Source organism: Streptomyces sp. CNQ329, assembly GCF_000482585.1.
This window is the reverse complement of sequence record NZ_AXVU01000028.1, coordinates 1-57,003: the sequence shown is the minus strand read 5'-3', so window position 1 is coordinate 57,003 and position 57,003 is coordinate 1. Positions and strand designations below refer to the sequence as shown.

51 protein-coding genes are annotated in these 57,003 nt (G+C 72.7%); 20 read left to right on the top strand and 31 right to left on the bottom strand.

What is annotated here, in order from left to right; all coding sequences use genetic code 11:
- The first annotated feature begins 60 nt into the window (after window positions 1-60).
- Window positions 61-288 carry a DUF3107 domain-containing protein gene (locus tag I003_RS0119645; protein WP_027773068.1) on the top strand — a complete coding sequence of 76 codons (228 nt, stop codon included), beginning with the start codon at window positions 61-63 and terminating at the stop codon, window positions 286-288.
- Between the two features lie 160 nt (window positions 289-448).
- Entirely contained in the window at window positions 449-721 is a 273-nt protein-coding gene (locus I003_RS0119640) for a hypothetical protein (RefSeq protein ID WP_486584295.1), read from the top strand.
- 69 nt (window positions 722-790) lie between these two features.
- On the opposite strand, the gene I003_RS0119635 is transcribed toward I003_RS0119640, so the two are convergent.
- On the bottom strand, window positions 791-1,579 hold the full coding sequence (locus I003_RS0119635; protein WP_027773066.1) for a ferritin-like fold-containing protein: 789 nt from the start codon (window positions 1,577-1,579) through the stop codon (window positions 791-793).
- A 473-nt stretch (window positions 1,580-2,052) separates the two neighbouring features.
- Between I003_RS0119635 and I003_RS0119630 the strand changes: the two genes are divergently transcribed.
- From I003_RS0119630 to soxR, 3 genes are all read left to right on the top strand, one after another.
- Complete coding sequence (locus I003_RS0119630; protein WP_078564187.1) at window positions 2,053-3,501, top strand: DEAD/DEAH box helicase; 1,449 nt, start codon at window positions 2,053-2,055, stop codon at window positions 3,499-3,501.
- A gap of 319 nt (window positions 3,502-3,820) precedes the next feature.
- Window positions 3,821-4,690: an alpha/beta fold hydrolase gene (locus I003_RS0119625; RefSeq protein ID WP_027773064.1), complete on the top strand. Its 870-nt coding sequence runs from the start codon at window positions 3,821-3,823 to the stop codon at window positions 4,688-4,690.
- Between the two features lie 52 nt (window positions 4,691-4,742).
- A complete protein-coding gene (gene soxR, locus I003_RS0119620) occupies window positions 4,743-5,198 on the top strand; it encodes a redox-sensitive transcriptional activator SoxR (protein WP_027773063.1) in 456 nt (151 codons plus the stop codon).
- 120 nt (window positions 5,199-5,318) lie between these two features.
- On the opposite strand, the gene I003_RS0119615 is transcribed toward soxR, so the two are convergent.
- The 3 genes from I003_RS0119615 to I003_RS0119605 form a co-directional block, all read right to left on the bottom strand.
- Entirely contained in the window at window positions 5,319-6,164 is an 846-nt protein-coding gene (locus I003_RS0119615) for a PHP domain-containing protein (RefSeq protein WP_027773062.1), read from the bottom strand.
- 101 nt (window positions 6,165-6,265) lie between these two features.
- Window positions 6,266-6,901, bottom strand: a complete 636-nt coding sequence (locus I003_RS0119610; RefSeq protein ID WP_027773061.1) for a DUF6758 family protein — start codon at window positions 6,899-6,901, stop codon at window positions 6,266-6,268.
- Window positions 6,902-7,038: 137 nt separating this feature from the next.
- On the bottom strand, window positions 7,039-7,647 hold the full coding sequence (locus tag I003_RS0119605; RefSeq protein WP_027773060.1) for a suppressor of fused domain protein: 609 nt from the start codon (window positions 7,645-7,647) through the stop codon (window positions 7,039-7,041).
- A gap of 478 nt (window positions 7,648-8,125) precedes the next feature.
- Between I003_RS0119605 and I003_RS0119600 the strand changes: the two genes are divergently transcribed.
- Complete coding sequence (locus I003_RS0119600; protein WP_027773059.1) at window positions 8,126-9,235, top strand: magnesium and cobalt transport protein CorA; 1,110 nt, start codon at window positions 8,126-8,128, stop codon at window positions 9,233-9,235.
- A 37-nt stretch (window positions 9,236-9,272) separates the two neighbouring features.
- A complete protein-coding gene (locus tag I003_RS0119595) occupies window positions 9,273-9,794 on the top strand; it encodes a hypothetical protein (protein WP_027773058.1) in 522 nt (173 codons plus the stop codon).
- 153 nt (window positions 9,795-9,947) lie between these two features.
- Here the strand turns inward: I003_RS0119595 and I003_RS0119590 are convergent, their stop codons facing one another.
- Window positions 9,948-10,667: a hypothetical protein gene (locus tag I003_RS0119590; protein WP_027773057.1), complete on the bottom strand. Its 720-nt coding sequence runs from the start codon at window positions 10,665-10,667 to the stop codon at window positions 9,948-9,950.
- A 95-nt stretch (window positions 10,668-10,762) separates the two neighbouring features.
- Between I003_RS0119590 and I003_RS0119585 the strand changes: the two genes are divergently transcribed.
- Window positions 10,763-11,899 (top strand): Mrp/NBP35 family ATP-binding protein, encoded by a 1,137-nt coding sequence (locus tag I003_RS0119585; protein WP_078564185.1) that lies wholly within the window; start codon window positions 10,763-10,765, stop codon window positions 11,897-11,899.
- Between the two features lie 123 nt (window positions 11,900-12,022).
- On the opposite strand, the gene I003_RS0119580 is transcribed toward I003_RS0119585, so the two are convergent.
- From I003_RS0119580 to sigE, 5 genes are all read right to left on the bottom strand, one after another.
- Window positions 12,023-12,667 (bottom strand): hypothetical protein, encoded by a 645-nt coding sequence (locus I003_RS0119580; protein ID WP_027773055.1) that lies wholly within the window; start codon window positions 12,665-12,667, stop codon window positions 12,023-12,025.
- Between the two features lie 164 nt (window positions 12,668-12,831).
- Window positions 12,832-13,308, bottom strand: coding sequence for a sec-independent translocase (locus I003_RS0119575; protein WP_027773054.1), 477 nt, complete (start codon window positions 13,306-13,308; stop codon window positions 12,832-12,834).
- Window positions 13,309-13,454: 146 nt separating this feature from the next.
- Window positions 13,455-16,472, bottom strand: a complete 3,018-nt coding sequence (locus tag I003_RS0119570; RefSeq protein ID WP_027773053.1) for a trypsin-like peptidase domain-containing protein — start codon at window positions 16,470-16,472, stop codon at window positions 13,455-13,457.
- A 152-nt stretch (window positions 16,473-16,624) separates the two neighbouring features.
- On the bottom strand, window positions 16,625-17,425 hold the full coding sequence (locus tag I003_RS0119565; protein ID WP_027773052.1) for an anti-sigma factor: 801 nt from the start codon (window positions 17,423-17,425) through the stop codon (window positions 16,625-16,627).
- Window positions 17,422-18,222, bottom strand: coding sequence for an RNA polymerase sigma factor SigE (sigE, locus tag I003_RS0119560; RefSeq protein ID WP_199784327.1), 801 nt, complete (start codon window positions 18,220-18,222; stop codon window positions 17,422-17,424). The genes I003_RS0119565 and sigE overlap by 4 nt, the downstream gene beginning before the upstream one ends.
- Before the next feature lie 354 nt (window positions 18,223-18,576).
- Here sigE and I003_RS0119555 point away from each other — a divergent pair, with 354 nt between their 5' ends.
- Entirely contained in the window at window positions 18,577-19,152 is a 576-nt protein-coding gene (locus tag I003_RS0119555) for an O-methyltransferase (RefSeq protein WP_486584299.1), read from the top strand.
- A 136-nt stretch (window positions 19,153-19,288) separates the two neighbouring features.
- On the opposite strand, the gene I003_RS34960 is transcribed toward I003_RS0119555, so the two are convergent.
- On the bottom strand, window positions 19,289-19,456 hold the full coding sequence (locus tag I003_RS34960) for a DUF3117 domain-containing protein (protein WP_018834979.1): 168 nt from the start codon (window positions 19,454-19,456) through the stop codon (window positions 19,289-19,291).
- Window positions 19,457-19,796: 340 nt separating this feature from the next.
- Between I003_RS34960 and chcB the strand changes: the two genes are divergently transcribed.
- Complete coding sequence (chcB, locus tag I003_RS0119545) at window positions 19,797-20,600, top strand: 2-cyclohexenylcarbonyl CoA isomerase (protein ID WP_027773050.1); 804 nt, start codon at window positions 19,797-19,799, stop codon at window positions 20,598-20,600.
- Between the two features lie 197 nt (window positions 20,601-20,797).
- On the opposite strand, the gene I003_RS0119540 is transcribed toward chcB, so the two are convergent.
- Both I003_RS0119540 and I003_RS0119535 read right to left on the bottom strand, forming a co-directional pair.
- Window positions 20,798-21,379, bottom strand: a complete 582-nt coding sequence (locus I003_RS0119540; RefSeq protein ID WP_027773049.1) for a DNA-3-methyladenine glycosylase I — start codon at window positions 21,377-21,379, stop codon at window positions 20,798-20,800.
- Window positions 21,376-21,870 carry a DivIVA domain-containing protein gene (locus tag I003_RS0119535; protein WP_027773048.1) on the bottom strand — a complete coding sequence of 165 codons (495 nt, stop codon included), beginning with the start codon at window positions 21,868-21,870 and terminating at the stop codon, window positions 21,376-21,378. Before I003_RS0119535 ends, I003_RS0119540 begins: the two co-directional genes overlap by 4 nt.
- Window positions 21,871-22,086: 216 nt before the next feature.
- Between I003_RS0119535 and folP the strand changes: the two genes are divergently transcribed.
- Window positions 22,087-22,947 carry a dihydropteroate synthase gene (folP, locus tag I003_RS0119530; protein WP_027773047.1) on the top strand — a complete coding sequence of 287 codons (861 nt, stop codon included), beginning with the start codon at window positions 22,087-22,089 and terminating at the stop codon, window positions 22,945-22,947.
- Window positions 22,948-22,981: 34 nt separating this feature from the next.
- Here folP and I003_RS0119525 read toward each other — a convergent pair whose 3' ends face one another.
- Together I003_RS0119525 and dapE are read right to left on the bottom strand one after the other, a co-directional pair.
- Window positions 22,982-23,752, bottom strand: a complete 771-nt coding sequence (locus tag I003_RS0119525; RefSeq protein ID WP_051368340.1) for an LOG family protein — start codon at window positions 23,750-23,752, stop codon at window positions 22,982-22,984.
- A 146-nt stretch (window positions 23,753-23,898) separates the two neighbouring features.
- Window positions 23,899-24,972 carry a succinyl-diaminopimelate desuccinylase gene (dapE, locus tag I003_RS0119520; protein WP_027773045.1) on the bottom strand — a complete coding sequence of 358 codons (1,074 nt, stop codon included), beginning with the start codon at window positions 24,970-24,972 and terminating at the stop codon, window positions 23,899-23,901.
- 160 nt (window positions 24,973-25,132) lie between these two features.
- Here dapE and I003_RS0119515 point away from each other — a divergent pair, with 160 nt between their 5' ends.
- Window positions 25,133-26,074, top strand: a complete 942-nt coding sequence (locus I003_RS0119515) for a hypothetical protein (RefSeq protein ID WP_027773044.1) — start codon at window positions 25,133-25,135, stop codon at window positions 26,072-26,074.
- A gap of 285 nt (window positions 26,075-26,359) precedes the next feature.
- A complete protein-coding gene (locus I003_RS0119510; protein ID WP_027773043.1) occupies window positions 26,360-26,728 on the top strand; it encodes a hypothetical protein in 369 nt (122 codons plus the stop codon).
- 127 nt (window positions 26,729-26,855) lie between these two features.
- On the opposite strand, the gene dapC is transcribed toward I003_RS0119510, so the two are convergent.
- Both dapC and fdxA read right to left on the bottom strand, forming a co-directional pair.
- Window positions 26,856-27,962 (bottom strand): succinyldiaminopimelate transaminase, encoded by a 1,107-nt coding sequence (gene dapC / locus I003_RS0119505; RefSeq protein WP_027773042.1) that lies wholly within the window; start codon window positions 27,960-27,962, stop codon window positions 26,856-26,858.
- A gap of 92 nt (window positions 27,963-28,054) precedes the next feature.
- Window positions 28,055-28,381: a ferredoxin gene (fdxA, locus tag I003_RS0119500; protein WP_027754067.1), complete on the bottom strand. Its 327-nt coding sequence runs from the start codon at window positions 28,379-28,381 to the stop codon at window positions 28,055-28,057.
- 111 nt (window positions 28,382-28,492) lie between these two features.
- Here fdxA and I003_RS0119495 point away from each other — a divergent pair, with 111 nt between their 5' ends.
- The gene (locus I003_RS0119495) at window positions 28,493-29,491 is read left to right on the top strand and encodes a GNAT family N-acetyltransferase (RefSeq protein WP_027773041.1); all 999 of its coding nucleotides are present in this window, start codon (window positions 28,493-28,495) and stop codon (window positions 29,489-29,491) included.
- Window positions 29,492-30,077: 586 nt separating this feature from the next.
- On the top strand, window positions 30,078-31,007 hold the full coding sequence (locus tag I003_RS0119490) for a transglutaminase-like domain-containing protein (protein WP_051368339.1): 930 nt from the start codon (window positions 30,078-30,080) through the stop codon (window positions 31,005-31,007).
- 74 nt (window positions 31,008-31,081) lie between these two features.
- Here the strand turns inward: I003_RS0119490 and I003_RS0119485 are convergent, their stop codons facing one another.
- The 5 genes from I003_RS0119485 to I003_RS0119465 all read right to left on the bottom strand — a co-directional run bounded on the left by I003_RS0119485 (window position 31,082) and on the right by I003_RS0119465 (window position 37,312).
- On the bottom strand, window positions 31,082-32,218 hold the full coding sequence (locus I003_RS0119485; RefSeq protein WP_027773039.1) for a dipeptide ABC transporter ATP-binding protein: 1,137 nt from the start codon (window positions 32,216-32,218) through the stop codon (window positions 31,082-31,084).
- Window positions 32,219-32,234: 16 nt separating this feature from the next.
- Entirely contained in the window at window positions 32,235-33,296 is a 1,062-nt protein-coding gene (locus I003_RS0119480; protein ID WP_027773038.1) for an ABC transporter ATP-binding protein, read from the bottom strand.
- Between the two features lie 10 nt (window positions 33,297-33,306).
- The gene (locus I003_RS0119475) at window positions 33,307-34,284 is read right to left on the bottom strand and encodes an ABC transporter permease (RefSeq protein ID WP_027773037.1); all 978 of its coding nucleotides are present in this window, start codon (window positions 34,282-34,284) and stop codon (window positions 33,307-33,309) included.
- 99 nt (window positions 34,285-34,383) lie between these two features.
- Window positions 34,384-36,183 (bottom strand): ABC transporter substrate-binding protein, encoded by a 1,800-nt coding sequence (locus tag I003_RS0119470; protein WP_486584294.1) that lies wholly within the window; start codon window positions 36,181-36,183, stop codon window positions 34,384-34,386.
- 88 nt (window positions 36,184-36,271) lie between these two features.
- Complete coding sequence (locus I003_RS0119465) at window positions 36,272-37,312, bottom strand: ABC transporter permease subunit (protein ID WP_027773035.1); 1,041 nt, start codon at window positions 37,310-37,312, stop codon at window positions 36,272-36,274.
- A gap of 497 nt (window positions 37,313-37,809) precedes the next feature.
- On the opposite strand from I003_RS0119465, the gene I003_RS0119460 reads away from it, so the two are divergent.
- The 5 genes from I003_RS0119460 to I003_RS0119440 all read left to right on the top strand — a co-directional run bounded on the left by I003_RS0119460 (window position 37,810) and on the right by I003_RS0119440 (window position 43,055).
- Window positions 37,810-38,781 carry a hypothetical protein gene (locus I003_RS0119460; protein WP_027773034.1) on the top strand — a complete coding sequence of 324 codons (972 nt, stop codon included), beginning with the start codon at window positions 37,810-37,812 and terminating at the stop codon, window positions 38,779-38,781.
- Between the two features lie 197 nt (window positions 38,782-38,978).
- Window positions 38,979-39,173 carry a hypothetical protein gene (locus I003_RS0119455; protein WP_027773033.1) on the top strand — a complete coding sequence of 65 codons (195 nt, stop codon included), beginning with the start codon at window positions 38,979-38,981 and terminating at the stop codon, window positions 39,171-39,173.
- Window positions 39,174-39,211: 38 nt separating this feature from the next.
- Window positions 39,212-40,099: an N-acetyl-1-D-myo-inositol-2-amino-2-deoxy-alpha-D-glucopyranoside deacetylase gene (gene mshB, locus I003_RS0119450; protein WP_037721202.1), complete on the top strand. Its 888-nt coding sequence runs from the start codon at window positions 39,212-39,214 to the stop codon at window positions 40,097-40,099.
- Window positions 40,096-40,704 (top strand): DUF6113 family protein, encoded by a 609-nt coding sequence (locus tag I003_RS0119445; protein ID WP_027773031.1) that lies wholly within the window; start codon window positions 40,096-40,098, stop codon window positions 40,702-40,704. Before mshB ends, I003_RS0119445 begins: the two co-directional genes overlap by 4 nt.
- A gap of 161 nt (window positions 40,705-40,865) precedes the next feature.
- Complete coding sequence (locus I003_RS0119440; protein WP_027773030.1) at window positions 40,866-43,055, top strand: hypothetical protein; 2,190 nt, start codon at window positions 40,866-40,868, stop codon at window positions 43,053-43,055.
- Between the two features lie 111 nt (window positions 43,056-43,166).
- Here I003_RS0119440 and I003_RS0119435 read toward each other — a convergent pair whose 3' ends face one another.
- The 9 genes from I003_RS0119435 to I003_RS32675 all read right to left on the bottom strand — a co-directional run.
- Entirely contained in the window at window positions 43,167-44,222 is a 1,056-nt protein-coding gene (locus tag I003_RS0119435) for a hypothetical protein (protein ID WP_158689007.1), read from the bottom strand.
- A gap of 122 nt (window positions 44,223-44,344) precedes the next feature.
- On the bottom strand, window positions 44,345-45,427 hold the full coding sequence (locus I003_RS32680; RefSeq protein WP_051368338.1) for a dipeptide ABC transporter ATP-binding protein: 1,083 nt from the start codon (window positions 45,425-45,427) through the stop codon (window positions 44,345-44,347).
- A gap of 93 nt (window positions 45,428-45,520) precedes the next feature.
- Entirely contained in the window at window positions 45,521-46,528 is a 1,008-nt protein-coding gene (locus tag I003_RS0119425; RefSeq protein WP_027773028.1) for an ABC transporter ATP-binding protein, read from the bottom strand.
- Between the two features lie 8 nt (window positions 46,529-46,536).
- Complete coding sequence (locus tag I003_RS0119420) at window positions 46,537-47,499, bottom strand: ABC transporter permease (RefSeq protein ID WP_027773027.1); 963 nt, start codon at window positions 47,497-47,499, stop codon at window positions 46,537-46,539.
- Complete coding sequence (locus I003_RS0119415) at window positions 47,492-48,415, bottom strand: ABC transporter permease (protein WP_027773026.1); 924 nt, start codon at window positions 48,413-48,415, stop codon at window positions 47,492-47,494. Before I003_RS0119415 ends, I003_RS0119420 begins: the two co-directional genes overlap by 8 nt.
- Window positions 48,416-48,482: 67 nt before the next feature.
- The gene (locus I003_RS0119410) at window positions 48,483-50,120 is read right to left on the bottom strand and encodes an ABC transporter substrate-binding protein (protein ID WP_027773025.1); all 1,638 of its coding nucleotides are present in this window, start codon (window positions 50,118-50,120) and stop codon (window positions 48,483-48,485) included.
- A gap of 223 nt (window positions 50,121-50,343) precedes the next feature.
- Window positions 50,344-52,230, bottom strand: coding sequence for a translational GTPase TypA (typA, locus tag I003_RS0119405; protein WP_027773024.1), 1,887 nt, complete (start codon window positions 52,228-52,230; stop codon window positions 50,344-50,346).
- 454 nt (window positions 52,231-52,684) lie between these two features.
- A complete protein-coding gene (locus I003_RS0119400; protein ID WP_027773023.1) occupies window positions 52,685-53,119 on the bottom strand; it encodes a hypothetical protein in 435 nt (144 codons plus the stop codon).
- The coding region (locus tag I003_RS32675) for an RHS repeat domain-containing protein (protein WP_051368337.1) at window positions 53,116-57,003 on the bottom strand (3,888 nt) is incomplete at its 5' end. The genes I003_RS32675 and I003_RS0119400, both read right to left, overlap by 4 nt.

Below are 57,003 nucleotides of genomic sequence, written 5' to 3'. Positions count from 1 at the left end.
GGGTGTGCACGCCGGGTTAGTGTGCACACGTACATCCAACTGACCGAAAGGGATCAGGCCGTGGAGGTCAAGATCGGCGTGCAGCACGCCCCCCGTGAGATCAGCCTGGAGAGCGGGCAGTCCGCCGAAGAGATCGAGAGCGCGGTGGCGGACGCGCTCGACGGCAACTCGGAGGTGCTGACCCTGGTCGACGACCGCGGCCGGAAGATCCTCGTGCCGTCAAGCCGCATCGCCTACGTGGAGATCGGTGCCCCGACCGCGCGCAAGGTGGGTTTCGGCGCCCTCTGAGGGCGGATTTTCCCGCTCTCCCCGCTCGTCCGGCCCCCCGGTGTCCGACACCGGGGGGCCGTCGTTTGCCCGCGGATCCATGCGGGTAGACCCGGAGCGTCCGATTCGCCCCAGCCGTGGGGGCCCAACGAAGGGCGGGCGCGAGATGATCCTGACAGCCGTGTGTTCCGCAGTCATCGGCCTGGCGATTGCGCTGGCCGCACTCTCCCGCTATCCGGACCGGTTCCGGCACCGGAACCTCACGCTGGCCACCGGACCGGGGGCCGCCGTGCTCGGCGCGGCCCTGGCCCACACCGTGCTGGGCTCGGGGAACCTCCCCATCGTCCTGCCGGTCGCCGGAGCGTTCGCGGCGGCGATGCTGTCGCTGCTGGTCAAGAACCAGGAGCGGAGCCGCCCCGCGGCGGCGTATCTGGCGGGCCGCCCGGTGCGCTGAGCCGCCCGCGGAGGCACTCCCGAACCACGAGCAGGTACGCGCGCCCGGCCGGCCGGCCCGGGCGCCGCGCTATGCCGAGAGCCCCAGCGCCGCCATCCGCTTGGTGTGCGCTTCGGTGATACGGGAGAACATCCGCCCCACCTCCGCCAGGTCGAACCCGTCGGCGACCCCGCCGACGAGCATCATCGACAGCGCGTCCCGCTCCGCCACCACCCGCTGGGCCTGGCTCAGCGCCTCCCCCATCAGCCGCCGTGCCCACAGTGCCAGCCGGCCGCCCACCCGCGGGTCGGCCTCGATCGCGCTGCGGACCTTGCCGACGGCGAAGGTGGCGTGCCCGGTGTCGTCCAGCACCCCCAGCACCAGACCCCGGGTGTCGGAGTCCAGCCGGACCGCCACCTCGCGGTAGAAGTCGCTGGCGATCGAGTCGCCGACGTACGCCTTGACCAGCCCCTCCAGCCAGTCGGACGGCGCGGTCTGGCGGTGGAACTCGTTCAGCGCGGTGGCGAACGGCTCCATCGCCCGCGCCGGGTCCTCGTCGATCTCGGCCAGCCGGTCCCGCAGCCGCTCGAAGTGGTGGAACTCGGCGGCGGCCATCGCCGCCAGCTCCGCCTTGTCCTCGACGCCGGGGGCCAGCTTCGCGTCCTCCGCCAGCCGCTCGAAGGCGGCCAGCTCGCCGTAGGCGAGGGCGCCGAGCAGGTCCACGACCGCGGCCCGGTACCGCGGGTCGGCGGCGGCCTGTGCCCAGCCCTCGGCGGCTACGCCGGATGCGGCGGCGTCTCCGGTGTCCCCGGTGTCCTTGGTGTCGTCGGTGTCGTCGGTGTCCCGGGGGGCGGCCTCGTCGGCAGAGGGAGTGTCCATGGAGCGGAATATAGCGGCCGGCAGGGACCTGGGAAGAGCCTGGTCAGCCCCTGCACTATGAGACATCGCACAACACGGCTGCACGATTTTAGGTAGAGTGGTATAGCACCCGCCGGTCACGGCGGGTCCCCCATACCCCGGGCGTGAGCCCCGAGGCGCATGGGAAGCATGTCCTGAAGGATGCCCGGTCGGTGGCCCGATCGGCTCCGACCCCGACCGCTCTCAGCGGAGCCCGTGCGGCCTGTCCCGCCGTACGCACACCGCCGGAGGGAACCCTCGCGGCTGGAGCGCGCGAGTGACGGAAGAAGTGGTCCCGCACCACCCTGTGCGGTACGACCCCCGTCCCCCGCCGATCGCCGCGACCGACAGAAGAGGCAAGCATCCTGTCCACGTTTCGAGACCTGGGGATCCTCCCCGAGACTGCTGAGGCCCTGGAGGCCGTGGGAATCACCACTCCTTTCCCCATTCAGGAGATGACCCTTCCCGTGGCCCTCGCCGGCACCGACGTGATCGGCCAGGCCAAGACCGGTACCGGAAAGACGCTCGGCTTCGGCCTTCCCCTGCTGGAGAAGGTCGTCGTCCCCGCCGACGTCGAGTCCGGTCGCGCCGACACCGGCGCCCTGACGAACGCCCCGCAGGCGCTCGTCGTCGTCCCCACCCGCGAGCTGTGCGTCCAGGTCACCAACGACCTGCTGACCGCCGGCAAGGTCCGTAACGTCCGCGCGCTGTCGATCTACGGCGGCCGGGCGTACGAGCCCCAGTTGGAGGCGCTGAAGAAGGGTGTCGACGTCGTCGTCGGCACCCCCGGCCGCCTCCTCGATCTCGCCGGCCAGCGCAAGCTGGACCTGTCGAAGATCAAGGTGCTGGTGCTCGACGAGGCCGACGAGATGCTCGACCTCGGCTTCCTGCCGGACGTCGAGAAGATCATCCAGCAGTTGCCCGCCAAGCGGCAGACGATGCTGTTCTCGGCCACCATGCCGGGGCAGGTCATCGGCCTCGCCCGGCGCTACATGTCGCAGCCCACCCACATCCGCGCCACCGCGCCGGACGACGGCGGCGCGACCGTCGCCGCCGTCGAGCAGCACGCCTTCCGCGCGCACTCGATGGACAAGCCGGAGATGCTGGCGCGGATCCTCCAGGCCGAGGGCCGCGGGCTGACCATGATCTTCTGCCGTACGAAGCGCACGTGCGCGGACGTCGCGGAGCAGTTGACGCGGCGCGGGTTCGCCGCCGGCTCGGTCCACGGCGACCTCGGCCAGGGCGCCCGCGAGCAGGCGCTGCGGGCGTTCCGCAACGGCAAGGTCGACGTGCTGGTCTGCACGGACGTGGCGGCGCGCGGCATCGACGTCGCCGGCATCACGCACGTGATCAACTACCAGACGCCGGAAGATGAGAAAACGTACCTGCACCGCATCGGCCGCACCGCCCGCGCGGGCGCGTCCGGCACGGCGGTGACGCTGGTCGACTGGGACGAGATCACGCGCTGGCACCTGATCAACAAGGCGCTGGAGCTCGACCTGGAGAACCCCGAGGAGACGTACTCCACCTCCCCGCACCTGTACGAGGCGCTGCGCATCCCGGAGGGCACGAAGGGCGTGCTGCCGCGCGCGGAGCGTACCCGCGCGGGGCTCGGCGCCGAGGAGCTGGAGGACCTGGGCGAGACCGGCGGCGGACGCCGCGGTGCGGGCTCGCGCCGGGCGGCGGCCGAGGAGCGGCCGAAGCGCAGCCGCACGCAGCGGCAGCGCCGCCGTACGCGCAGCGGGCAGCCGGTGGCGGCGGAGGCCGCCGAGGGCGCCGCCGAGCCGCGGGAGACCGCGCCGGAGCCGGCCACGGCCACGGCGGACGCCGCCGCAACCCGCAAGCCCCGCCGCCGCCGTCGCCGTACGCGCAGCGGCAACGCGGGCCAGCCGGCTGCGGAGTAGGAGCACGGCAGGACAACCCCGACGGGCCCGGGGCGTACGTCGTGACGTACGCCCCGGGCCCGCGGTGTGTCCGCGGACGGAGCGAGGTTCGCGGTCCGGGCGCGCGGCGACGCCGCCGCGGAGACGCGGGCCGGGCGGAGCCGAGCACCGGCGCGAGAGCCCCCGCGCCCCTCGTGGCGCTACCCTCGCCGCAGGCGCCGGCGCGCCCGCCCGCGGGACGCCGTGGCGGCCCGGGGTCCCGCCCGGTCCCACCGGCCCGCCCGTGCCGCGGAGCGGGGTCCGTGCCCGGGGGCCGGCCGGCCGGGGCTAGGGTCGGGGGATGAGCAAGCCGCCGTTCGTCGCGTTGCCGGCCGGGGCCGAGGCCCTGCGGATCGAGACCCCGCGGGGTGTGTTCGCCGCACTGCGGGCCGGGCGGCCCGTACACGGGACCGCGCTCCTGCTGCCCGGATTCACCGGCAGCAAGGAGGACTTCATCGCCCTGCTCGGCCCCCTCGCCGCCGCCGGCTACCGCGTGCTCGCCGTCGACGGCCGCGGGCAGTACGAGTCGGCGGGTCCCGCCGACGAGGAGGCGTACGCGCAGGACGAACTCGCGCAGGACGTGCTCGCGCTGGCCGCCGCGACCGGCACACCCGACGGCCCTCCGCCCCACGTCCTCGGGCACTCCCTCGGCGGCCACATCGCCCGGGCCGCCGTCCTCCGCGACCCCGGCGCGTTCTCCTCGCTCACCCTCATGAGCAGCGGCCCCGGCGTCGTCTGCGACGAGCAGCAGTCCCGCGCGAAGCTCCTCGGCGACGCCCTGACCGCGTACGACATGGAGACCGTCTGGCAGGCCATGCGCGCCTTCGACCCCCCGGAGGCCGCCGACGCCCGCACCCCCGCCGACGTGGAGGACTTCCTGCACCGCCGCTGGCTCGGCACCAGCCCCGCCCAGCTCATCGCCACCGCCCGGCAACTGCGCGAGGAGCCCGACAGGACCGCGGAGCTGGCCCGTCTGCCGCTGCCCGTGCACGTACTCACCGGCGTGTCCGACTACGTGTGGCCCGTGGCGCAGATGGACGACATGGCGCGGCGGCTGCGGGCCCACCGCACGGTCGTCGACGGCGCCGACCACTCCCCCAACGTCGACAACCCCGCCCAGACCGCCGCCGCGCTCGCCGCGTTCTGGTCGGCCGCCCCGGCGGCGGGTTGACCGGGCAGCTTCGCAGCTCAACCGTGGTTGACGTCGGGTTACGCTGGCGGACATGACGCAGCACCTGTCCCCGCGTGCCAAGGAAGCCACCATCGGCGAGCTGTCCGACCGCAGCGGAGTCCCCCAGTCCGCGCTGCGCTTCTACGAGCGCCAGGGCCTGATCAGCAGCCGCCGCACCTCGGGCAATCAGCGCCGCTTCTCCCGGGACACCCTGCGCCGGGTCGCGTTCATCCGCGCCTCGCAGCGCGTGGGGATCCCGCTGGCGACGATCCGCGAGGCACTCGCGGTGCTGCCGGAGGGACGCACGCCCACCCGCGGCGACTGGGCGCGGCTGTCGGAGGGCTGGCGCAGGGACCTCAACACCCACATCCGCCGGCTGGAGCGGCTGCGCGACAACCTCACCGAGTGCATCGGCTGCGGCTGCCTGTCGCTCGACAAGTGCGCGCTGGCCAACACCGACGACCGGCTGGGCGAGCGCGGCCCGGGCGCACGCGGCCTCGGCATCTGACGACGCGGTACGCGCCTCACGCCTGCCGGACGAACTCAGTGGCCGGGCCGGCGATCTGCCGCCCCGCCGGGATCCCGGCGGACGGCCGCGCCTGCCGGCCGCCCGCCGGCGGGCAGGCGGTCAGCGCTTGACCGGGGTTGCGCCCGTGGCGCGGTCCACGATCTGCTCGTAGACCTCCGGGGCCGTCGTGAACTCGCCGAGGCCGCAGGTTTTGCGGGCGCCGTGGTAGTCGCTGGAGCCCGTGGCCAGCAGGCCCAGGTCCGCGGCCGTGCCGCGGAGCCTGGCGCGGGTCTCCTCGTCGTGGTCCATGTGGTCCACCTCGATGCCGTCGAGGCCGGCCGCGGCCAGTTCCGCCACGGCGCTCTCCGGCAGACAGACGCCGCGCTTGACCGCCTGCGGGTGGGCGAAGACCGTGACGCCGCCGGCTCCCTTGATCAGGCGGATGGCGTCGAACGGGTCGAGCTCGTGCTTCTCCACGTACGCCCGGCCGCCGGAGCCGATCCACTCGTCGGTGAACGCGTCCTTCACCGACGGGACGACGCCGGCCTCGACCATCGCGCTGGCCACGTGCGGCCGGGCGATGGCGCCCTCGCCGGCGATCTCCTGCACCCGCTGCCAGGTGAGGGGGACGCCCAGCTCGATCAGCCGCTCGGTCATCAGCCGCGCCCGGCGCACCCGGTCGTTGCGCACGGCGTCGCGCTCGCGGGTCAGCTCCGGCTCCTCGGGGTCGAAGAGGTACGCGAGCATGTGCAGGCTGATGCCGCCGAGGTCGCAGGAGAGCTCCATGCCGGGGACGAGGGTCAGCCCTTCGGGCAGCGCCTCGATCGCCTCGGCGTGGCCGCCGACGCCGTCGTGGTCGGTGAGCGCGACGACGTCCAGGCCCTCGGCCGCCGCTTTGCGTACCAGCTCGGCGGGGGTGTCCGTACCGTCTGAATCGGCGGAGTGGGTATGCAGGTCGATGCGCACAGACGGTACCTCGCACGGGCTCGGGGTCGCTGGGAAGCACCCAGCTTACGGTCCCGGCGCGGTGTCCAACTGACGAAGGGTGCCTCCCTGCACCGCCCCCGCTACAGCAGCCGTGGCGAGAGCGCGCCGCAGGGCAGCAGCTCGATCTCCGCGCCGGCATCGCGCAGGTCGGTGAGCACCAGTTCGTCGTAGAGCAGCAGCCCGGACTGCTCCGGCCAGACCACGGCCCACAGCCACAGCCCGCGTGCCTCCCCGGCGAAGACGGCCCGGTCCGCAGGCACGCCGCCGACGTGCCACAGCGGAGTGGGCCGGCCGGCCGCGATGACCTTGGCGTCCGGCGGCTTGTCGGTGCACATGCCCGGGCCGGGGTCGGGCCCCTGGACGCCGGCGAAGCGCGCGCCGAGGCCGACGCCCAGCTCCTCCGCGACGAGGATCAGCTCGCCCGGTCCGCCCAGCGGCCCGGGGCCGGAGCAGGCGACGGCGGTGGCCCGGCCCCCGCTGCGGTCGTCGCCCGCGTTGGCGACGCCGGTGAACAGCCAGCCCAGGGGGAGCGGCCACGGCATCCACACCGGCACCTGGGCCCGGTGCACCACCACCCCGAGCGCCTCGACGCTGGGCGGTATGACGGGCTGCATCGGCTGTACGGGCCCGTGCCGCTCGCACTGCCAGGAGTCGGTGAAGAGACCGGGCGCCCGGACCCGCCCGCCGCACTTCGGGCAACTGGGTTCGCCCCTCATAGGAACTTACGGTCCTCCCCGGCCGCCGCGCCGTCAAGGACGATCACCCGTCCGGGGCCGCCCGGCAAGGCGCCCCGGCGTGTGCGCGCGGCCCGTCCCCGTCTCCCCGCCGCGTACGGCGTGCGCGCCGGGCTCCGCTACGCGCCCAGGTCCACCCCGCGGCGCAGCGGGTCGCGCAGGTCGGTGCCCGCGTCGAGCCAGCGCTCCTGCAGCGCCGCCGCGCCGTGCACCCGCTTCCACGCGGCCTCGTTCGGGGTCATCGGCAGCAGCGGCAGGAACCGCACAGGCTCCCGCGGCCCGGGCAGCACCACGTCGTCCACCAGCCCGCCCGGCTCCGCGACCAGCACCGCGCGGAACGGCGCCCCCGGCCACAGCGGCCCGCCCACCTCCAGCGACGCCCCCGGCGCCACGACGACGCCCTCCACCTGGGGCGACGCGGCGAGGACGGCGAGCGGACGCAGCACCTTGTCCGTGTCGGCGCGCCCGGCCCGCACCGTCAGCAGCAGTTCGGCCCGCGGTCCGCGCAGCGGGTCGGCCAGCACCTGCGTGGGGTCGGTCATGGGCCGGGCGGACATCCCGAGGGTGACGTAGCGCAGCAGCGGCTCGCCCTCGGCCGTGGCCGACGTGAAACGCACCACCTCGATGCGGTCGGTGCCGACGAAGGTCACGGAGGCCCGCGCGCCGGGCTCGCCGAACGCCCCGGTCAGCCGCTGTTCCACCTGCGTGAGCACGTCGTCGTACGCCATGGGCCCCAGCCTAGGCCGCGGGGGAACCGTCAACGCCGGCCGGCCGGTTCACCGGCGGCTGGTAACCTTGCGTGTCGGCTTGGTGCGCGTCGTACGTACGGCGCGGGCACAGCCCGGCACTCAGGCACATGAGCAGCATGCGAACGGCTTTGACAGACACGCCCTTCGACAGGGCCCGGCCGGAGGAGGTGGGGACTGCGGTGGATCCGAGCCGACCTTGCAGTACCGACAGCTCTCCCGCCCGGCCCGGCGCTCACTGACCTTCACCGGCCTTCCCCTGCAGCGACGCGGGGACCTCCTGGCCGGCCCCCGGCCGCGCCGTTCGGCGCCTGGCGGCTGAGCACGCGTTGTCCGTCGTTGTCCACTGACGTGCCGTCGGCGCGTTCAGCGGTGCCCGCTTTGTGGGTGTACCTCTGCGTAGATCCCCATTCCCGGCAGCGTTGGCCCGCGCCCGGCAGGAGCGTGAAGGAGTTCGCCCATGTCGATGATCCGCGACCTGCGAGCCGTCGTCCGTCCCGCCCGCAAGCGCCTCAGCCAGTCCCCGCACGGCTACGACCCCACCCGCGACCCGGCCACCGTCAGCGCCGTCGTCGACTGCGCCGTCTACAAGGGCGGCCGGCGCGTCAGCGAGCGGCTCTCCCCCGCCCAGGCGATGCGCAGGGTGCGCGGCGGGGGCGGCTTCGCCTGGATCGGGCTGCACGAGCCGACGGAGCGCGAGTTCGCCGGCATCGCCGAGGAGTTCGGGCTGCACCCGCTGGCCGTGGAGGACGCGATCGACGCGCACCAGCGGCCGAAGCTGGAGCCGTACGAGGACTCCCTCTTCACCGTCTTCAAGACCCTCCACTACGTGGAGCACGCCGAACTCACCGCCTCCAGCGAGGTGGTGGAGACCGGCGAGGTGATGTGCTTCACCGGCCGGGACTTCATCATCACCGTCCGGCACGGCGGCCAGGGCTCGCTGCGCGCGCTGCGCGCGCGGCTGGAGCAGGACCAGGAGCTGCTGGCGACCGGCCCGTCCGCGGTGCTGCACGCCATCGCCGACCAGATCGTCGACAGTTACCTCGTCGTCGCCGACGCCGTCCAGGAGGACATCGACGAGGTCGAGATCGACGTGTTCTCGCCGAGCGACGGCCGCAGCGGGCGCGGCAGCGACGCCGGCCGGGTGTACCAGCTCAAGCGCGAGGTGCTGGAGTTCAAGCGGGCGGTGGCGCCCCTGCTGCGGCCGATGCAACTGCTGTCGGAGCGGCCGATGCGGTTCGTCGACCCGGAGATCCAGAAGTACTTCCGGGACGTCGCGGACCACGTGGCGCGCGTGCACGAGCAGGTGGTCGGCTTCGACGAACTGCTCAACTCCATCCTCCAGGCCAATCTGGCACAGGCCACGGTGGCGCAGAACGAGGACATGCGGAAGATCACGTCGTGGGCGGCGATCTTCGCCGTGCCGACGATGATCGCCGGGGTCTACGGCATGAACTTCGACCACATGCCGGAGACCGAGTGGGAGTTCGGCTATCCCCTGGTGCTCACCCTGATCCTCGGCATCTGCCTGGCCATGCACCGCGGCTTCCGCCGCAACGGCTGGCTGTAGGGGTACGGGCCCGGGGCCCGGCGGCTACGCTCGCCCCATGGAGCCGATCGCCGCCGCCCTCGCCGAAGAAGCCGCCAAGAAGTCCGGGCTCGTGTGGATCGAGGGCCCCGACGGCACGCAGCGCGCGCTGTGGCACGTCTGGCTCGACGGCGCCGTCGTCCTCGTCGGCGACGGGCCTGACGAGCAGCCGCTCGACGGGCTCGGGCTGACCGACGGGGCCGTGGTGACCGTGCACGCGCGCAGCAAGGACAAGGGCGGCCGGCTGGTCGCGTGGCCGGCGCGGGTGGCGGAGCCGGCGCCGGAGAGCGAGGCATGGCGGTCGGCGGTGGAGGAGCTGAAGGCCAAGCGGCTCAACGCCGTGGACGCCGACCACCTCGCCGAGCGCTGGGCCCGGGAGAGCCGGGTGCTGCGGCTGACACGGGACGGCGCGGCGGTGGCCGCGGACGGGTTGCCGTCCGGTTCGCTGGCCGCCCCGCCGCCGGCGACCCCGGCGGTGACGCGGCGGCCGGCGCCGGCGGCGCTGCCGCGGCTGCTGTTCAGGCGCAGGCGGCGCGGCTGAGACGCTGCGCGTCGTACGGCGCAGCGCCGGACGGCAGGAAAGGCCCACGGCGGGAAGTACGGCCGGAAGCAGCCGGTGAGCGGGCCGTACGGGACGGGCCGTCACGCGGCGGGGCCCTGCGGCGGGCTCAAGCCGGGCGCGGGCGGGGCCGGTTCAGTCCGCCGAGATCTGCTTCCCGTAGTCCACGACCTCTTCCTTGCGCGGGGCGTTGACCTCGAACTCCTCGTCCCAGTCCACGAGCCGCAGCTCGCCCGCGTCCCCCGCGCGCTCCAGCAGCAGCGGGAACGGCCGCCCCTCCAGCGCCACTTCCAGCGCGCCGCCCGCGCCGTCGTCGGCGGTCACCCGGATCGTGGTGACGCCGTCGACCTCACCGTTGTCCTCGGTGGCCAGCTCGCCGTCGAGCTTCAGCAGCCCGTCGAGCAGAACCTTCATCTCCGTGAAGCCGCTGAGCTGTTTGTACGCCGTGTCTTCCGGAGGCACCTTGACGTACTTGCCGTCGAGCTTCTGCGCGGCGGCTATATCGGCCTTCGAGGGCTTGGCGTCACCGTCCTTGCCCTCGTCCTGGTGCAGCCAGAACTCGTCGCCGGCCTTCAGGAAGAGGTCCTCCCCCGCACGCAGCAGCGAGAACGTCATGCCGCCGGTGGACACTTCACCGACCCCGCCGGCCGACGACAGCCTCATGTCGAGCTTGACCGGCTCGCCGTTGCTCACGAGCGTGCCCGCCAGCCGCACCGAGCTCGCGCCCGCCGCCGCCTTCTCCGCCTTCGATCTGATGCTCTCGGGAGAGAGCTTCCCGACGCCGTTCTCACCCGCCTGCGGACCGTCCTCGGAACAGCCGGCGAGAACGGTGGCGGAGACAGCGAACAGCACCATCCGGAAGGCCGATCTCCTCATCACGAGCGGCAGCGTACCGGGCGCCCGGGCACCTGGCTTTCCCCGCCCGTGGCACTCGGCCGTACGCTGGTGGCATGGCTGTCACAGAAGAGGCGGTGCGCGCCGCGCTCGCGACGGTGAACGACCCGGAGATCCACCGGCCGATCACCGACCTCGGCATGGTCAAGTCGGTCGAGATCGGGACAGACGGCTCGGTCGCCGTCGGGGTCTTCCTCACCATCGCCGGCTGTCCGATGCGGGAGACGATCACTTCACGGGTCACCGACGCGGTCGGGAAGGTCGCGGGTGTGACGTCCGTCACCGTCGAGCTGGACGTGATGAGCGACGAGCAGCGCAAGGCCCTCGCCGCGTCGCTGCGCGACGGCAAGGCGGAGCGCGAGATCCCCTTCGCCCAGCCCGGCTCGCTGACGCGGGTGTACGCGGTGGCGTCCGGCAAGGGCGGCGTCGGCAAGTCGTCCGTGACGGTCAACCTGGCGGCGGCGATGGCGGCGGACGGGCTGAAGGTCGGGGTCGTCGACGCCGACATCTACGGCCATTCCGTACCCCGCATGCTCGGCACGGACGACGTGCCCACCCAGGTCGAGGACATGATCATGCCCCCGACCGCGCACGACGTGAAGGTCATCTCCATCGGGATGTTCACGCCGGGCAACGCGCCGGTCGTCTGGCGCGGCCCGATGCTGCACCGCGCGCTCCAGCAGTTCCTCGCGGACGTCTTCTGGGGCGACCTCGACGTACTGCTCCTCGATCTCCCCCCGGGCACCGGCGACATCGCGATCTCCGTCGCGCAGTTGATGCCGAACGCCGAGATCCTCGTCGTCACCACGCCGCAGCAGGCCGCGGCCGAGGTCGCCGAGCGGGCGGGGGCCATCGCCGTGCAGACGCACCAGAAGATCGTCGGCGTGGTGGAGAACATGTCGGGCCTGCCGTGCCCGCACTGCGGCGAGATGGTCGACGTCTTCGGCACCGGCGGCGGCAAGCAGGTCGCCGAGGGACTGACGCGCACGACGGGCGCGGAGGTACCGGTGCTCGGCGCGATCCCGATCGACGTGACGCTGCGGGCCGGCGGCGACGAGGGCAAGCCGGTCGTCCTCACCGATCCGGACTCCCCCGCGGGCGCGGCGCTGCGCGACGTCGCGGCGCGGCTCGGCGGGCGGCCCCGCGGGCTCGCGGGGATGTCGCTGGGCGTCACGCCGCGCAACAAGTTCTGAGCGGTACGCCCCGGGCCGCCGGCCGCGGGGCGGGACGCGCAGGGCAGGGGCGTACGCCCCCGGCGCTATGGAGCAGGGGGGCGCGGCCCGTACGCGATCCGCGCCCCGGAGCGCCGCGGGCGGCTAGCCGCGGCGGTCTTCGTACGTCGTGATGTCCTTGATCGCCGAGAACCCGAGTCCGTATGCGCTCATGCCGCGGCCGTACGCGCCCAGGTGCACCTGCTTCTGCGTCGTCCCCGCCAGCACCCAGCCGAACTCCGACTCGCGGTAGTGGAACTGCGTCGCCTCGCCGTCGACCGGCAGGGACAGCGCCGACCAGCCGGACCCCTCCAGGTCGTCGGCCAGCTCCCAGGCCACCGACGTCTGCTGGTCCAGCCACTCCTCGCGCATCTGGCGCTCCATCTGCCCCGGCCAGGTGCACGACAGCAGCCCCGAGCCCGCCAGCCAGGCCGCGGACGACACGGACGTCGCCTCCAGCACCCCGGTGCCGTCCGCGCTGCGCCGCACGGGGCGGCTCGCGACGGTCACGACCACCGCGAAGCGGTGCTCGCGCATGCCCGCCTCGGTGAGGTACGAGGGCATGTCCCCGTGGCCCACCGTGCCGTGCTCCACACCGCCGTCCCCGCCGGTCGTCTGCAGCCAGCGCGGGCCGGCGAACGCGTCGTCCAGCCCGTACCACGGGAAGGGCGCCCGCAAAAAGCTGTCCACCAGGCGTGGCTCGGACTCCTGAACCGTCCCCCCGGGCTCCGCCTCGCTCGTCATCTCCATCAGCGTGGTGCCTCCTCGTGGCCTGGACCTGTCATTCGGCGGTCGCCCCCCGCCGGGGCGCACGCCCCGCCTGGCACACCGCATGCCGGGCGCTCACCCAGACACACGGGAGGATATCCACCTGCATACGCTAGGACAGGCAGGTGGTCTGATATGTGAGCCGATCAGGTGGCGTCCGCGTCATACGGCGGGCGCTGGGCGGTGGCCGTGCTCTTGGCCTCACCTGCGGCGTCGCTCGTGCCGCCGGTGTCGCTGCCGCCGTCCTTCGTCAGGCTCAACCGCTTTCCGCCTGTCGCACCGTCGTCCTCGATGTCCCCCACGGTGCGCGCCGCCTCGCCGATCTCGGCGACCTCCTTCTTGAGGTCGAAGCCGTTACGGATCTCCTTCAGCCCCAGGTCGTCGTTGTCGAGGAGGTGCTTCTTGGCGAAGTTCTTCGGGTTCAGGTCCTCGAACTCGAAGTCCTTGAACTCCGGCCCCAGCTCCTTGCGGATGTCCTCCTTGGCGGAGTCGGAGAACTCCCGGACCTTGCGGACGAACCGCATGGTGTCCTGGATGACCTTGGGCAGTTTGTCGGGGCCGAAGACGATCGTGGCCAGGATGATGAGAGCGATCAGCTCGAGGGGTCCTATATCGAAGAACACCTGGCACTCCTTGCTGTCCTGTCCGTCGGCCCGCTGCGGGCGACTCTCACGGTACCTGGCGACCCCGCCCCACCGGGAGTACCGCATCGGCCGCGGTGGACTGGTCAGCCGCCGCCGATGCGGGGGTTTGGGGGTGTTTGACGGGGTCAGTCGGTGGATTCCCCCTCGCCGAGCGTGACATCGACCGTCAACTCCTCCCCGTCCCTCTCGACGGTCAGGCTCAGGTCGTCACCCGGGCTGCGGCTGCGGATCTTGACGATCAACTCCTCACCGTTGTGCACGGCTTGGCCGTCGACCCCGGTGATGACGTCCCCCGGCTCGATGCCCGCGGTGTCGGCGGGGCCGCCCGGGGTGACCGGCTCGGTGCCGCCTTCCTCCGCGGAGAGGCCGACCTGGGCGCCGTCGCCGGTGTACTGCATGTTCAGCGTCACGCCGATGACGGGGTGCGTGGCCTTGCCGGTGTTGATCAGCTCCTCGGCGACCTCCGCGCCCTTGTTGACCGGTATGGCGAAGCCGAGGCCGATGCTGCCGCCCTGCTCGGTCCGCGGTTCGCCGCTGCCGTTGTCGGCGCCGCGGATGGCGCTGTTGATGCCGATCACGCGGCCCCGGGAGTCGAGCAGCGGCCCGCCGGAGTTCCCCGGGTTGATGGGGGCGTCGGTCTGCAGGGCGTTGACGTACGAGATGTCGCTGCCGTCGCCCTCCTCGCCGCCGGCGGTGATGGGGCGCTCCTTGGCGCTGATGATCCCGGCGGTGACGGTGTTGGGCAGGTCGTACGGCGCCCCGATGGCCACGACGGGGTCGCCGACGGCGACGGAGCGTGAGTTGCCGAGCGGCAGCGGCTTCAGCCCGGAAACACCCCTGACGCGGACGACGGCGAGGTCGTACCCGGCGTCGCCGCCGACGACCTCGGCGGACTTGGACTCGCCGCCGCTGAACGTCACCGTTATGTCGCCGCCCTCCTCGGCCGGCTGCACGACGTGGTTGTTGGTCAGGATGTGCCCGCGCCTGTCGAGGACGAAGCCGGTGCCGGTGCTCTGCTCGGCGACGCCGCTGACGCGCAGCGTCACCACCCCGGGCAGCGCGGACCGGGCGATCCCGGCGACGCTGCCGGGCGGCCGCTTGCCGCCGCCGTCGGCGGAGGAGGACTGGTCGAGTTCGAGCCGGCCGGGGGTGCCGTTGCGCTCGATGTAGCTGCCGATGGCGCCGCCGATGCCGCCGGCGACGAGCGCGATGACGAGAGCCCCGACGAGGGTGGCCACGCGCCCTTTGCGACGCTCCGGCGCGTGTGCCGCGTGCGCGGGTGCCCAGGGGTCGTACCGCTGCCACTGGCCCTGCGGCGAAGCCCCCTGCGGGAGGGCGCCCTGGGGCGTGGTCGCAGCGGGCCCGCCGGAGGGCCGCCCGGAGCCGTCGAACCCGGGGGCGCCGGAACCGGATCCGCCCGGCCCGGGCATGCCGTGCGCGGTGGGCTGCTGCGCGCCGGGAGGCCGTCCGGAGCCCTGGGGCCCGTGCCCGCCCGGCCCGTGCCCGCCCGGCGCGGGCGCGCCGCCGGGCGGTGGCGCGCCCTGTGCGGGGATCTGGGCGCCGGGCCCGTACGGCGCACGGGGCCCGCCCTGCGGCCCGGGGCCGCCGGGCGGGCCGGCGGGGCCGGCCTGCGGGGCGGGGTAGCGGGTGTCGGCGGGCGGGGGCCGGGGCGGCACGTCGTCCCCGCCGCTCCCGCCCGCGGTGGCGGGCGGCGCCGGGGCGTCGGCCGCGGGCCGCCGCGGGCCCGGGAGGTCCGCGGCGGGGCGGGCGCCGGAGTCGGAGATGACGGCGAGCTGCGTGGTGTCGTCGTCCTCCACGCCGCCCGGCCCCGGGGCGGCGGCCCCGTCCGGCCGGCCTGCCGCCTCGTCGCCGCCCCGGCGTGCCTGCGCGGTCCCGGCGGCGTCCCGCGGGTCCTGCCGGGGTGTCTCGCCGTATCCGCCGGACCGCCCGGAGGGGTCCGGCGGCGGGGCGTCCTCCGGGGTCTTCGCGGGGTCCTCCCGGCCGGAGGCGGCCGTACGGTCCCCGGGCGCGGGTTCGGGCGTCCTCGCGGGCTCTGCGGCGTCCTGCGGACCGTCTGCGGGCGCGGCCGGCGTCTCGGGGCCGTCCGGTCCGCCGTGCTGTGGCAGGGCCGCCCGGCCGGCTCTGGCACCCGCCACGGCCGACACCGCGGCGGGTATGTCTCTGCCGCCCGGCGAGTCCTCGGCCCCGGCCCCCGCGGCACCCGGGTACGGCCGCACGCCGACCTCCCAGGGCCGTGCGCCCGGGCCCTCGTCCTCGGCCGGGGCGGCGGGGGACGTACCGGCAGCCGGGTCGGTCGCGGCAGCGTCCTGGTCCCGGCCCACGGCGGACGAGGGGGCCTTCGAAGCCGGTGAGGGCGCGCTGTCCGGCTGCGCCGCGGTGCCTTCGGCGCCGGCGGTCACGGGCCGGGCCGGGAGCGCACCCGGCTCCGTGTCCGGCCCGCCGGTCTCCGGTGCCCGGTCCGCGGCTGTCGCCGGGCCGGGCGTCTCCGCCGCCCGGGGGCGCGTCGGGAGCGTGCCCCCGTCCGCCCTCGTGGCCGGCCCGCCGGTCTCCGCGGTGCGCGCAACCGGGTGGTCCGCGGCCCCGACCGGGCCGGCGGAGGCGTCCGTGCTCTGCACGGCCTCCTCGTCCGCACGCGGGGTCCCGGCCGGCCCACCCGCCGTGGCCGCGGCATCGCCCGGTACGGGTACGGCGTCCGCCACCGGTTCGGGGGTGCCGGCCGCCGGGGCCGGATCCTGTGCACCGTACGGACCCGCGCCCTGTGCCGGGGGCGGGCCGCCGTCAGCCGGCAGGCTCTCCGCGGGAGTCGCCGCGCCGTCAGCGACAGGCGTCTGCGTACCGCCCGCCGGGGCCGCCCCGGCGTCCGCCGCGCTCCCCGCAGCGGGGCGGCTCCGTTCCCTGTGGTAGTCGTCCTCCCCGTCACGCCACTCGCGCAGCGCCTGGCGCACGCGGCGCAACTGGTCCACCTCCGGGTCGTACCCCGGTGGCGGGCCCGCGTCCTCCGGCCGGGCCGCCGGTGGCACGGAGGTGTCGGAGTCGGCGGGCGGTCCGGTGGTGTCCGACTCGGCCTCGCGCGGAGGCTCGCCGGGCTCCTGCCTCCACCAACTCGGCTTCCCCTGGTCCATGTTCTCCCCACACGTTCCGCATGCGACTGGGCGCGGACCGTCGCGGCCCGCAGTTGTTGCTCACCCGCCGGGCAGGCCCTAGCGATTCAATCAGGTGCATGCGGTCCGGCGCATCGCCCGGGGACCGACGCCTCGCCGGTCCCCGTGGGCCGTCACTGCGGCGAGGGGGTGTTCCTCCCGCTCAGTGCGGTCTGCGGCGCGGACGTCGCCGGCTCGGCGGCCGCGAAGACCGACAGCAGCGGCGGCTGCGGCGTCGCGGTCGTCGCCGCCTTCGCGGAGGCGGCCATCTGCACCGGGCCGCTCTGCGTCGTGTACGGCTGGACCGGGCCGGCGTCCTGCGCGCCGCCGGTGGTGGAGAGCTGCGGGTCGTACGAATAGCGCGCGGGCTCGCCCCGGTCGCCGGGGGTGACCGCCGGGGAACCGCCCGCGGGGTCGATGGTCGATTCGATGGGCAGCGCGCCGCCCAGGGCGAGGGCGGCGAAGGACACCGCGCCGGCGGCGGCGAACGCGAAGCGCCGCCCGCGGGCGACGGAGGGCCGCTCGACCTGGTGGATCGGGAATCCGGGGCCGCCGTCGAGCACCGCGCCGTCGAGGACGCCGCCGCCGAAGCCGGAGGTCCGGGCCGCGCGGGTGCCACCGGGCCTGCCGCCCCCACGCGCGGTGCCGCCGGACCCGCCCCCGAAGGGCGACCGGCGGGCGGCGTCGTCGAGGTCGACGCCGGGCAGGTTCTCCAGCCGGGCCAGCAGCCCGTCCGAGGGCGCCGGCGGGGCGGCGGCGGAGAACACGCTCTTGAGCCGACGCTGCTCGTCGGCCTCCGCCTTGCACCGCGGACAGGTCGCCAGATGCGCGAGCACGCGGTCCCGCGAGTCGTGGGGCAGCTCCCCGTCGACCAGCGCCGCCAGCGCCTCGCCCAGGTGCTGCTCGGCGGGCGACAGCCCGCCCAGGCCGCTCACAGCGTTCCGCCCTCCTCGTCCGAGCCGTAGGCGCCCTGCCCGGCCCCGGCGAGCGAGCGCTGCTCGGCCCTCGCCTCCGGGGAGCGGTGCTTGAGCGCCTTGCGCAGGTGGGAACGGCCGCGGTGGATCCGGCTGCGGACCGTGCCCAGCTTGACGCCCAGGGTGGCGGCGATCTCCTCGTACGACAGACCCTCGATGTCGCACAGCACCACCGCCGCCCGGAACTCGGGCGCAAGGGTGTCCAGCGCCTGCTGGACGTCGGCGTCGAAGTGCGTGTCGTTGAAGTGCTGCTGCGGCGACGGCTCGCGGCTCGGCAGCCGCTCGGCGGCGTCGTCCCCGAGCGCGTCGAACCGGATGCGCTGCTTGCGCCGCACCTGGTCGAGGAAGAGGTTCGTGGTGATGCGGTGCAGCCAGCCCTCGAACGTCCCCGGGGTGTACGTCGACAGCGACCGGAAGACGCGGATGAAGACCTCCTGCGTGAGGTCCTCGGCGTCGTGCCGGTTCCCGGTGAGGCGATAGGCGAGACGGTAGACGCGACCGCTGTGGGTGCTGACGATCTCCTCCCACGAAGGCGGAGTCCACCCCTTGGACGACGCGTCGTCGGCCGGGAACGCGGAGAATCCGGCAACGGTCACGGTGTCGGTGGCGTGGCTGCGGTCGTCAGCATTGTCAGTCACGGATTTCGGCTCATCCGGTCCTCGGGACCCCCTGCGCAATCGCCGCAGGGCGCCCTGGTCGCCGGACGCGGCCGCACCTCCCCTGGTGGCTCTGGTGGTGTCCAGTAGGCCCCCTACCATATCCACCTCGCCCGTTAGCTCCGGATAAGCTCTTCCGACCGGTATTTTCCCGCATTCAGCGGAACCATCCCCGCCGGCATCCTTACCTCGTCCGTATCACTTCCGTCTCCCCCAACGCACGGTCCGGCCAGCAGGTTCCCAGGGGCAGCGGATACAGTCACGCTTGCGACGGATGCAGGTGCAGGTGCCAACGGGGAACAGGAGAAGGCGATTACCGGCAACCGGCTGGCGAGCTGGTCGTTCGCGGAGGCGTACGGCACGGACGGTGCCGCGGACGCCGGCAGCGGCCGGGCCGGGGTTACCCCGGGCGACCCGGCGGCTTCGACGCGTGCGCAGGGCTCGGCGACGGCGGCGCTGCACTGGGCCCGCCAGCGGGCCCTGGAGGCGGGGCTGCGCCAGGTGTCCGCGGGCGCCGGGGCCGCGCTGCGGCTGCTGGCGGCGACGGCCGGCGCCAAGGCGGTGGTCGAGATCGGCACCGGCACCGGGGTCTCCGGCATCCACCTGCTGCAGGGCATGCGCCCCGGCGGGGTCCTGACGACCGTGGACCCGGAGCCGGAGCGGCAGCAGTTCGCGCGCCAGGCCTTCCGGGCGGCGGGGTTCGCCGCGAACCGGGCGCGGATCATCGTCGGGCGGGCGCTGGACGTGCTGCCGCGGCTGGCCGACGGTTCGTACGACATGGTCTTCTGCGACGGCGACCCGCTGGAGTGCATGGATTATCTGGGCGAATCGTTGCGCCTGCTGCGCCCGGGCGGCGTCGTGTGCTTCGAGGGCGTCTTCGCCGACGGCCGCACCGTGGACTCCGCGGCCCAGCCCGACGAGGTGCAGAAACTGCGTGAACTGCTGCGCGCGGTGAAGGAGAGCCGGGAGCTGATGCCCGCACTGCTGCCGGTGGGGGACGGGCTGCTCTGCGCCGTCAAGCGAGAGGCGTGACGGACGTCACGGACGCGTCGGCCGGTCGGGGGCGCGACGGGCACCCGGGGCGCGTCGGCTCCGGGCCCGGAGGACGATCCGCCCCGGCCACCACGTGGCCGGGGCGCATGCGGGGTTCATCCGGACCTGGGTCCGACTAGCTGACGACCTTCTTCAGGGCGTCGCCGAGCGCGTCGGCTTCATCGGGGGTCAGCTCGACGACGAGCCGCCCGCCGCCTTCGAGCGGAACGCGCATGACGATGCCCCGCCCCTCCTTGGTCACCTCGAGCGGGCCGTCGCCCGTCCGCGGCTTCATGGCCGCCATGCTCGTTCCCCTTCCTGAAACCAGCTCTTCGTTGAGAAGCTTCGACGGCCCGTGGACAGGCTCGTCGCCACCGGCATCGAACACAGTGCTTCTCGCCCATTATCCCGCATTGCCGGTGCTGATGACCAACATCGGTCGGCATACTCTCGACGACGTGCGACCGCAAAACCTCCCAATTCCCGCCAGAGGGATGCGATACTGCGCCCTTCCCGGCCGAAGCATGCCGCGTTTCCATTTGACGCACGTCACATGTCGCGGGGACGTGATCTCCGCCATGCTGACGGCACCGGACGAGACGCGGCGCAGCCCCGGTGATCCGGGGCGTAGCGAAGGGAAGAGCATGGCGGACACCGTTCTGTACGACGTCGCCGACGGACTGGCGACCGTCACCCTCAACCGCCCGGACGCGATGAACGCCCTCGACAACGGGACCAAGAACGCCCTGCGCGACACCCTGCGGCAGGCGGCCGGGGACGACGCCGTACGGGCCGTGCTGCTCACCGGCGCGGGGCGGGCGTTCTGCGTGGGGCAGGACCTCAAGGAGCACATCGGCACCCTCACGGCGGCCCGGGCCGCGCAGCGTACGGACCACGCGATGGACACCGTCTCCGAGCACTACAACCCCATCACCGCCACCCTGGCCGGGATGCCGAAGCCGGTGGTCGCGGGCGTGAACGGGGTCGCCGCGGGGGCCGGCGCGGGCTTCGCGTTCGCGGCGGACTACCGGGTGGTGGCCGACAGCGCGTCGTTCAACACCTCGTTCGCGGGCGTCGCGCTGACCGCGGACTCCGGGGTCTCCTGGACCCTCCCCCGCCTCGTCGGCCACGGCCGGGCCGCCGACCTGCTGCTCTTCCCGCGCCGGATCTCCGCGGACGAGGCACTGGCGCTGGGGATCGCCAACGTCGTCGTGCCGGCCGCGGACCTGGCCGCCGAGGCGGCGGCGGTGGCCCGCAGGCTCGCGGCGGGTCCGACGGGGGCGTACGCGGCGATCAAGGAGTCGCTGGCGTACGGGGCGGGGCACGGCCTGGCGGAGACGCTGGCCAAGGAGGCGGAGCTGCAGTCCCGGGCGGGGGCGTCGGAGGACCACAGGATCGCGGTGGAGTCCTTCGTGGCGAAGGAGGAGCCGCGCTTCACGGGCCGCTGAACGCGTCCGCCTCACGGGGCCGGGCAGGCGCTGCCCCGCCGGGTCCCGGCGGGGGCGTCAGCGGGACGGGGAGCGCCGGCGGCTCCGGCTGTGGCCGGGCTCGCGGGTGATCTCCGGCGCACGTGCGCGCCGGGCGGACGGGGCCGCCGCCGCGGCGGTCCGGCCCGCATGCGGCCGGACCGCGGCCCTGCCCGCTTCTAGCGCACGTGGCAGTCGGCGAGGTGGTCGTCGACCAGGCCGCACGCCTGCATCAGCGCGTACGCCGTCGTCGGCCCGACGAACCGCACGCCGCGCCGCTTCAGCTCCTTGGCCAGCGCCGTCGACTCCGGCGTGACGGCCGGAACGTCCGCGGTCGTGCGCGGCGCGGGGCGGCCGGCGGGGTCCGGGGCGTACGACCAGATCAGGCCGTCCAGCTCGCCGGTGCTCCAGCCGGCGAGGGTCTTGGCGTTGGCGATCGTGGCCTGCACCTTCAGCCGGTTGCGGATGATGCCCGGATCGGCGAGCAGCCGGCGCTCGTCCTCGGCGCCGAACTCCGCCACCGCGGCGATCGCGAAGCCGGCGAAGGCGGCCCGGAAGCCCTCGCGGCGGCGCAGGATCGTCAGCCAGGACAGCCCGGACTGGAACGCTTCCAGCGACAGCCGCTCGAAGAGCGCGTCGTCGCCGTGCACGGGCCGGCCCCACTCCTCGTCGTGGTACGCGACGTAGTCCTCGGAGGACAGCCCCCACGGGCAGCGCAGCAGCCCGTCGGGCCCGGCCACGGCCCCGCCGTCGGCGCTCATGGCCGCCCGTCCCGGCCGTCCGCCTCCACACCGCCGTTGCCGCGGCCGTCCAGGTCCCGGTCGGCCCAGTCCGCACCGCCGCCCAGACCCCCGATGCCCAGGTCCGTGCCTCCGAAGCCCGCCCCCCGGTAGTCCGCCGGGGCGGGCGGCGCGTCCTCGTACGCCTGCCCGCCGAGCCGTCCGCCGCGGTACGCCGCCGCGTGCGCACCCGCCAGGGCCGCCTCCAGCTCCGCGATCCGCGCGTCCCGCTCCGCCAGCTCCGCGGCGACGCGGTCGAGCGCGTCGTCCACGTCGTCCATGCGGTACCCGCGCAGCGCGACCGGCAGCCGCAGCGCGTCGATGTCGGCGCGCCCGAGGGGGCGGTCGGGCGGCAGCGGGTCGTGCAGCCGGTCCGGCCGCGGCTCGGTGAGCTCCTCCTCGCCGTTTCCCGCCAGCACGACGGTGACCGCGGCGACGACCGCGACCATGGCGATGAGCATGAACCAGAACACGATGTCTCCCCGTGGACAGCCGGGCGCCGGATGGCCTCGCCCGGTACGCCGGGTGGCTGCGCCCCACCATAGCCGGGGGATGTGACAGCCCCCACGGCCCGGCGTACGGACCGCCGCGGCACCGCGCACGCCGCGCCGCCGCCCTGCCGCGCCCGCGGGCTAAGGTCGCTGGAGGAGGCCGGGGCCGCCGTCCCGGAGGGTGTCAGAGGAGGCAGCATGCTGCGACTGGGGTCGCGCACTTTCGCCGCGCACGAGCCGGTGATCATGGCGATCGTCAACAGGACCCCGGACTCCTTCTACGACCAGGGCGCCACGTTCCGCGACGAGCCCGCACTCGCCCGCGTCGAGCAGGCCGTCGCGGAGGGTGCGGCGATCATCGACGTCGGCGGGGTGAAGGCGGGCCCCGGCGAGGAGGTGTCGGCCGCGGAGGAGGTACGCCGCACGGCGGGCTTCATCGCCGAGGTGCGCCGCCGCCACCCGGACGTCGTCATCAGCGTCGACACCTGGCGGCACGAGGTCGCCGAGGCCGCCTGCGCGGCCGGGGCGGATGTGCTGAACGATGCCTGGGGCGGCGTCGATCCGCTGGTCGCCGAGGTCGCCGCCCGGCACGGCGCGGGGCTCGTGTGCACCCACGCGGGCGGCGTGCCGCCGCGCACCCGGCCGCACCGCATCGCCTACGAGGACGTGATGGCCGACATCCTGCGGGTCACCCTGGGGCTCGCGGAGCGGGCCGTGGAGCTGGGCGTACGCCGCGACGGGATCATGATCGACCCCGGTCACGACTTCGGGAAGAACACCCGGCACTCCCTGGAGGCCACCCGCCGGCTCGGTGAGATGACGGCGACGGGCTGGCCCGTGCTCGTCTCGCTGTCGAACAAGGACTTCGTCGGCGAGACGCTGGACACACCGGTCAAGGAGCGGCTGGTCGGCACGCTCGCCACCACGGCCGTCTCGGCGTGGCTGGGAGCACAGGTGTACCGGGTGCACGAGGTGGCCGAGACCCGGCAGGTGCTGGAGATGGTGGCCGCCATCGCCGGCCACCGCCCGCCCGCGGTCGCCCGCCGCGGTCTCGCCTGACCTCCCCCCGTACGGGCCCGGGGCTGCCGCGGCGCTACGGGGTCTCCTTCGTGACCAGCCCCACGGCCTCGGCCACGTCGTCCGTGATGTGGAACAGGTCCAGGTCCCGCTCCGCGGCCTTGCCGCCGTCCACGACGGTCTTGCGCAGCCAGTCGACGAGCCCGCCCCAGTACTCGCTGCCGAAGAGGACGATCGGGAACCGCGTCACCTTCTTCGTCTGCACCAGGGTCAGCGCCTCGAACAGCTCGTCCATCGTGCCGAAGCCGCCGGGCAGCACCACGAAGCCCTGGGAGTACTTCACGAAGCATGTCTTGCGCACGAAGAAGTAGCGGAAGTTCACGCCGAGGTCCACGTACCTGTTGAGCCCCTGCTCGAAGGGCAGCTCGATACCCAGCCCCACGGACAGCCCGCCGGCCTCCAGCGCGCCCTTGTTCGCCGCCTCCATCACCCCGGGCCCGCCGCCGGTGATCACCCCGAAGCCGGCCTCCACCAGCCCCTTGCCGATCGCGATGCCCCGCGCGTACTCCTGGCTGTCGGGTGTCGTACGGGCCGATCCGAAGACGCTGATCGCCGGGCCCACCTCGGCGAGCGCGCCGAACCCCTCGACGAACTCCGCCTGCATCCGCAGCACCCGCCACGGGTCCTCGTGCACGTACTCCGCGGCGCGCTCCCGGGTGTCCAGCAGGTGCTGGTCCATCGTCCCGCGCTGGATGCGGCTGCGGCGGCGGAGGACGGGGCCGAGCCGCTGCTCCCTGAACTCGTCCCGGTTGCCCACAGGCGCGCTCCCTTCCTCGTGGTTCCTCATGGTTTTCTACGGATTCGTACGGCTTCTCGTGATTCCGCAGGACTCTCCCCGTACGACGATCTCCGGCCCAGGCTAGGCGAAGCCGCTCGAAGCCATGTGAACCCCGGCCGGAACCACGGCGGAACAGCCGGTGACGGGGGCCGCGCTCACGCGGTGAGCCAGGCCCGCAGCCGCTCCTCGCAGTGGTGGATACGGGCCGTGTGCACGTGCTCGTCGCGCTTGTGCGCGTAGTTCGGGTCGCCGGGTCCGTAGTTCACCGCCGGGACGCCGAGGGCGGTGAAGCGGGCGACGTCCGTCCAGCCGTACTTCGGCCGCGGGGTGCCGCCGACGGCGGCCGTGAACGCGGCGGCTGCGGGGTGGCCCAGCCCCGGCAGCGCGCCCGGGGAACTGTCCTCGACGGTGATCTCCGCGATGCCGCAGCCGTCGAAGAACTCCCGCACGAAGGCGATGGCCTGCTCCTCCGAGCGGTCCGGGGCGTAGCGGAAGTTGACGGTGACCTCGCAGACGTCGGGCACGACGTTGCCGGCGACGCCGCCGGAGACGCGGACGGCGTTGAGGCCCTCGCGGTACTCCAGGCCGTCGATGACGGCTTTCCTCGATTCGTACGCCGCGAGCCGGGCCAGTGCCGGGGCGGCGGCGTGGATGGCGTTGGCGCCGAGCCAACTGCGCGCGGAGTGGGCGCGTTCGCCCTCTGTACGGAGGACGGCACGCAGCGTCCCCTGGCAGCCGCCCTCGATCTCGCCGTCGGACGGCTCCAGCAGCACGGCGAAGTCGCCCGCGAGCCAGCCGGGGCGGTGCTCGGCGAGGCGGCGCAGGCCGTTGCGGGAGGCGTCGACCTCCTCGTTGTCGTAGAAGACGAACGTGAGGTCGCGGTTGGGCGCGGGCACGGTGGCGGCGATGCGCAGTTGGACGGCGACACCCGCCTTCATGTCCGAGGTGCCGCAGCCCCACAGGACGCCGTCCTCGTACGTGCCGTCGAGGCGCGAGGGTACGTTGCCGGCGATGGGCACGGTGTCGAGGTGCCCGGCGAGGACGACGCGCTCGGCACGGCCCAGCCGGGTCCGGGCGACGACGGCGTCGCCGTCGCGGTCCACCTCCAGGTGGCCGAGGCGCCGCAGCGCGGTCTCGACGGCGTCGGCGAGCTGCTTCTCCTCACCGCTGACCGAGGCCGTGTCGACGAGCTGGGCGGTGAGCCGTGCGGCATCGAGCGTCAAGTCCATGCCGACGACCCTAAGGCCACGAGCGCCGTGCCCCTCGCACCGTCCGTCCGCCGTCCGTCCGGCATCCGTCCGGCATCCGTGCGCCGTATGCCGCCCCGCGGACGCCGCCCCGCCGGTCCCGGCGAACGCGGCTGTCCGCCGCGGACGCTACGGTGGGCCCGTGCCCGCCTCAGACGTCCTCCGCCGCCGCCTCCTTCGCGCACTGGTCGCGCTCGCGGTGCTCGGCGGCGTGGGCGCGTACCTGCTGGTCCACCTCAACACGGGCGGCGGGCCCGCGCCCCGCTGCGAGGTGCGCGGCAAGGGCGAGGAGGAGCCGTACGAGCTGGATCCCGAACAGGCCGCCAACGCCGCGACGATAAGCGCGGTGGCGTCCTCGCGGCGGCTGCCCGAACGCGCGGTGACCATCGCGATCGCCACGGCCATGCAGGAGTCGGAGCTGCGCAACATCGAGCACGGCGACCGTGATTCGCTCGGGCTGTTCCAGCAGCGCCCGTCCCAGGGCTGGGGCACGGAGGAGCAGATCCTCGACCCGGTGTACTCCACCGGCAAGTTCTACGAGCACCTGGCGGAGATCCCCGGCTATTCCCGGCTGCCGCTCACCGAGGCCGCGCAGCGCGTGCAGCGCAGCGGCTTCCCGCAGGCGTACGCGAAGCACGAGCCCGCCGCCGCCCGGCTGTCCGCCGCGCTGACGGGCCGCGCCGGCGGCGCCTTCACCTGCACGACGGCGAAGGGCGACACCCGCTCGGGCGACCCCGCGGCGGTGCGCAAGGCGCTGAAGCGGGAGTTCGGCGCCGGTGTGCTGCCCGAGCCCGAAGCGGGCGGCTCCGGCGAGGGGACCGGGAGCGCGGGCCGGGGCGGCGGCAGCCAGGTGCTGGTGCTGCCGGTCTCCGCCGACGGCGCGGGCGGCGGTGCGGACGCGAAGGGCCGCGGCTGGGAGCTGGCGCACTGGGCGGTGGCCCAGGCGCCGCGGCTGCGCGTCGCGCAGGTGTCCTTCGCGGGCCGCGAGTGGCGGGCCGAGGACTCGGCCGCCGGCTGGCGGGAGGCCGAGGGCGCGCACGCCCGGGCGGGCGCCGTGTCGGTCCGTATCGTCATCGAGCCGTAGCCCACCACGCCCCGTACGGGCGAAGCCGGCCGGCGAAGGCTGACGGCGGACACCGCTTCCGTCTCCTCCTCCCGACCCGGCGCCTGCCCGGCGAGGGGCGGTCCACGGACCGTCGAGCGCCGCTCGGGCAGACCTGCTTCACCCCGTTTTCCGGTGACGCAGATTATGCGACGCATTACCAACTCTTTACACGGGGCAGCCGCAACCTTCCGGCGGCTCACGCGGTAGTCACAGCGTCCGCACGGCGGACGTGACCAGTCAGCTACCCTCCGTCAAAGGAGCACCATGTCCCACCCCCTGAAGCGCCACTTCGCCCGGGTCGCACTCGTCGTCGCCGCGGGTGCCGCACCGGTCGTCGGCGCCGCGGGTGCCGCCAGCGCCGTCGAGCTGCCCAGCACGAACGGCCTGGCCCCGGTCAGCGCCCTGGAATCCGGCTCGCTGCCCGCGACCGCCTCCCGGACCGGCGGCGAGGTGCTCACCGCCGGTGCCGAGACCGCGAACAAGCTGAGCGAGAGCGCCCCGCCCGCCGCCGAGAAGGCCCTGGGCACGCTCCAGGAAAGCACCGGCAAGTCCGTCAAGAAGGGCCGGGCCGCGGTCGGCGGTGCCACCTCGAACCTGGCCCCCGACCTGCCCGCGTCGAGCCTGGGTATCTGAAGCCTGTCCGGCTGACCCACGAGGCCGCCGGCGGCCCGCGGAGCCGTCCTCCGCGGGCCCGGCGGCTCGTCGGCCCCGCGCGCGGCTCATCCGTCGCGCCACGGGCCCCGCCGGCGGCGCCCCGGGCTCAGCCCCGTAGGGCCCGCAGTCGCTCCACGGCGGCGGCCACTCGCTCGTCCGTGGCCGTGAAGGCCACCCGCACGAACCGCTCCCCCGCGGAGCCGTAGAACTCGCCGGGCGCCACCGCGATCCCCAGCTTCGCCAGCTCGGCGACCGTGTCCCAGCACGGTTCGTCCCGCGTCGCCCACAGGTAGAGCGACGCCTCGCTGTGCTCGATCCGGAAGCCCGCACCCGTCAGCGCCTCGCGCAGCGCGGCCCGCCGACGGGCGTAGCGCTCGCGCTGCTCGGCCACGTGCCGCCCGTCGCCCAGCGCGGCGATCATCGCCTGCTGCACCGGCTTCGGCACCATCATCCCCGTGTGCTTGCGCACCGCGACCAGCTCGCGCACCACCGCCGCGTCACCGCCGGCGAACCCCGCGCGGTAGCCGGCGAGATTGGAGCGCTTCGACAGCGAATGGACGGCGAGCAGTCCCTCGTACGAGCCCTCGCTGACCGACGGGTGCAGCACGGAGACCGGGTCGGACTCCCAGCCCAGCTCCACGTAGCACTCGTCGGAGGCGACGAGCACCCCGTGCGCGCGTGCCCAGGCCACCGCGCGGCGCAACTCGGCCGCGTCCATGGTGCGTCCGGTGGGGTTCGACGGGGTGTTGAGCCAGAGCAGCTTCACGCGCGAGGGGTCGAGGTCCGTGACCGGATCGGCGTACGTCACGGGCTCGGCCCGCGCCGTCAGCGCCCCGATCTCGTACGTCGGGTAGGCGAGCTGCGGATACGCCACCTGGTCCCCCGGCTCCAGGCCCAGCAGCGTCGGCAGCCAGCCGACCAGTTCCTTGGTGCCGATCGCCGGGAGCACCGCGTCCGGCCCGGTCTCCGCCCCGAGCCGCCGGCCGAACCAGCCGGCGATGGCCTCGCGCAGCGCCGGGGAGCCCCAGGCGAACGGATAGCCGGGGCTGTCCGAGGCGTCCGCGAGCGCAGCCCTGATCACCTCGGGCACGGGGTCGACGGGGGTGCCGACGGACAGGTCGACGATGCCGCCGGGGTGGGCGGCGGCGGCGGTCTTGTAGGGCTCCAGCCGGTCCCAGGGGAAGACGGGCAGCCGGGAGGTGACGGGTCGCACTCTCACTGTCCTCAGTCGACGCGACCGCCCCCGCCGATCGGCCCGGGGCCGATGAGGCGGGGGCACCGCGTGTTCGCCGTGGTACTCAGGTGTTACTCGTCGTGCTCCTGCGGCGGGAGGGCCGCGACGATCGGGTGGTCCCGCTCGATCAGCCCGAGCTTCGAGGCGCCACCGGGCGAACCGAGATCGTCGAAGAACTCTACGTTCACCTTGTAGTAGTCCTTCCACTCCTCCGGGGTGTCGTCCTCGTAGAAGATCGCCTCCACGGGGCAGACCGGCTCGCAAGCACCGCAGTCGACGCACTCGTCCGGGTGGATGTACAAGAACCTCTGGCCCTCGTAGATGCAGTCGACGGGGCACTCCTCAATGCAGGCCTTGTCCTTGAGGTCCACACAAGGCTCTGCGATGACGTAGGTCACGCTGTCGTTCCTCCTCGATCAGGCTGGCGGCGCGGGAGCGCGGCGTGTCGATGCCCGCACCTAGTATCTCCGTTCCCGGGCACGGAACGAACAAGAGGGGCGTGGAGAGCTGTGGAATTCACCACTGGGGCGCGGCTCGACATCCGCATCACCCACGCTGACGTGGGAAAACGCGTTTCCGTACGACGACTGACAGATGCCTGCGAGTCAGACGCGCGGTTCACCGACGCGGTCGGCGTGCTCACATCGTGGGATGCGGGGGAGCTTCGTCTCACGAAGCGGAACGGCCAGGTGGTACGGATTTCGGAGGCCGCGGTGGTGGCGGCGAAGGTCGTGCCCGCCGCGCCCGCGCGGCGGCGGGGACCCGCGGCGACGGCGGCGGAACTGACCCGGGTGGCGGCACGGGGGTGGCCGCCGGTGACGGCCGAGCGGCTGGGCGACTGGACGCTGCGGGCCTCGGACGGCTTCACGAGCCGCGCCAACTCGGTGCTGCCGCTGGGCGGCCCCGGGCTGCCGCTGGACGCGGCGCTGGCACGGGTGACGCGGTGGTACGGGGAACGGGGGCTCCCGGCGCTGGTGCAGGTCGCGACGGGCGCGGCGGGGACGGCGGAGCCGCTGGCGGCGGAGCTGGACGCGCGGGGCTGGACGGTCCGGCGGGCGGCGCTGATGCAGATCGGCGAGCTGGCGCCGGTGGCGGACAGGGGTGAGGCGGGACGGGTGGAGCTGTCCCGTACGACATCGGCGCAGTGGTTCTCGCTCTACCACCGGGGCGCGGAGCTGACGCCCGCGGCGCGGACGGTGCTGGAGGGCGGCCCGTCGGTGTGGTTCGCGACGGTCCCGGGCCCGGACGGCGGCCCGGCGGCGATCGGCCGTTGCGTGGTGGACGGGCGCTGGGCGGGCTTCGCGGCGGTCGAGGTCGCCCCGGCCCACCGCCGCGGCGGTCTGGCCACGACGGTGATGGCGGCCCTCGCCGCGCGCGCCCTGGAGGAGGGCGCCTCGGCGGCGTACCTCCAGGTGGAACCGGACAACGCCCCCGCCGTGGCCCTCTACAAGGGCCTGGGCTTCACCACCCACCACGCCTACCACTACCGCCACCACCCGACGGCGTAGGACCCGTCCCACTCCGGGAGCACCCGTCACGCGCGCGGCGGTGCCCTCGCCCCGCGGTCGGGAGCGACCGGCAGCCCCCTGCGCAGTCGCCCTTCCGCCTGCGATCGCACGCACCGGCCTCTCCCCGCGCCCCGGGGGCGTGGGGCCCCTGCGTCGTCCCCCCGCGGGCGAACGGCGCCAGATCTGCGGCAGGCCCCGCCGGGGCAGGTCCCGCGGCCGGGCGGCACACCCCCGCGGGGCGGGCAGAGGGGGCCGCCCGGCCGGACGCAGCCGCGCCGCGGAGGGGCGCAGGCCGTCTCGCACGGCCGGGTTCCGCCCGCGCCGGCCCGGGGCCGCCATCGCAGCACCCGCGCCCGCACCGGCCGGGCCCACCGGCCCGCCAGGAGCACGGTCCCCGGCGGCCGGCCTGCCACCGCGCGGCGGACACCCGCCCGGCGGAACCCGCACAGCGCAGGCCCGCACCGCGGAAACCGGCGCGGCCGTGCCGCCGCCTGCACCCGCCGGCCGACGCCGCACGGCTCGCACCGTCCCCACCGGTCTCACATTGGGCGGGACGCGCGCCGTGGTGCGTCGCACAATGGGGGGCATGAGCACGTCCGGGGTCGGTGACCGGGCCCGGTTCGCGGAGGAGGCCCGCGCGCCGCGGCCCGATCTTGCGCTGCTCTGCCTGCTCGTCGCCGCCGAGACCGATCCCGGGCTCGACGAGGGCGGCATCGACGCCGTGCAGATCGAGCTGGACGAGCTGGCCGGGCAGTTGCCGTACGCGCCCGGCGGACCCCGCGCGTGGGCGCGGGCCGCCGCCGAACTGCTCGGGGAGCGCTACGGGTTCCGCGGCACGCCCGGCGACTACCGGCGGCTGGAGTCGTCCCAACTGCACGAGGTGCTGCGCCGCCGCCGCGGGCTGCCCATCATGCTCTCCGTGATCTGGATGGAGGTCGCCCGCCGCGCCGGTGCCCCGGTGTACGGCGTGGCCCTCCCCGGGCACTTCGTCGTCGGCTTCGGTCCGCCCCCCGTCGGTCCCCCGCCGGCCGGTGCGCCCGCGGGCGGCTCGACGCACGGGCCGACGCACGGGCCGCCGACCGTGCGGCCCGCCGAGCCGGCCGCGGGCGACGCCGTGCTGGCCGACCCCTTCGACGGCGGCCGGCTCCTCTCCCCCGCCGACGCCGAGCTGCTCGTCGCCGAGGCCACCGGAGGCGAGCCGCTGTCACCCTCCATGCTCGTACCCGCCGGTTCGCTGGACATCGTGCTGCGCATCCTCAACAACATCCGCGCCTGGGCCGCGCCCCGCCCCGAGCACTCCGACGTCCAGCTCGCCGCCGTCGAACTCGCCCTGCTGCTCCCCGGGCACCCCGCCCGGCTGCGCCACGAGCGCGCGCAACTCCTCATCGCCCGGGGTGACTTCGTCACGGGGGCGGCGGAGCTGGAGGAGTACGCCTCGGTGATAGCGGCGATGGAGCCGCAGGCCGCCGACACCCTGCGCCGCCAGGCCCGCGCCGCCCGTGCCCGCCTCAACTGAGCACGGCCCCCGTAAGGACGCAGGGAGGCCGGTGCCGCGGCACGGCACCGGCCTCTCTCCTGACGGCGTACGCGCTACTCCTTCACCGGAGCCGCAGCCTCGGTGTCCTCCAGCGCGGCGAGCGCCTTGTCCATGATGACCTCTTCCGCCCGCTCCACCGTCGGCTCCTCCGGGAAGTGGCACGCCGTCAGGTGCCCTCCGCGGTTGCCGTCGATCTGCACCAGCGGCGGTTCCTTCTCGGCGCACAGGTCCTGCGCCTTCCAGCACCGCGTACGGAACCGGCACCCCGACGGCGGGTTGATCGGCGACGGCACGTCGCCCGCCAGCCGGATGCGCTCGCGCGGCACCTCCTCCTCGTCGTCCGAGAGGGTCGCCTCCGGGACGGCCGAGAGCAGGGCGTGGGTGTACGGGTGCCGCGGCCGGGCGTAGATGTCGTCCCGGTCGCCGATCTCGACGATCTTCCCCAGGTACATGACCGCGACGCGCTGCGAGAAGTGCCGGACGACCGCCAGGTCGTGCGCGATGAACAGGAACGCGATGCCCATCTCCCGCTGCAGTTCCTGCAGCAGGTTGACGACCTGCGCCTGGATCGACACGTCCAGCGCCGAGACCGGCTCGTCCGCCACGATCAGCTTGGGCTGGAGCGCGAGTGCCCGCGCGACCCCGATGCGCTGGCGCTGGCCGCCGGAGAACTCGTGCGGGAAGCGGTTGTAGTGCTCGGGGTTGAGGCCGACGGTCTCCAGCAGCTCCCGGACCCGCTTCTCCCGCCCGCCGGGCGGGTTGATCCCGTTGACCTCCATCGGGCTGTTGATGATGGTGCCGACGGTCTGCCGCGGGTTCAGCGACGAGTACGGGTCCTGGAAGATCATCTGGATCTCGGACCTGATCGGCGCCAGCTCCTTGCGCTTGGCGTGCGTGATGTCCTGGCCGCGGTACGTGATCGTGCCGCCGGTCGGCTCCAGCAGCCGCGTCAGCAGCCGCCCGGTCGTCGACTTGCCGCAGCCGGACTCGCCGACCAGGCCCAGGCTCTCGGCCGCGCGCACCTCCAGGTCGACACCGTCGACCGCCTGCACCGCGCCGACCCGCCGCTTGACCGGGAAGCCGCCCATGATCGGGAAGTGCTTCGTGAGCCCCTCGACGGACAGCAGCTCCTCGCCCGCCGTGGCCGGCGTGTCGTCCCGGGGGCCGGGGAGAGTGAGTTCTTCGCTCATGGTGGTCTGTCGCTCCCTAGCCCAGCCGGGGCTTGATCTGCTCGATGAAGATGTCCTGCTTCTGCCCGGCGCTCAGGTGGCAGGCGGCCCCGCGGCCCTCGGGCAGCGCCGGCCGGTCCGTGCGGCAGGCCGCGCCGCCCACGTCGCCCACGAACCCGCACCGCGGGTGGAACGGGCAGCCCGGCGGCGGGCTCAGCAGGCTGGGCGGGGTGCCCTTGATCGGCGTCAGCGGCACGGACACGTCCGACGACAGCCGCGGCATGCTGCTCAGCAGGCCCCACGTGTAGGGGTGCTGCGGCTGGCGCAGCACCTCGCGCGTGGTGCCGCGCTCCACGGCGCGCCCCGCGTACATCACCAGGATGTCGTCCGCGACGTTCGCGATGACGCCGAGGTCGTGGGTGATGAAGACGATCGCGGAGCCGAACTCGTCCTGGAGGTTCCTGATCAGGTCGAGGATCTGCGCCTGCACGGTCACGTCGAGCGCGGTGGTCGGCTCGTCGGCGATCAGCAGGTCGGGGTTGCAGACGAGCGCCATCGCGATCATGGCGCGCTGCCGCATGCCGCCGGAGAACTGGTGCGGGTAGTCGTTCGCGCGCAGCTTGGCGTTGGGGATGCCGACCTTGTCGAGCATCTCCACGGCCCGCTCGTGGGCGGCACGCTTGGAGACGCCCGTGTGCTTGCGGTACGGCTCGGCGATCTGCCGGCCGACCGTGTAGAACGGCGAGAGCGCGGTCAGCGGATCCTGGAAGATCATCGCCATCTTGTTGCCGCGCAGCTTCTCCAGCTTGCGCTCGGGCGCGCCGATCAGTTCCTCGCCGTCGAGGCTGATCGAGCCCTCGATGTTGGTGAACATCTTGTTGTGCAGGCCCAGCACGGTCAGGTTGGTGACCGACTTGCCGGAGCCGGACTCGCCGACGATGCCCAGGGTCTTGCCGCGCTCGACGTCGAAGGAGAGACCGTCGACGGCCTTGACGACGCCGTCCTCGGTGGTGAACTGCACGCGCAGGTCCTGCACCGAGAGGAAGGCACCGTCCGCGGACGGAGCGGATCCTTCCGCTTCCTTGGTCAGGGTGGTCACTGCTCTTCTCCTAGGACAGACGGATGCGCGGGTCGATGAAGGCGTACGCCGTATCGACGATGACGTTCATCAGGATGATCATGGTGGACGAGAACAGCAGCACGCCCATGAGCACGGGCAGGTCCGCCCTGAACACGGAATTGATGGAGAGGTTGCCGAGCCCCGGCAGCGAGAACGTGTACTCGGTGATGATCGCGCCGCCCAGCAGGGAGCCGAGGTCGATACCGAAGATCGTGACGACCGGGATCAGGGCACCGCGCCAGGCGTAGCGGAAGAAGACCGTACGCCCCGACATGCCCTTGGCCTTCGCCGTTCTGACGTGCTCCTCCTGCAACTGCTCGATCATCGTGGACCGCACCATACGGGTGTAGTTCGACGCGAAGATCGTGGAGAGCACCGCCCAGGGGAGGATCAGTCCCACCACCCATTTCCATGGGTTCTCGGTGAAGGGGTTGTACGTCGGGTCGCCGAAGAGTCCGGTGCTGTACACGAGTGCCCAGAGCACGAGCGGGCCGATGAAGTAGATCTGCAGCGAGCCGATGATCAGCGAGCTGCCGCTGACGAACTTGTCGAGCGCCGTGCCGCGCCGCCAGGCGGCGACCATGCCGGCGCCGACGCCGAAGAAGAGGAAGACGATCGCCGCGCCGATGGTGAGCGACAGCGTGGTGGGGAAGCGGTCCTGGATGAGGGTGAGGACGTTCTCGTCGTGCACGAAGGAGCGGCCCAGGCAGGGCGCCGGGCAGTCGCCCGTCGGGTAGGACCGGCCGGTGAAGATGCCGGACAGGAAGTTCCAGTACTGCACGGGGACGGGATCGTCGAGCCCGAGGGACCTGCGGATCAGTTCGAGGTTCTCCGGCGTGCACTTCTCGCCGCAGGAGATGCGGGCGGGATCACGCGGGATGGCGAAGAACAGGAAGAAACAGACCGCGCTGAGGATCAGCAGGATGATCAATGCGCCGATTGTCCGGCGAATCAGGAAACGAAGCATGACTGTGGGCTGCTTTCGAAGGACAAAGCGGCGACGTGGGATGAAGGGTGGTGCGCGGGGGCCGCCGATCGGGCGGCCCCCGCGTACCGGGGACGGTGCTTACTGCTTGAGGTAGAGCTTGCGCAGGTCGATGTCACCGATGACGTCGTCGTACTGGACGCCGCCGACGTTCGAGCCGTAGAGCTGGATCTGCTTGTAGTACGTCATGGGGATGTTGGAGATCAGGTCCTCCACCACGTACTGGGTGAGCTTGTTCCACTCCTTGGCCGCCTCGGCCGGGTCCGAGATCTTCTGGACCCGGTCGATCTCCTTGTTCAGGAAGTCGTCGTTGGTGTGCGAGTAGTTCGACGCGCCGTCCTGGATCTGCCGGCCGTCGTACAGCGGCGGGACCACGGTGCTGGCCGACGGCCAGTCGGCGCCCCACGCGCTCACGTACATGTCGAACTCGTTGTCCACGACACCGATCTCGTCGTAGTACGTCTCGGCCGAGATCTCCTTGCGCTGGACGTCGAAGCCCGCCTCTTCGAGGGTCGCCTCCATCGAAGGCGAGTAGTTCTGGCCCTCGGGGGTGTTGATGTAACCCCAGGTGAGCTTGTAACCGGTCTCGCCGGCCTCTTCGAGGATCTTCTTGGCCTTGGCCGGGTCACCCAGCGGCTTCTTCAGCTTGCCGAAGGGGTCGTAGCCCTCCTCGTAGCCGGAGACGGTCGGGCTCAGCAGACCGCCGGCCAGCTCCATGCCCTGCGGGCCGCCGAACGCCTGCTGGTAGGGCTGGATGGGCAGCGCGTACGCGATGGCCTCGCGGACCTTCTTGTTCTTGACCCGGTCCATGTTGATGGCCATCTGGGCGACGTACGGCTGGTAGCCGTTGACCGAGCGCTTCTGGGCCTCGGCGTCCTTGTTCAGCTTCGGCAGCGTGGCGGCGTCCACGTTGTTGGTGAAGCTGATCGAGTTCTTGTTCACGCCCTTGTCGGCCATCAGCCGCTCGGCCGAGGTCTCGAACTGGATGTTGAACGTGATCTCGTACTTGTCCGGGTAGGCGTTCCGCGTCGCGTCGGTCGCCGGGTCCCAGTGCTCGTTCTTGACCAGCGTCATCGACTTGCCGGTCTTGAAGGACTCGATCTTGTACGGGCCCGCGGTCATCGGGTCCTTGTCGTACTTCTCCTGGGTGTCCTTCGCCTCGGAGACCATCGAGTAGCCCGGCATCGCCAGGGCGTACGGGAGGTCCGGCTTGGGCTCCTCGAACTTGAAGACGATGGTCTTGTCGTCCGGCGTCTCCAGGATGGAGTCCGGCAGGTGGTCACCCTCGAACGGGCCCTTGGGCAGCAGGTCGCGGTACCCGGTGCCGGGCTCGTTGGCCAGCCACTGCTGGATGAAGACCGGACCGTCGTTGATGAACTCGGCGAACTGCCGCTCGAAGGTGTGCCGGACGTCCTTGGACGTGATGTCCGTGCCGTCGGCCCACTTGATGTTGTCCTTGAGCGTGTACGTCCAGGTGCGGCCGCCGTCGGAGGGCTTGCCGCTGTCCGTGGCGAGGTCGCCGACGAGCGTCTGCTTGCCCTTGAAGTCGGCCTTGTAGCCGGTCAGCCCGCGGTGGATCAGCCTCGCCAGGGCGCCTTCGTCCGAGACGTATATCTGTCCCGGGTCGAGGTGCGCGTAGCTGTCGCGCTGCATGACGGGGATCGTGCCGCCCTCCTGGGCACCCTTCACCTCGGGGGCGGGGCCGGTGGACGCCTTGGCGTCACCGAACGGGATCTGCGCCTGCTGCTCCGCCGCCTTCTTCTTCTCGTCCTGCTGCGTGTCGGTGTTCTCCGAGCCGCTGCTGCAGCCGCTGAGGGCCAGAGCCCCCGCGGCGAGCCCCGCCACTACGGCGTGCGATCTGCGTGCACCCCTGATTCTCACTGTCTACCACCCTGTCTGTAGGTCTTGCGTTGCTGTGTGCGTGTTCACCCGTTGCCACGGCGGTCGCACCCTGGCGGCGGTACGAACGTCAGCGCGCGGCCTTCGGATCGAACGCGTCGCGGACGGAGTCCCCCAGCAGGTTGAAGGCGACCACGAAGATCACCATGGCCATGCCGGGGAAGAACATGAACGTGGGAACGGTCTCGGACACGTCCGCGGCCCGCTGGAACATCAGCCCCCAGTCGGGGGTCGGGTTCACCAGGCCGACGCCGAGGAACGACAGTCCCGCGGCGTTCGTCACGACGAGCGGCAGCTCGAAGGTTCCCTGCACGAGGATGGGTGTGACGAGGTTCGGCAGCATCTCCTTGCGGATGATTCGCCAGTTCGACGCCCCGCTCACCTTGGCGGCCTCGACGAACTCGCGCTCCCGCATCGACAGCGCGACACCGCGCACGATCCGGGCCATGCGCATCCAGTTCAGCGCCGCGAGCACGCCGATCAGCACCGCGATCCGCAGCCAGGTGGGCGTCGCGTCCTCGGGAGCGACGAACATCGCGGTGATGACGGGCATGAACGCCACGAAGAACAACTGGCTCGGGAACGCCAGCATCAGGTCGGTGAACCGGCCGATGAGCGTGTCGGTGCGGCCGCCCGTGAAGCCGGCGGCGACGCCCATCAGGACGCCGACGCCGACAGTGAGGATCGTCACCGCGACCGCGATGGCAAGCGAGGTCCGGATGCTGTATATGAGCAGCGTGAAGACGTCGCGGCCGAGGATGGGCTCAAGGCCGAACCAGAACTCGCCGCTGATACCGCCGTTGGGCTTGATCGGGTAGCCGAGAGGGTCGAACAGCTCGGGCTTGCCGGTTGCCGAGTTGTAGAGCGTGTACGGCGACTTGCCGTACAGCTTCGAGATCAGCGGGGCGAGGATCGCGATCAGCACGAAGAAGCCGACGATATACGCGGAGATGACCCCCGCGCGGTCGCGCTTGAAGCGCTGCCACATCAGCTGACCGGGCGATTTGCCGATGTGCTCGGCGGTGCCCCGGCCATCGCCCCCCTCTGCCTTGACGGGTTCGAGCATTGTGGGCTCGGACCCCGTCGGGGCAGCCTCGGATGGACTCGTCATTGGCGTTGTGCTCCCGAACCGGATGAGAGCCGCAGCGCCCGTGCACGCTGCGGTGGTTGACGGGACTTTCGCAACCGATTCATCCCCCAGTCAAGGGGGTGACGGGGGAAGCTGAGGTGCGGAATCGCTTCTTGAGCGTAAGTTTTGCAGATTGAGGTCCGTACGTGCTTGACAAGCCGCCTTAGTGACCGACATATGCGACAAAGTACACTGAAGGTCGTTAACACATCGGCAACCCATCTGTCGCATCACCGATATACGAACGCGTCACTCTGGGGAGCGTACGGCCGTGCGGGTGCCGTCCCCCGGCCGGGTCCGTCCTGCGGGCCGGATCCGGCCGGGATCCGGGCCGCCCCCTGCCGCCCGCCGCCGTCCCGGCGATCATGCCGCGGGTGTTGTCCGGGGCTGCGGTGAGGTGTAGACCTGGGTGCCGTGTGGGCCCAAAAGGCGCACGGTTGCATATCGGGGGTCTTCCGGCGATGGAACAAGGACACATAGTGGGGCGTGGCGCACGCGTCTTCGGTGCCGTGTGCTGCGCGCTCCTCGCTCTTCTCTCGCTCCTGTGGATCGGCCGCGACGTCGACGCCGCGGCGAGCCTGTCCGACCTGTGGTGGTCCTGGGCGGGCTCTCCCGAGGCTTCCCCTGCGCGCCCCTGGGGCACCTCCCTCTACGACCCCGTCCTCGTCTGCGTGTACGCCGTCGTGGGCGCCACCGCCCTGCACTCCACCGCCGCCGGCGGCGCCCTCGGTGCGGCCGGTGCCGTGACGATTCTGCTGCGCGCCCCCGCGCTGTGGACGCTGACGGCCGACTGGATGCAGAACGTCGACCAGGATCTGCGCAACCGCGCGCTGCTCTCCGCCGGCGTCGCCGTCACCCTCGGCGCGGTGCTGCTCATCGCCGTCGCCGCCGGCCGCCGGCCCGAGGAGTCCGCCGGCACCGACTACCTGCTGCCCGACGAGCAGCCGCCGCGCCGGCCGGCCCGCGGCGCCGGGGCCACCGGCACGGTCTTCCTCGCCCTCGCCGCGCTGGCGTTCGCCGCGTGGGAGGTGCGCCGGGCCGCGGTCGCCGGCTGGGACGCGTACGGCAAGCGGCTCACCGGCGAGCACACCACGTACGCGCTGCTGCAGCCCCCGGTCGCGTACGGCAAGGGGGCGCTCGCCGCCCTGTGCTTCGTGGCCGCGGTGGCCGCGGCGAAGCGCGCCCCGGTGTCCCGCCCGCTGGGCATGACCGCCGGCGCCCTCGTCCTGGGCTGGGGCGCTGCCGAGACCTCCGTCCATCTGAAGCACGAGGTCTTCGAGAACTTCGGCGCCCTGGGCACGGAATACCAGGTGCAGGCCGGCACGTCGATCGGGCTGCTGCTCGCCGGCTTCGTCATCCTCTTCGCGCTCGCCGGCCGCGGGGAGGAGCGCGACCCCGTGAACGAGCCGCTCGCCCGCTGGCAGGAGCCCTCCTCCCAGCCCCCCTGGTGACCACACGGCGACAGCCGCATCCCCCCTCCCGGACGCCCCTGCCGCCCCTCCGCCGCGGCCTCCCGCGTGCGACCCCTCCATGCGCCGGTGCGCCGAACGATGCACAGGCACCGATAGTTATGATGCGTGCGCGCGACGGGCATGCATCACGTGGCCCGTCAGATGACCCCGACCGCAGGTCCCGGGAGGTGAGCCGAATGGCTCTGTCGATCTCGCTAGTGCTGCTGCTCGCGATCATCGTCTACTTGCTCATCAAGAAGAGTGGCCTGAAGGGCGGGCACGCTGCCGTGTGCATCCTGCTGGGCTTCTACCTCGCGAGCTCGTCCATGGCACCGACGATCGACGATGTGACACAGAACGTTGCGGGGATGATCGAGAGCATCGATCTCTGACCCGGGGGACCTTCCGTCCGCTCGTCTAGGCTTCCTCCATGAGCAGGGAGCTTCCGTCGCGCAGGCTGCTGCTGGTGCACGCGCATCCGGACGACGAGACGATCACCACCGGCGCCACCATGGCGCGCTACGCAGCAGAGGGCGCCCTCGTCACCCTGGTGACGTGTACCCGGGGCGAGGAGGGCGAGATCATCCCGCCGGCTCTCGCCCACCTGGGACCCGAGCGGGACGACGAGCTCGGCGCCCACCGGGCGGGCGAACTCGCCGCCGCCATGCGGGAGCTGGGCGTCACCGACCACCGCTTCCTCGGCGGCCCGGGGCGTTTCCGGGACTCGGGCATGCAGGGCCTCGACCGGAACGGCCGCCCCGGCACGTTCTGGTCGGCAGGTGTCGACGAGGCGGCCGGTCTGCTGGTCCCGGTGATCCGCGAGGTACGCCCCCAGGTGCTGGTCACCTACGACCCCCGCGGCGGCTACGGCCACCCCGACCACGTCCAGGCCCACCGCGTCGCGACGCGCGCCGCGGAGCTGTCCGCGGACGCCTCGTACGACGCGGACCCCGCGCCACCGTGGTCCGTGGGCCGTATCTACTGGACCTGCATCGCGCGCGCCGCGGCGGAGAAGGGCCTCGCGGAACTGGCCGCGGCGGGCCACCCCTTCCCGGACACGGCGACGGTCGCGGACCTGCCGGGCGTGGTCGACGACGACGAGGTCACCGCGGCCGTGGACGCAGGCGCGTACGCGGCGGCGAAGGCCCGGGCGATGGCCGCGCACGCGACGCAGATCACCGTCGCCGACGGCGCTTTCGCCCTCTCCAACGGGCTCGGCCAGCCGATCCTGACCACGGAGCAGTTCCGGCTCGCCGGCGGCGCGCGGCGCGATCCGGGCGCCGTGGAGACCGACTTGTTCGCGGAGGTGGCGGCGTGAGCGCCAAGAAGCGGTCCGCACGCCCCGACTCCGCCGCCGGCGGCGGAAACCGGACCGGCGCGGGCACAAGCCGCGAGCAGGCGGGCGGCAGCGGGCGCGCGGGCCGCGGCGGCGGAAACCCGGCCGGCGCAGGCGGCGCGAGCGCGGAGAAGCGCAGCCGGGCCGGCGCCGCCACCGCGGACTCCCCCGCGCGCCGCCCCGCCGCCCCGCCCCCCGGCAGCGCCCTCGCGCGGCCGGTGACGCTCGGGCGCGTACTGGCGTACCTGGCCGCCCTCGTGCTCGGCGGACTCGTCGGGATCGCCGGTTCGCTCGTGCAGGCTGCCTGGACACCGAGCGGGATGCTGCTCGCCCTCGCCGCCGTCGGCGGGCTCTGCTACGGCGCCGGGGTGGCCACCGGGGGCCGTGGCGCGGGCTTCGCGGCGGGCGGCGGCTGGTTCCTCGCGGTGGTCGCCCTGTCCCTCAACCGCCCCGAGGGCGATTTCGTCTTCGCCGCCGGACTCGGGCCCCAGCTCTTCATCTTCGGCGGGATGCTGGTCGCTGTGATCTGCACCATACTGCCGCAGCTCCTCGTCGCGGACGGGCCACCGCCCCGACTCCCCGAGTGACGTGCTCTGTTGGGGCGCGGACGCGGTCAAGTAGGCCTTCGCGCGGGTGGCCTCATGCGGATGTCGGGCCTCAGTGTCGGAGCGGACAAGTATGGTGGTGCGCGCCGCCGAGCTGCCCGCGGGTGCCATGACGGGCGGCGGAGCACTACGGGAGACCTGCCGTGAGCCGAGAGAATGACAGTCCGCCATCCGGTCCCGAGGGACGCGGCGACGCCGCGTATCCGTCGGGGATCCCCCCGTACGCGGGACCGGACACGCCGACCGCCAGTCCCCCCGGACCCGCTTCGGGCCCGGGGGCGGGCCGGGACGGCGACGCGGGCGTTCCCGCGACCGAGACGACGCTGACGACCCGGATCCGGATCAACATCCCCGGCTCCCGGCCGATCCCGCCCGTCGTGGTGCGCAAGCCGCTGGAAGCCGGGGCGGAGGAGCCCGACACCGCCGGCGGTGCCGGCATCCCCGCGCAGGCACCCCCCCCGGCGGAGGCCGCGGCGCCTTCCGCCGACGCTCAGGACGGCGGTGGCGGTGGCGGCAAGCCGGTGACGAGCGACTGGTTCGCCCCCCGCAAGGCCCCGAAGGACCCGGCGCCCGCCCAGGGCGCGCCCGAGGCCGCGCCGGCGGGGCCGCCGCCGGGGCAGCCCTCGATGGCTCCGCCGTCCGGCCCCACGGGCACGACGGACGGCTCCGGGATGCAGTTCCCCGCCTTCGCGCCGCCCGCCGAGCCGGGTGCCCCCCTGGACACCCCGCCGGCCGGCGTCCCGCAGGCGCACCCGGCGTCCGGTGACTCCGGATCGGTGGACGTGCCGGTGAGCGAGAGCGGCCACGGCTTCGCCGGGGACGACCCGGCCAACGCCCTGCCCGTACGCCCCACTCCGGCCGGCGGTCCGCCGCGCGGCGGAACCGGGGGCCCGGCGGGCGGCGTGCCTTCGGGGCCGACGTCCGGTCCGGCCACCGGCAGCATGCCGCTCAAGCCCGCCGCCCCGGCCGCGGGCCGCACCCTGCGCGGCTCCGCCGCGCCGCAGTCCCCCACCGGCGGCATGGGCGACACCGCCGTCGGCGGCATCCCCACGGTGCCGCCCGGCCCGGATCCGACGCCGGCGCGCGGCGTGCCCGGAGGGCCCGGACACACCCCGGCCCACGGCGTCCCGCAGGCCGGTCCGCGGGGCGCGGGTCCCGGGCACACCCCGGCGCACGGCCTCCCGCAGGCGGGCCCCGGCCCCGAGGGCTCGCGGTATCCGCAAGAAGCCGCGTCCGCGCCGGGGTTCGCCCCCGCCGCGCAGCCGCCTCCCGGCCCCGGCGCCGCGGCGCCCTCCGCCCCCGGGCCGGCCGGCGGGCCGCCCGTACCCCCGCCCGCCCCTGCCTCCGCCGCCCGCTCCCGCTCCGGGAGCCCCTCCGGCCGGGGCCGCGGCGACCGCAAGAAGCTCGCGGTCATGGCCGGCGCCGGCGTCTTCGGCGTGCTCTGCATCGCGTACGGCGCGGGGCTCGTCCTCAACAACGACGACGTGCCGAAGGGCACCACCGTCCTCGGCGTCGACATCGGCGGCAGCTCCCGCGACCAGGCGGTGGCCAAGCTCGACGCGGCCGTCGAGGAGCGGACGAAGGCGCCGATCGTCCTGCGCGTCGGCGAGCAGGAGAAGAAGCTCACGCCGCAGTCCGCCGGCCTCGGCATCGACACCGCGGAGAGCGTCCGCTCGGCGATGGGCAGCGACTACAACCCGGTGTCCGTCATCGGCTCGCTCTTCGGCGGCTCCCGCGAGGTGGACCCGGCGATGGTCGACGACACCGACAAACTCCGCGCCCGGTTGCAGGAGATCGCCGACGAGGCGGGCGGCGGCAAGGACGGCATGATCCGCTTCGTCGACGGCAAGGCCGTGCCCGTGAAGGGCGAGCCGCACGAGGCCGTGGACGTGGAGAAGTCCATCGGCGTGGTGCAGGAGGCGTTCGACGAGCGCGCGGCCGGTGGCGCCAACGAGCCGGTGACCCTGCCGGTCTCGCAGCAGGAACCGGCCGTCAGCCAGGCGGAGTTCGACACGGCGATGAACGGCTTCGCCAAGACGGCGATGTCCGGTTACGTCGCGGTGCAGGCGGGCGACCGCTACATCGAGTTCAGCCCGGAGCGCTCGATCTCCGAGTTCCTCACGATGCAGGCGACCCCGGACGGCAAGCTGGCACCGAAGTTCGACCTGGAGAAGCTGGAGGAGCTGTACGGCAGCACCTTCGACGGTCTCCTCGTCCAGCGCGGCGACGGCAGCAAGACGGAGATCACGCCGAACGACGTGGCGAGCGCCATGATGGGCCCGCTGCGCGAGACCGACCCGGAGAAGCGGGTGGGCGTCATCGACGTCGCGTGACCGCTCCGGCGCCTGACCGCGCCGGAGAGGACGGCGCCGACGGACAAGGCGCCGACGTATACGAGGAGGGCCCCGCGGGATGCGGGGCCCTCCTCGTGCGCTGGACGGGCGTCAGGCGTTGCGGCGCTTGCGGGCCACCACGACGGCCCCCGCGCCGAGGGCGGCGAGGCCGCCGACGCCGGAGGCGAGGGGGAGCCAGATGTCACCGCCGGTGCGGGACAGTTGACCCGCGCTCGCGTCCCGTGCGTAGTCGGACGGGGCGATACGGCTGTCGGGCGGCTCGAAGCCGTCGTCACCCTCGTCACCCTCGTCGGTCTCGGCGCTCGCGTCGGTCTGGTCGGTCCCGTCGGCCGGGCTGCCGGGGCCGGACGCGTCGGCACCGGAGGCCGCGGCACCGGGGCGGCCCGGCCGGGGCTCTTCGGCCCCGGAGACATCGGACCGGGGGATCCCGGCCCCGGGATTTCCGGAGCCGGGCTCCGGCGCATCGGCGACGTCCGGATCGGACGCCCCGGCAGCCGCAGGCCGGGCCGCCGGGGCGTGCGTGTCCGGGGCCACGGCGGCGGGGAGTCCGGCCGTCGGCACCTCGGCCGCGGGGGGTTCGGCGCGCGGAGTCTCCGCGGCGGGCACCGGCGCAACGGGGGCCGCGTCACCGGTCCGTTCCGGCTCAGCAGGCTGGGCGTTCGTACCTGCCCCTCCTGAACCGTCGTCCGGAGACCCGGCACCGGGCTCCTCGTCCGCGCAGGTGTCGTGCGCGACCCCGGCCCTGGACCTGGCCGCCTCCGCTTCGATCCCTGCGCCGGACTCCGTCCCGGTCTCTGCTCCGGTTCCCGCTCCGGTCTCCGGCTCGGTCTTCGCGTCGATCCCCGCCTCGATCTCCGGCTCGATCGCCGCCGCCGCCGCGATCCCGGCCCCGACGCCCTCCGCGATCTCCATGACCGCCACGGCCGCCGGCGGCGCGGCCACGGTGCCCTCCTCCCCGGTCTCCGGTTCCCCCGCGGGGGCGGAGCGGTCCTCCGTCGCCGGGGTCTTCCACTCCGCCGGTGCCGGGTGTCCTGCCCCCTCGGCCGGCGCCGCGTGGGCCTGCGGCAGGGTGCCCGCGACGGACAGCGCGGCGACGGACAGCGCCCCGCTGAGCACGCGGAGCCGACGGCGTGACAAACGCTTCATGGTGGGTGTCCCTCCACTCGGTGACGGGCCAACAGAAGCCGACGCCCACCATGGCTATCACTGATAGGTGATAAAACCGACTAACCGGACTTCCCTCTCTGCGGCAGATTAGCCCCGTCGGCCTACCCGCCCGCCCCCGGTCCCGGCTCTTCGCCCCACTCCGCCGCGAAGTGGCACGCCGACGGGTGCACCACCGCCCCCTTCGCCTCCCGGAACCACGGCGGCACGGCCAGCACCGGGTCCTTCTCCGCGCAGACCGGCTGCGCCTTCCAGCACCGCGTCCTGAACCGGCATCCCGACGGCGGGTTCGCCGGCGACGGCACGTCGCCGCTGAGCAGGATCCGCTGCCGGGTCTCCCGCGCCTCCGGGTCCGGCACCGGCACCGCCGAGAGCAGCGCCTGTGTGTACGGGTGCGTGGCGTGCTCGTAGATCGCCTCGTCGGTGCCGGACTCCACGATCCGGCCCAGGTACATCACGCCGACCCGGTCCGAGATGTGCCGGACCACGGACAGGTCGTGGGCGATGAAGATGTACGACAGGTGAAACTCGTTCTGCAGCCGCTCCAGCAGGTTCACCACCTGCGCCTGCACCGAGACGTCGAGCGCCGAGACGGGTTCGTCGGCGACGATGATCTCCGGCCGCAGCGCGAGCCCCCGCGCGATCCCGATCCGCTGCCGCTGGCCGCCGGAGAACTGGTGCGGGTAGCGGTTGATGTGCTCGGGGTTGAGCCCGACGACGTCCAGCAGCTCCTGAACCCGCCCCCGCCGGCTGCCCTTCGGCGCCACCTCCGGGTGGATGTCGTACGGCTCGCCGACGATGTCACCGACGGTCATCCGCGGGTTGAGCGAGGTGTACGGGTCCTGGAAGACCATCTGGATGTTGCGCCGCACGGCGCGCAGCGCGCGCCCGGACAGCCGGGTGATGTCCTCGCCCTTGAACCGGATCCGGCCGGCCGTGGGCCGTTCCAGGTTGACCAGCATCTTGGCGATGGTCGACTTGCCGCAGCCCGACTCGCCCACGATGCCCAGGGTTTCGCCGCGCCGCAGGTCGAACGAGACGCCGTCGACGGCCTGTACGGCCCCGATCTGCCTGCGGAAGACGATCCCCCGGGTGAGAGGGAAGTGCTTGACGACGTCGCGCACTTCGAGGATCGTCTCCCCGCCCGGCACGGCCGGCCGCACCGCGGTCACCTCGGGGCTGGTCATGTGGCCGGTCCTTCCAGAAGGGGGGCCGCGCCACCGGAGCGGCGGCGGCCGGGACGCGGGAGCGCGGACGGCCCCCGCGTGCCTCCCCGTACCTCAAGGCCGGTCATGGAGCTGGTCCTTCCAGAAGTGGCACGCGCTCCCCCGCCCGGGAAGCGGGCGGCCCTCGTCGTCCGTGACCTCGTACAGCGGCGGGCGGTCGGTCAGGCAGACGTCCTGGGCGCGCGGGCAGCGGGGGTTGAACGGACAGCCCGGCGGGATGGCCAGCAGGCTGGGCGGGGTGCCGCGGATGGCGCTCAGCTCCCGGCCCTTCTGATCCAGCCGCGGAATGGAGTCCAGCAGGCCCCGCGTGTACGGGTGCGCCGGCGCCTTGTACAGGTCGTGTACGGGGGCCGTCTCCATGATCCGGCCCGCGTACATCACCGCGATCTTGTCCGCGACGTCCGCGACCACGCCCAGGTCATGGGTGATGAGAATGAGCCCCATCCCCGTCTCCTCGCGCAGCTCCGCCAGCAGGTCCATCACCTGCGCCTGCACGGTCACGTCGAGTGCCGTCGTCGGCTCGTCCGCGATGATCAGCTCGGGTCCGAGCGCCAGCGCCATCGCGATCATGATGCGCTGCCGCATGCCCCCGGAGAACTGGTGCGGGTAGTCGTTGACGCGCTCCCGGGCGGCCGGGATCCGTACCCGTTCCATCAGCTCGATCGACCTGGCCTTCGCGTCCGCCCGGCTCGCCCCGCGGTGCACGCGGAACATCTCGCCGAGCTGGAAGCCCACGGTGTGCACGGGGTTGAGCGACGACAGCGCGTCCTGGAAGATCATCGCCATCCGCTCGCCGCGCACCCTGCGCCGCGCCTCGCGGCCCAGCTTGAGCAGGTCCTCGCCCTGGAAGAGCACCTGCCCGCCGGTGACGAACCCCGGCGGCGAGTCGAGAATGCCCATGACGGCCTGCGCGGTGACGGACTTGCCGGAGCCGGACTCGCCGAGCACCGCCAGCGTCTCCCCCGCGGCCACGCCGTACGAGACGCCGTTGACGGCCTTCGCCACCCCCTCCCGGGTGCGGAACTCCACCTGAAGGTCGCGGACGTCGAGCAGCACGGTCACGGGCCACCTCACCTGAGCTTCGGGTCGAGCGCGTCGCGCACCGCGTCACCGAGCATGATGAACGCCAGCACGGTCAGGCTCAGTGCCCCGGCCGGCCACAGCAGGGCGTGCGGTGCGTTGCGGATCTGCTGGGACGCGGTGGAGATGTCGCCTCCCCAGGAGATGGTCGGCGGCTTCAGGCCGACGCCGAGGAACGACAGCGTCGCCTCCAGCGCCACGTACGTACCGAGGGCGATGGTGGCCACGACGATGATCGGCGCGACGGCGTTGGGCAGCACGTGCCGCAGCATGATGCGGCCGGTGGAGGCGCCGAGGGTGCGGGCGGCCTGGACGTAGTCGTTCTGCTTGGCCGTGATCACCGAGCCGCGGGCGATCCGTGCCACCTGCGGCCACCCCAGCAGCACGATCAGCCCGATCACCGGCCAGACGGACCCGCTCTTGATGACGGAGAGGAAGACCAGGCCGCCCAGCAGGATGGGGATGCCGAAGAACACCTCGGTGATCCGGGACAGCACCGCGTCGCCCCAGCCGCCGAAGTAGCCGGCCAGGCCGCCGAGGACGGTGCCGAGGACGGCGGCGCCGAGGGTGGCCAGGGTGCAGACGGTCAGCGAGGCGCGGGCCCCGTAGACGGTGCGGTTGTAGACGTCGCAGCCCTGGCTGTCGAAGCCGAAGGGGTGGCCGGACTCGGCGCCGAGGTTGCGCCGGGCGATGTCGCAGTTGTAAGGGCTGCCGCTGGCGACCAGGCTGGGCCACAGGGAGACGAAGACGAGGAAGAGGATCAGCAGCCCGGCGACCACGAAGACGGGCTTGCGGCGCAGGTCCTGCCAGGCGTCGGACCACAGGCTGCGGGACGGCCGGTCCGTCCCGGGGACGCCGTCCGTCTCCGCCTGGAGGACGTCGCTGGGGGGCAGCGACTCCGCCTCCTGGGTCGCGATGTCGGCCCGCTGCTTCTCCTCGTAGCGCTCAGGCATAGCGGATCCGGGGGTCGAGCACCGCGTAGAGCAGGTCCACGACCAGGTTCGCCAGCAGGTAGACGATGACGAGAACGGTCACGAAGCCGACGACCGTGGGCGCGTTCTGCCGCAGGACGCCCTGCCAGAGCTGGAAGCCGACGCCCTGGATGTTGAAGATCCGCTCGGTGACGATCGCGCCGCCCATGAGGTTGCCGATGTCGATGCCGAGGAAGGTCACCACGGGGATGAGGGAGTTGCGCAGCAGGTGGCGGACCGTGATGCGGCGGCGCGGCAGGCCCTTGGCGACGGCGGTGCGGACGTAGTCGGCGCGGGCGTTCTCGGCCACGGAGGTGCGGGTCAGCCGCGTCGTGTACGCCAGCGACACCAGCGCCAGCACGACCGCCGGCAGGATCAGCTCGTCCCACGGCGCCTCGGAGGACACCGCGGGCGTGACCCAGCCCCACTTGACACCGAGCAGGTACTGCAGCACGTAGCCGGTGACGAACGTCGGGACGGAGATGACGACCAGCGTGGCGAAGAGCACCCCGGTGTCCACCGCCCGGCCGCGCCTGAGCCCGGAGAGCACGCCGAGGGTGACGCCGATGATCATCTCGAAGAGCACGGCGAGAAGGGCGAGCCGGACGGTGATCGGCCAGGCGCTGCGCATCAGGTCCAGCACCGGCTGGCCGTTGAACGCCCGGCCGAAGTCGCCGGTGAAGATGTCGCCCATGTAGAGCCCGTACTGCCGCCACAGCGGCTGGTCCAGGTTGAGGTCCCTGCGGATCTGCGCGGCGGTGGCGGGGTCGGGCGCCCGGTCGCCGAAGAGGGCGGTGACCGGGTCGCCGAGTGCGTAGACCATGAAGAAGATGAGGAACGTGGTGCCGATGAACACCGGGATCATCTGCAGCAGCCGCCGGATCACATAGCGGCCCATGGGCGCCCCTCCTCTCCTCGCGTCTTCGCCCCTTCCGCGCCGGCCGCGGCGGACCGCCGCGCGTGCACTACTTGACCTTGACGTCCGGGTAGTACGGGACGCTGAAGGGGTCGAGGAAGACGTCGGTGACGCGGTCGGAGTGGCCGGCGATGCCGTTCTGGTACCACAGCGGGATCGACGGCACGTCCTTGGCGAGCAGCCGCTCCGCCTCCTTGTACTTCTCGACGGCCGCGGCGGTGTCCTCGGCGGCGTTGGCCTGGTCGACCAGGTCGTCGAACTTCTTGTTGCTGTACTCGCCGTCGTTCGACGAGGCGTCGGTGTAATAGGTGGGCGCCAGGAAGTTCTCGATCAGCGGGTAGTCCATCTGCCAGCCGGAGCGGAACGGGCCCTTGAAGCTGCGGTCCACGACCTGGGTGCGGAAGTCCGCGAAGGTGCCGATGGGGTTGACGACGCAGGCGTTCTCCTTGTCGAGCACCTTGTTGATCTGGTTGCAGACCGCGTCCATCCACTCCTTGTGGGAGCCGGTGTCCACGTTCGAGGAGAGCGTCACCTTCCCGCCGGGGAGGCCGCCGGCGTCTTCGATGAGCTTCCTGGCCCGCTTCGGGTCGTGCGTGCACAGGTCGCCGCAGATGGTGTCGTCGAAACCGCCCTTCTCGCCGATGACCGGGGAGGTCCAGTCCTTGGCGGGGATGCGGGTGTCGTTGTAGATCTGCTTGGTGATCTGCTCGCGGTCGATCGCCATGGAGAGCCCGCGCCGCAGGCCGGCCTTGTCGGCGCCGCCCCAGGCGTCGTCGTAGAGCGGGTAGGAGAGGGTCTGGATGATGCCGGCCTTCTGGTTGATGAACCGGTCGCCGAGGTCGCTTTCGGCGTTGGCGAGCTGGCCGGCGGGAAGTTCGTCGGAGATGTCGAGGTTGCCGGCCTGGAGGTCGGTGTAGGCCGTGTTCTGGTCGGTGTAGACCTTCAGCTCGATGCCGTCGTTCTTGGCCTTGTCGTCGCCCTTGTACTTGTTGTCCTTGACGAGCCTCATCGACGTGCCCTTGGAGTACGACTCGATCTTGTACGGGCCGTTGCCGATGGGCTTGTCGAGCCAGGCGGCGTGGTTGTCGAAGAACGCCTTCGGCAGCGGCGCGAAGGCCGGGTAGCCGAGGGTGTCGGGCCAGATGGCGAACTTCTGTGACAGCTTGACGGTAAACGTGTGGTCGTCGACGACTTTCAGCCCGGAGAGCTTCTGCGCGGTCGGCTCGCTGCCCTCCTCGGTCGGGTGGACCGCCTCGTAGCCGTCGATGTACTTGAAGAAGCTGCTGTTGACCTGCCGGTTCTTGATGTCGGCCGCGTAGTTCCAGGCATCCACGAAGGACGTGGCGGTGACCGGCTCGCCGTTGCTGAACCGGAAGCCCTTCTTGACCTTGACGGTCCAGTTCTTCTGGTCGTCGCTCTTGATGGACTCGGCGAGCATGTTCTTCGGCTCGGCGGTCTTCGGGTCGTAGACGACGAGCCCGCGGGTGATCAGCTTGAGGACCTTGCCGCCCTGGACCTCGTTGGTGTTCGCCGGTTCCAGGGGGTTCTGCGGGTCGCCCCACTGCGCGGTCACCATGCCGCCGCCACCCGACGAACCGCCGCCGCCACCGTTACTGCCACAGCCGGTCGCCGCGAGCGAGGCGCAGACGACGCAGGCGGTCCACGTGGCGCGGGTGGCTCGGCGCATGGGTGCCTCCCAGGGGTCCCAAGTATCACTTACGTGACATAAGACCCCATAAGCGGCGCCCACGCTCCCGGTGGCACGCCATCGGGGGAGCACAAACCCCCGGATGGCGCCCGGACCGCGCGGCGTTCCGGGGAAAGGCGGCCTTCCCGGTGTAGGCCCGCGCGAAGGCGGTGCGCACACGCGCCCGGGCCCGCGTCCTGTGCCGCCGGGGCGCTACGCCGCGCTACGCGTGCTTCGCCCGCGAGGCCGCCCGCGCGCGCTCGCGCCCGTCCAGCACCACCTTGCGGATCCGCACCGTGTCCGGCGTGACCTCCACGCACTCGCCGTCCCGGCAGAACTCCAGCGACTGCTCCAGCGACAGCTTCCGCGGCGGAACGATCGACTCGGCGATGTCCGCCGAGGACGACCGCACGTTGCTGAGCTTCTTCTCCTTGGTGATGTTCACGTCCATGTCGTCGGAGCGGGAGTTCTCCCCGACGATCATGCCCTCGTACACCTCCGTGCCCGGCTCCACGAAGAGGGTCCCGCGCTCCTGGAGGTTCGTCATCGCGAACGCCGTCACCGCCCCCGTCCGGTCCGCGACCAGCGAACCGCTGCTGCGCGTCCGCAGCTCACCGAACCACGGCTCGTGCCCCTCGAAGATCGAGTGCGCGATGCCCGTGCCGCGGGTCTGGGTGAGGAACTCCGTACGGAAGCCGATGAGCCCGCGCGAGGGCACGACGAACTCCATACGGACCCAGCCGGACCCGTGGTTCGTCATCGTCTCCATGCGGCCCTTGCGGACGGCGAGGAGCTGCGTGATCGCACCGAGGTGCTCTTCCGGCGCGTCGATCGTCATCCGCTCGACGGGCTCGTGGACCTTGCCGTCGACCTCCTTGGTGACGACCTCGGGCTTGCCGACGGTCAGCTCGAAGCCCTCCCGCCGCATCGTCTCCACCAGGATCGCCAGCGCCAGCTCACCGCGGCCCTGCACCTCCCAGGCGTCGGGGCGCTCGGTGGGCAGCACGCGCAGCGACACGTTGCCGACGAGCTCGCGGTCGAGGCGGTCCTTCACCAGCCGGGCGGTCACCTTGTGACCCTTGCTCTTCGCCCCGCCGATCCCCTTGCCGACCAGCGGCGAGGTGTTCGTCCCGATCGTCATGGAGATCGCCGGCTCGTCGACCGTGATCAGCGGCAGCGCGACCGGATTCTCCGGGTCCGCGAGGGTCTCGCCGATCATGATCTCGGGGATGCCCGCGACCGCGCAGATGTCCCCGGGCCCGGCGAGCTGCGCGGGGCGGCGGGTGAGCGCGTCAGTCATCATCAGCTCGGTGATCCGCACGTTCTGCACGGAGCCGTCGCGCTTGATCCAGGCGACCGTCTGCCCCTTCTTCAGCTCGCCCTGCTCCACGCGCAGCAGCGCGATGCGGCCGAGGAAGTTGTCGGCGTCCAGGTTCGTCACGTGCGCCTGGAGCGGTGCGCCCTCGTCGTACGAGGGGGCGGGGACGTAGTCCAGCACGGTGGAGAAGAACGGCTCCAGGCTGTCGCTGTCCGCCGGCACCGTGCCGTCCTCCGGCTGCGTCAGCGAGGCGACGCCGTCGCGGGCGCAGGCGTAGACGATCGGGAACTCGATCTGCTCCTCGTCGGCGTCGAGGTCGAGGAAGAGGTCGTACGTGTCGTCCACGACCTCGGAGATCCGCGAGTCGGGACGGTCGGTCTTGTTGATGCACAAGATCACCGGCAGCCGCGCCTGCAGCGCCTTGCGCAGCACGAACCGGGTCTGCGGCAGCGGCCCCTCGGAGGCGTCCACCAGCAGCACGACGGCATCGACCATGGACAGCCCGCGCTCGACCTCGCCGCCGAAGTCGGCGTGGCCGGGGGTGTCGATGATGTTGATCACCACCGGGTCGCCGCCCTTGGGGTGGTATTTCACCGCGGTGTTCTTCGCGAGAATGGTGATGCCCTTCTCGCGCTCCAGGTCCCCGGTGTCCATGACCCGGTCGTCGACGGACTGGAGCTGGTGCTCGGCGAAGGCGCCGGCCTGCTTGAGCATGGCGTCGACCAGGGTGGTCTTGCCGTGGTCGACGTGGGCAACGATGGCGACGTTGCGAATATCCTGGCGCGTCGGCATGACTGGGCGGTGCTCCCGGACTCGAGGGGTCTGCCGGGCGAATCAACCACGGCCACCCCCATCGTACGGTCCCGCCCCGCCACCCCCGCGCCCCGCCGCCCCCGCCCGCCCGGCCGGCCCCGCACCCTCCGTCGCACGCCCCCGCCCCGGCCCGGGCTCGGTCCCCTTTCGGGGCCCACCCGCGCCGCCCCGCCCGCGCCGGACCCCGGCCATCAGGCGACACGCCGTCCACCACCCGAGGGTGCTCGTCCTTCGGAAAGGCTGAGCCCACCGTGCCCGCGTTCCTCTCGTGGAGCCCGCAGAGTAGGGCGAGCGACGAAAGGCGGTCCTCACACCGATTCCCGCGGGAGATACCTGGTCCGGCATCGCCGCGAACGGGAAACGGCTGAGACTTCCCCGCGATCCCCCACGGGATGCACCGGCCGGAGGCCGATGCGGAGCGCAGGCGCGTGCGTCAGCTCCAGCGATGCTGTGATTCCCGGGCCTCCGCCGGTGCAGGCCATGCGGACGGGTCGATGAGGCCCGCGTACGGCCCCGCCGGCGTGAACACGTCGCTGGCGTCGCTGAACTCCCCCTCGTCCTCGCTGACGTCCAGGGAGGTGGCGGCGACGAAGCCCACCCTGCCATCCGATTCCACGGCATACAGGTCACCGTCGGTCGGGAGCAGCCAGTCGGACAGCCGTTCCGCCTCGGCGGCAGACGCGCGGCGGATGCGCAACTGCGAATGCTGTGAGCGCAGCATCACGAAGGAGACGCCGCTGAAGCCGATGTCGACGCGCGTGGGGAGAGTCCCCTTGGGGCTGCGCAGAAGAAGCTGGCTCCTGCTCACCGTGTGCGCCCAGACCTTGAACTCCCGGTCGAAGAAACGGCCTTCCGTATCCACCGTCATGAGTTCCAATCGATTTTCACCTTGCTGCCGTCGAGGTAGAAGTCGACGTCCTTGATCGTACCGTCGCCGTACCGCCCCAGCCCCTTCTTCTCCCACAGTTGGGCCATCTCCCACTGGGTGATCGAGTTCTTCATCCCGGGCCGGGCGCCCACCTGAACCGCCTGCATCACCATGTCGCGGGGGTTCGCACCCGCGAAATTGTCCAGGTTGACGGCCCATTTCACGTCCTGCTTGCCCCACAGCAACATCATGAACATATCCTCGGCGTCCTTCGTCGAGTAGCCCATGAGGGTCTCGAACCCCTCCCGGTCGGCGAGCTTCCGGAACGCCGGCGAGTCGATGCCCAGCATGACCTTGTACGGGGAGAGGCCGAAGGGGTCCGTCCAGCCCGTCGGATCGGCGACGTAGGCGAACGGATTGGCCGCGGGGGCGAGGCCGAGCGGGTCGGGGGTCACATAACGGGAGGACTGCGGGTCGTAATACCGGAACACGTTGTAGTGCAGGCCGGTCTCGGCGTCGAGGTACTGCCCCGGGAAACGCAACGGGGTGTATGCCGTGGCGCCGGCGTTCCAGGCAGTCACGCCCCAAGCCGTTCTGCGTGCCCGCCAGGCCGGTACGCCGTCCTCCGCGACCAGTTCGGTGGGGGTGCCCACCAGGTCGGTGACGATGGCGAAGAACCGCTCGTCGGTCTCCTCCTGGGTAGCGGAGTCCGTGAGCCGTTCCGTCTGGGCGACGGGGCGCAGGCCGTCGTAGTCCCAAGTGAGCGTGGTGTCGCGCAAACGTCCCCGGCCGGTCGAGGTCTCCTCCGCCAGGGTGAGCCCGTCCCAGGAGAACCGGGTCTCCTCCACGACGGTGTCATCGCCGGGGGCCAGCCGCTGTTTGGCCGTCCGGCGGCCCAGCGGATCGTAGAGGTACCTGAACCGCGTCCCGTCCGGCGTCACGACTCCGGTGAGGCGGTCCTCCGCGTCCCAGCGCAGGTGCCAGACGTCCGGCCGGTGCGAGATCCGCTTCTTCCGGATCTCCACCACCCGGCCCGCGGCGTCGTGAAGATAGCGCATCCCTCCGGCACGCGTGAGGCGCGAGCCCGAGTAGGCGCGGGCTCCCCGCGCTTCCGGCGCTCCCGGGCCGGGCCACTCTGCGTGCTCCTGGTTGCCGCTGAGGTCGTAGGCGTACGCCTCACGCCACTTCGGCGCGTGCACTCCGGTGATCCGGCCCACGGCGTCGAAATCCAGGGAGGTATCACCGAGAAGCGGATCGTCGATGCCCTTCAGCCGGCCGTCGCTGCGATAGGAGTAACCGCGGCTGACGACCTCGGTGCCCTCCGCCCGCATCCTTTGGCGTGTCACCCGGCCTGCCGGATCGTGCTCGAACTGCAGGCTCAGGGTTTCGCCGATACGGCGTGCGGACTCCCGGCCCGCCGCACCGATGTCGAACTCGATCAGGCGGCCGGAGGTGCGCAGGCTGGTCACGCGCCCGGCGGCGTCGTAGCCCCACGCGGAACGTACGCCGGCCGGCGTGACGCGCCGGGTGCGGCGCCCGGCGGTGTCGTAGGCGTGGGTGGTGATCCTCCCGTCGACCTCCTCCACGAGGGGACGCCCCATCGTGTCCCGTTCCCACCGCGCCTCGGTGTGGGGCGAGACAGCGCACTGGAGCTGTCCCGCGAGATCGTAGGTGAAGGAGGTCCGCGCTCCTTCGACCTGCTTCGCCGTGATCCGGCCGAGAGCGTCGTGCTCGAACGAAACGGTCTGGCCGACGGCGTTCGTACGAGACGTCACCCGGCCGCCCGCGTCGTACGAGTAGCCGGTGCGCCCGCCGTCGAAGTCGGTCTCGGCGATCATCCGACCGTCGGCGTCGTAGGCGAAACTCCAGTCCCGGCCGTAGGGATCGGTCACGGCGGTCCGGCGCAGCGCCGCGTCGTAGGAGAACTCATACCGTGCGCCGTCGGGGTCGGTGCGGGCGGCGAGCAGATCGAAGTGGGTGTATTCGTACGCGGTCGCGTTTCCCCGCGCGTCCACGTGCCGCACGCAGTTTCCGTCGGCGTCGTACTCCCGGGACTCCCGCGCACCGTCCGGTCCCTGCATCAAGGTGACCGCGCCCTCCACGGTCCACCACAGCCGGGTACGGGCGCCGGCCGCATCGATCACCTGGGTGACCCGCCCGAAGGCGTCCCGCTCACGGCGGACCGTGTTGCCGAGGGGGTCGGTCAGCTCCAGTTGCAGACCGGCCGCGTTGCAGCGGACCGCGGTGCGCGTGCCCGCCGGGTTCACGATGCCGGTGAGACGGCCCTGCTCGTCGTACGTGTAGCGCGTGACCGCGCCACCGGGATCCTCGGCCGCGGTGAGGTTCCCCCGCTCGTCGTAGCTGCGGCGCCACGTCGCTCCGTCGGCGCGGCTGACGGAGGTGAGACTTCCCCTCTCGTCGTAGCCGAAGCGGGTGGTGGTGCCGTCCGCGTAGGTGAGGGAGAGCGGCTGGCCCGCGGCGTTGGGCGAGCTGCGGGTGACGTTGCCGAGGGGGTCGGTCCACGAGAGGAGGTTGTGGTTCTCGTCGTACTCGGTGCGGGTGATGTGGCCCTGAGGGCTGACTTCGGCGATGACCTGACTGTTGTCGTTGATAACAAAGCGGGTGGCGTGGCCCTCGGCGGTGGTGAGGGTGGTGACGGTCGCGTCGGGCCAGGCGGGGTCGGTGCCGTCGTAGTCGATCGAGACGGAAAGGTGCCCGGCCTCGCCGCCTTCGGCGACGCAGCGGTCCTGCGCGTCGTAGGTATAGCGGTAGGAATGGTTGGTGCGGTCGGTCCACGAGGTCACGCGCAGGCGTTCGTCGTAGGTGAAGCGCAGGGGGAGACCGGAGGAGTTGTAGTCCTCGGTGAGGTTGCCGTCGGCGTCGTAGCCGAAGCGTTTGATCTCCACGTCGGTGCCGTCTTCGCCGGCCCGGGCGAGATGCAGGGCGGTGACGCGGTCCTCGGTCGTGGTGAGGCGGAGGTGGTAGCCGCCGGAGTGGGTGATGTCGGTGGGTGCGCCGCTGTCGGGGTCGTAAGTGAAGGTGATGGTGTGGCCGTTGCGGTCGGTTATCTGCCGCAGGAGCGCCAGACCGTCCGGGTCCGCGGCGTAGAAGTGGCGGGTGTGGCCGGTGAGCGGGTCGAGGATGACGTAGCCCCCGTCGTCCCTGCGCGTCAGCGGCCAGCGGGGACCCGACTCGGGGGAGACCTGGTCATCGGGGCCGGCCGGGTGGGGGTAGGCCAGGAGGCGGCCGTCCTCGGTGACGAAGACGATGCCGGTCTCGTCCGTTTCGAGACGCTGGTCGACGGTGGAGGCCCAGGTCGGGCCGAACCACCAGCCGCAGCGGTAGGTGGACCCCAGCCGACGCGTGAACGCCAGGGGGAGCAGGCCGGGCAGTTCGATGTCCGTCTGCGGCAGGTACATCTGGCCGGTGGCCAGGTCGACGGGGTCGGTGAGCTTCGAGACCACGCTCTTCAGCCGGTTCAGCGCGCCCTTTGCGGCGCTGCTCAGCATCGTGCGTCCGCTCTTGGCCAGGCCGAGGATCCCGGCCTTCATGGCTTTGAGGCCCTTCATGGCCTTCATGCCGCCCTTGGCCATCTTGGCGAGGCCGCCGAGGGTGGTCAGACCCTTCATGCCGGGGATGCAGTCGAGGGCCGCGAGGGCGACGTCCCACAAAGAGGCTTCGCCGTTCATGTACTTGTAGAGGGTGTCGGCGAGGACGACGAGGGCGGCGGCCAGCACGACCCAGGCCAGCGGGCCGCCGATGATCAGGACGACGATGCCCAGGACGGCGACGATGACCTTGCAGACGTTGACGATGGTGTCCCAGTTGTCCTTGACCCAGTCGACCGCCTTCTCCCACCACTTCCGGTTCTGAATACCGGCGTC

Excerpts from the sequence above, each read along its gene's own strand:
- I003_RS0119605 (WP_027773060.1), bottom strand. The coding sequence starts at position 7,647 with ATGGCGTACGACGACGTGCTCACGCAGGTGGAACAGCGGCTGACCGGG.
- I003_RS0119585 (WP_078564185.1), top strand. The coding sequence starts at position 10,763 with ATGGCTGTCACAGAAGAGGCGGTGCGCGCCGCGCTCGCGACGGTGAAC.
- I003_RS32680 (WP_051368338.1), bottom strand. The coding sequence starts at position 45,427 with ATGACCAGCCCCGAGGTGACCGCGGTGCGGCCGGCCGTGCCGGGCGGG.
- I003_RS0119570 (WP_027773053.1), bottom strand. The coding sequence starts at position 16,472 with ATGGACCAGGGGAAGCCGAGTTGGTGGAGGCAGGAGCCCGGCGAGCCT.
- soxR (WP_027773063.1), top strand. The coding sequence starts at position 4,743 with ATGACGCAGCACCTGTCCCCGCGTGCCAAGGAAGCCACCATCGGCGAG.
- sigE (WP_199784327.1), bottom strand. The coding sequence starts at position 18,222 with ATGGTAGGGGGCCTACTGGACACCACCAGAGCCACCAGGGGAGGTGCG.
- folP (WP_027773047.1), top strand. The coding sequence starts at position 22,087 with ATGCTGCGACTGGGGTCGCGCACTTTCGCCGCGCACGAGCCGGTGATC.
- I003_RS0119415 (WP_027773026.1), bottom strand. The coding sequence starts at position 48,415 with ATGGGCCGCTATGTGATCCGGCGGCTGCTGCAGATGATCCCGGTGTTC.
- chcB (WP_027773050.1), top strand. The coding sequence starts at position 19,797 with ATGGCGGACACCGTTCTGTACGACGTCGCCGACGGACTGGCGACCGTC.
- I003_RS0119595 (WP_027773058.1), top strand. The coding sequence starts at position 9,273 with ATGGAGCCGATCGCCGCCGCCCTCGCCGAAGAAGCCGCCAAGAAGTCC.
- I003_RS0119400 (WP_027773023.1), bottom strand. The coding sequence starts at position 53,119 with ATGACGGTGGATACGGAAGGCCGTTTCTTCGACCGGGAGTTCAAGGTC.
- I003_RS0119600 (WP_027773059.1), top strand. The coding sequence starts at position 8,126 with ATGTCGATGATCCGCGACCTGCGAGCCGTCGTCCGTCCCGCCCGCAAG.
- I003_RS0119610 (WP_027773061.1), bottom strand. The coding sequence starts at position 6,901 with ATGAGGGGCGAACCCAGTTGCCCGAAGTGCGGCGGGCGGGTCCGGGCG.
- I003_RS0119625 (WP_027773064.1), top strand. The coding sequence starts at position 3,821 with ATGAGCAAGCCGCCGTTCGTCGCGTTGCCGGCCGGGGCCGAGGCCCTG.
- I003_RS0119510 (WP_027773043.1), top strand. The coding sequence starts at position 26,360 with ATGTCCCACCCCCTGAAGCGCCACTTCGCCCGGGTCGCACTCGTCGTC.
- I003_RS0119580 (WP_027773055.1), bottom strand. The coding sequence starts at position 12,667 with ATGGAGATGACGAGCGAGGCGGAGCCCGGGGGGACGGTTCAGGAGTCC.
- I003_RS0119475 (WP_027773037.1), bottom strand. The coding sequence starts at position 34,284 with ATGCTTCGTTTCCTGATTCGCCGGACAATCGGCGCATTGATCATCCTG.
- I003_RS34960 (WP_018834979.1), bottom strand. The coding sequence starts at position 19,456 with ATGGCGGCCATGAAGCCGCGGACGGGCGACGGCCCGCTCGAGGTGACC.
- I003_RS0119630 (WP_078564187.1), top strand. The coding sequence starts at position 2,053 with ATGACCCTTCCCGTGGCCCTCGCCGGCACCGACGTGATCGGCCAGGCC.
- I003_RS0119435 (WP_158689007.1), bottom strand. The coding sequence starts at position 44,222 with ATGAAGCGTTTGTCACGCCGTCGGCTCCGCGTGCTCAGCGGGGCGCTG.
- mshB (WP_037721202.1), top strand. The coding sequence starts at position 39,212 with ATGAGCAGGGAGCTTCCGTCGCGCAGGCTGCTGCTGGTGCACGCGCAT.
- dapE (WP_027773045.1), bottom strand. The coding sequence starts at position 24,972 with ATGGACTTGACGCTCGATGCCGCACGGCTCACCGCCCAGCTCGTCGAC.
- I003_RS0119590 (WP_027773057.1), bottom strand. The coding sequence starts at position 10,667 with ATGGTGCTGTTCGCTGTCTCCGCCACCGTTCTCGCCGGCTGTTCCGAG.
- I003_RS0119420 (WP_027773027.1), bottom strand. The coding sequence starts at position 47,499 with ATGCCTGAGCGCTACGAGGAGAAGCAGCGGGCCGACATCGCGACCCAG.
- I003_RS0119455 (WP_027773033.1), top strand. The coding sequence starts at position 38,979 with ATGGCTCTGTCGATCTCGCTAGTGCTGCTGCTCGCGATCATCGTCTAC.
- I003_RS0119410 (WP_027773025.1), bottom strand. The coding sequence starts at position 50,120 with ATGCGCCGAGCCACCCGCGCCACGTGGACCGCCTGCGTCGTCTGCGCC.
- I003_RS0119465 (WP_027773035.1), bottom strand. The coding sequence starts at position 37,312 with ATGACGAGTCCATCCGAGGCTGCCCCGACGGGGTCCGAGCCCACAATG.
- I003_RS0119485 (WP_027773039.1), bottom strand. The coding sequence starts at position 32,218 with ATGAGCGAAGAACTCACTCTCCCCGGCCCCCGGGACGACACGCCGGCC.
- I003_RS0119635 (WP_027773066.1), bottom strand. The coding sequence starts at position 1,579 with ATGGACACTCCCTCTGCCGACGAGGCCGCCCCCCGGGACACCGACGAC.
- I003_RS0119525 (WP_051368340.1), bottom strand. The coding sequence starts at position 23,752 with ATGAGGAACCACGAGGAAGGGAGCGCGCCTGTGGGCAACCGGGACGAG.
- typA (WP_027773024.1), bottom strand. The coding sequence starts at position 52,230 with ATGCCGACGCGCCAGGATATTCGCAACGTCGCCATCGTTGCCCACGTC.
- I003_RS0119490 (WP_051368339.1), top strand. The coding sequence starts at position 30,078 with ATGAGCACGTCCGGGGTCGGTGACCGGGCCCGGTTCGCGGAGGAGGCC.
- I003_RS0119540 (WP_027773049.1), bottom strand. The coding sequence starts at position 21,379 with ATGAGCGCCGACGGCGGGGCCGTGGCCGGGCCCGACGGGCTGCTGCGC.